Annotated in this window: 47 protein-coding genes (1 of these 47 running past the window's edge); 25 read left to right on the top strand and 22 right to left on the bottom strand. The window is 75.1% G+C overall.

What is annotated here, in order from left to right; translation table 11 throughout:
• The 4 genes from ACFWPT_RS04110 to ACFWPT_RS04095 all read left to right on the top strand — a co-directional run.
• A protein-coding gene (locus ACFWPT_RS04110) for an ROK family glucokinase (RefSeq protein WP_063350026.1) crosses the window boundary here: on the top strand, positions 1-702 show its 3' portion. Its footprint begins 405 nt before the window's first position; the window shows 702 of its 1107 coding nt (coding positions 406-1107); the start codon falls outside the window, past its left edge; it ends in the stop codon at positions 700-702.
• Positions 703-821: 119 nt separating this feature from the next.
• The gene (gene ggt / locus ACFWPT_RS04105; protein WP_380479405.1) at positions 822-2615 is read left to right on the top strand and encodes a gamma-glutamyltransferase; all 1794 of its coding nucleotides are present in this window, start codon (positions 822-824) and stop codon (positions 2613-2615) included.
• A gap of 153 nt (positions 2616-2768) precedes the next feature.
• Positions 2769-3572 carry an exodeoxyribonuclease III gene (locus ACFWPT_RS04100; protein WP_380479402.1) on the top strand — a complete coding sequence of 268 codons (804 nt, stop codon included), beginning with the start codon at positions 2769-2771 and terminating at the stop codon, positions 3570-3572.
• Positions 3573-3726: 154 nt separating this feature from the next.
• Positions 3727-4398, top strand: a complete 672-nt coding sequence (locus tag ACFWPT_RS04095) for a hypothetical protein (RefSeq protein WP_380479399.1) — start codon at positions 3727-3729, stop codon at positions 4396-4398.
• A 70-nt stretch (positions 4399-4468) separates the two neighbouring features.
• On the opposite strand, the gene ACFWPT_RS04090 is transcribed toward ACFWPT_RS04095, so the two are convergent.
• Positions 4469-5263 (bottom strand): lysoplasmalogenase, encoded by a 795-nt coding sequence (locus tag ACFWPT_RS04090; protein ID WP_380479397.1) that lies wholly within the window; start codon positions 5261-5263, stop codon positions 4469-4471.
• Positions 5264-5497: 234 nt separating this feature from the next.
• Between ACFWPT_RS04090 and ACFWPT_RS04085 the strand changes: the two genes are divergently transcribed.
• Entirely contained in the window at positions 5498-7315 is a 1818-nt protein-coding gene (locus tag ACFWPT_RS04085; protein WP_380479395.1) for a DUF2398 family protein, read from the top strand.
• A gap of 184 nt (positions 7316-7499) precedes the next feature.
• On the opposite strand, the gene ACFWPT_RS04080 is transcribed toward ACFWPT_RS04085, so the two are convergent.
• The 4 genes from ACFWPT_RS04080 to ACFWPT_RS04065 form a co-directional block, all read right to left on the bottom strand.
• Entirely contained in the window at positions 7500-7685 is a 186-nt protein-coding gene (locus ACFWPT_RS04080; protein WP_063350032.1) for a hypothetical protein, read from the bottom strand.
• A 118-nt stretch (positions 7686-7803) separates the two neighbouring features.
• Entirely contained in the window at positions 7804-9447 is a 1644-nt protein-coding gene (locus tag ACFWPT_RS04075) for a BCCT family transporter (protein ID WP_363367186.1), read from the bottom strand.
• Between the two features lie 246 nt (positions 9448-9693).
• A complete protein-coding gene (locus tag ACFWPT_RS04070; RefSeq protein WP_063351543.1) occupies positions 9694-10353 on the bottom strand; it encodes a TetR/AcrR family transcriptional regulator in 660 nt (219 codons plus the stop codon).
• Positions 10354-10486: 133 nt separating this feature from the next.
• Positions 10487-11386 carry an acyl-CoA thioesterase II gene (locus ACFWPT_RS04065; protein ID WP_363616798.1) on the bottom strand — a complete coding sequence of 300 codons (900 nt, stop codon included), beginning with the start codon at positions 11384-11386 and terminating at the stop codon, positions 10487-10489.
• A 136-nt stretch (positions 11387-11522) separates the two neighbouring features.
• Between ACFWPT_RS04065 and ACFWPT_RS04060 the strand changes: the two genes are divergently transcribed.
• Positions 11523-12962, top strand: a complete 1440-nt coding sequence (locus ACFWPT_RS04060; RefSeq protein ID WP_380479391.1) for an SWIM zinc finger family protein — start codon at positions 11523-11525, stop codon at positions 12960-12962.
• Positions 12959-15727: a DUF6493 family protein gene (locus ACFWPT_RS04055; protein ID WP_380479389.1), complete on the top strand. Its 2769-nt coding sequence runs from the start codon at positions 12959-12961 to the stop codon at positions 15725-15727. Before ACFWPT_RS04060 ends, ACFWPT_RS04055 begins: the two co-directional genes overlap by 4 nt.
• Positions 15728-15854: 127 nt before the next feature.
• On the opposite strand, the gene ACFWPT_RS04050 is transcribed toward ACFWPT_RS04055, so the two are convergent.
• The 3 genes from ACFWPT_RS04050 to ACFWPT_RS04040 form a co-directional block, all read right to left on the bottom strand.
• The gene (locus tag ACFWPT_RS04050) at positions 15855-17039 is read right to left on the bottom strand and encodes an MBL fold metallo-hydrolase (RefSeq protein WP_380373971.1); all 1185 of its coding nucleotides are present in this window, start codon (positions 17037-17039) and stop codon (positions 15855-15857) included.
• A 346-nt stretch (positions 17040-17385) separates the two neighbouring features.
• Positions 17386-17838, bottom strand: coding sequence for a MaoC family dehydratase (locus tag ACFWPT_RS04045; RefSeq protein WP_063350035.1), 453 nt, complete (start codon positions 17836-17838; stop codon positions 17386-17388).
• Positions 17839-17988: 150 nt separating this feature from the next.
• A complete protein-coding gene (locus ACFWPT_RS04040) occupies positions 17989-18432 on the bottom strand; it encodes a pyridoxamine 5'-phosphate oxidase family protein (RefSeq protein ID WP_063350036.1) in 444 nt (147 codons plus the stop codon).
• A gap of 202 nt (positions 18433-18634) precedes the next feature.
• On the opposite strand from ACFWPT_RS04040, the gene ACFWPT_RS04035 reads away from it, so the two are divergent.
• From ACFWPT_RS04035 to ACFWPT_RS03975, 13 genes are all read left to right on the top strand, one after another.
• On the top strand, positions 18635-19489 hold the full coding sequence (locus ACFWPT_RS04035; protein ID WP_063350037.1) for a hypothetical protein: 855 nt from the start codon (positions 18635-18637) through the stop codon (positions 19487-19489).
• Positions 19490-19769: 280 nt separating this feature from the next.
• Positions 19770-20249 carry a hypothetical protein gene (locus ACFWPT_RS04030; RefSeq protein ID WP_380479387.1) on the top strand — a complete coding sequence of 160 codons (480 nt, stop codon included), beginning with the start codon at positions 19770-19772 and terminating at the stop codon, positions 20247-20249.
• Positions 20243-21187 carry a hypothetical protein gene (locus tag ACFWPT_RS04025; protein WP_380479384.1) on the top strand — a complete coding sequence of 315 codons (945 nt, stop codon included), beginning with the start codon at positions 20243-20245 and terminating at the stop codon, positions 21185-21187. Before ACFWPT_RS04030 ends, ACFWPT_RS04025 begins: the two co-directional genes overlap by 7 nt.
• 242 nt (positions 21188-21429) lie before the next feature.
• Positions 21430-22245: an SAF domain-containing protein gene (locus ACFWPT_RS04020; protein ID WP_380373958.1), complete on the top strand. Its 816-nt coding sequence runs from the start codon at positions 21430-21432 to the stop codon at positions 22243-22245.
• Complete coding sequence (locus tag ACFWPT_RS04015; protein ID WP_380479381.1) at positions 22245-23576, top strand: hypothetical protein; 1332 nt, start codon at positions 22245-22247, stop codon at positions 23574-23576. The genes ACFWPT_RS04020 and ACFWPT_RS04015 overlap by 1 nt, the downstream gene beginning before the upstream one ends.
• Positions 23566-25206, top strand: a complete 1641-nt coding sequence (locus tag ACFWPT_RS04010; RefSeq protein WP_380479379.1) for a CpaF family protein — start codon at positions 23566-23568, stop codon at positions 25204-25206. The genes ACFWPT_RS04015 and ACFWPT_RS04010 overlap by 11 nt, the downstream gene beginning before the upstream one ends.
• A complete protein-coding gene (locus tag ACFWPT_RS04005) occupies positions 25203-26165 on the top strand; it encodes a type II secretion system F family protein (protein WP_380479377.1) in 963 nt (320 codons plus the stop codon). Before ACFWPT_RS04010 ends, ACFWPT_RS04005 begins: the two co-directional genes overlap by 4 nt.
• Positions 26162-27040 (top strand): hypothetical protein, encoded by an 879-nt coding sequence (locus ACFWPT_RS04000; RefSeq protein WP_063350044.1) that lies wholly within the window; start codon positions 26162-26164, stop codon positions 27038-27040. The genes ACFWPT_RS04005 and ACFWPT_RS04000 overlap by 4 nt, the downstream gene beginning before the upstream one ends.
• A 53-nt stretch (positions 27041-27093) precedes the next feature.
• Positions 27094-27387, top strand: a complete 294-nt coding sequence (locus tag ACFWPT_RS03995) for a hypothetical protein (protein ID WP_363367209.1) — start codon at positions 27094-27096, stop codon at positions 27385-27387.
• Positions 27384-27800 carry a TadE/TadG family type IV pilus assembly protein gene (locus ACFWPT_RS03990; RefSeq protein WP_159398548.1) on the top strand — a complete coding sequence of 139 codons (417 nt, stop codon included), beginning with the start codon at positions 27384-27386 and terminating at the stop codon, positions 27798-27800. The genes ACFWPT_RS03995 and ACFWPT_RS03990 overlap by 4 nt, the downstream gene beginning before the upstream one ends.
• On the top strand, positions 27797-28339 hold the full coding sequence (locus ACFWPT_RS03985; RefSeq protein WP_380479374.1) for a TadE/TadG family type IV pilus assembly protein: 543 nt from the start codon (positions 27797-27799) through the stop codon (positions 28337-28339). The genes ACFWPT_RS03990 and ACFWPT_RS03985 overlap by 4 nt, the downstream gene beginning before the upstream one ends.
• A gap of 164 nt (positions 28340-28503) precedes the next feature.
• Positions 28504-28950, top strand: a complete 447-nt coding sequence (locus tag ACFWPT_RS03980; RefSeq protein ID WP_063350047.1) for a hypothetical protein — start codon at positions 28504-28506, stop codon at positions 28948-28950.
• Complete coding sequence (locus tag ACFWPT_RS03975; RefSeq protein ID WP_380479371.1) at positions 28950-32996, top strand: BTAD domain-containing putative transcriptional regulator; 4047 nt, start codon at positions 28950-28952, stop codon at positions 32994-32996. Before ACFWPT_RS03980 ends, ACFWPT_RS03975 begins: the two co-directional genes overlap by 1 nt.
• A gap of 96 nt (positions 32997-33092) precedes the next feature.
• Here the strand turns inward: ACFWPT_RS03975 and ACFWPT_RS03970 are convergent, their stop codons facing one another.
• Both ACFWPT_RS03970 and ACFWPT_RS03965 read right to left on the bottom strand, forming a co-directional pair.
• Positions 33093-33380, bottom strand: a complete 288-nt coding sequence (locus ACFWPT_RS03970) for a hypothetical protein (protein WP_380373941.1) — start codon at positions 33378-33380, stop codon at positions 33093-33095.
• Between the two features lie 28 nt (positions 33381-33408).
• Entirely contained in the window at positions 33409-33933 is a 525-nt protein-coding gene (locus tag ACFWPT_RS03965; protein WP_380479369.1) for an HAD domain-containing protein, read from the bottom strand.
• 158 nt (positions 33934-34091) lie between these two features.
• Here ACFWPT_RS03965 and ACFWPT_RS03960 point away from each other — a divergent pair, with 158 nt between their 5' ends.
• Positions 34092-36347, top strand: coding sequence for a hypothetical protein (locus ACFWPT_RS03960; RefSeq protein WP_380479367.1), 2256 nt, complete (start codon positions 34092-34094; stop codon positions 36345-36347).
• Positions 36348-36512: 165 nt separating this feature from the next.
• Here ACFWPT_RS03960 and ACFWPT_RS03955 read toward each other — a convergent pair whose 3' ends face one another.
• The 4 genes from ACFWPT_RS03955 to ACFWPT_RS03940 all read right to left on the bottom strand — a co-directional run bounded on the left by ACFWPT_RS03955 (position 36513) and on the right by ACFWPT_RS03940 (position 41594).
• On the bottom strand, positions 36513-37883 hold the full coding sequence (locus ACFWPT_RS03955) for a S8 family serine peptidase (RefSeq protein ID WP_380479364.1): 1371 nt from the start codon (positions 37881-37883) through the stop codon (positions 36513-36515).
• Between the two features lie 253 nt (positions 37884-38136).
• The gene (gene fabG, locus ACFWPT_RS03950; RefSeq protein WP_380341806.1) at positions 38137-38907 is read right to left on the bottom strand and encodes a 3-oxoacyl-ACP reductase FabG; all 771 of its coding nucleotides are present in this window, start codon (positions 38905-38907) and stop codon (positions 38137-38139) included.
• Positions 38908-39067: 160 nt separating this feature from the next.
• Positions 39068-40270, bottom strand: coding sequence for a thiolase family protein (locus tag ACFWPT_RS03945; RefSeq protein ID WP_380479362.1), 1203 nt, complete (start codon positions 40268-40270; stop codon positions 39068-39070).
• A 160-nt stretch (positions 40271-40430) separates the two neighbouring features.
• Positions 40431-41594 (bottom strand): acyl-CoA dehydrogenase family protein, encoded by a 1164-nt coding sequence (locus ACFWPT_RS03940; RefSeq protein WP_380479360.1) that lies wholly within the window; start codon positions 41592-41594, stop codon positions 40431-40433.
• A gap of 138 nt (positions 41595-41732) precedes the next feature.
• On the opposite strand from ACFWPT_RS03940, the gene ACFWPT_RS03935 reads away from it, so the two are divergent.
• Positions 41733-42458 (top strand): TetR/AcrR family transcriptional regulator, encoded by a 726-nt coding sequence (locus tag ACFWPT_RS03935; RefSeq protein WP_380479357.1) that lies wholly within the window; start codon positions 41733-41735, stop codon positions 42456-42458.
• A 94-nt stretch (positions 42459-42552) separates the two neighbouring features.
• Here ACFWPT_RS03935 and ACFWPT_RS03930 read toward each other — a convergent pair whose 3' ends face one another.
• From ACFWPT_RS03930 to ACFWPT_RS03895, 8 genes are all read right to left on the bottom strand, one after another.
• Positions 42553-43785, bottom strand: a complete 1233-nt coding sequence (locus ACFWPT_RS03930; protein ID WP_380479354.1) for a nitric oxide synthase oxygenase — start codon at positions 43783-43785, stop codon at positions 42553-42555.
• 120 nt (positions 43786-43905) lie between these two features.
• Positions 43906-45330, bottom strand: coding sequence for a sugar porter family MFS transporter (locus ACFWPT_RS03925; protein ID WP_244293502.1), 1425 nt, complete (start codon positions 45328-45330; stop codon positions 43906-43908).
• 143 nt (positions 45331-45473) lie between these two features.
• On the bottom strand, positions 45474-46445 hold the full coding sequence (gene egtD / locus ACFWPT_RS03920) for an L-histidine N(alpha)-methyltransferase (protein WP_063350058.1): 972 nt from the start codon (positions 46443-46445) through the stop codon (positions 45474-45476).
• Between the two features lie 45 nt (positions 46446-46490).
• On the bottom strand, positions 46491-47240 hold the full coding sequence (gene egtC, locus ACFWPT_RS03915; RefSeq protein ID WP_380373925.1) for an ergothioneine biosynthesis protein EgtC: 750 nt from the start codon (positions 47238-47240) through the stop codon (positions 46491-46493).
• On the bottom strand, positions 47240-48583 hold the full coding sequence (gene egtB / locus ACFWPT_RS03910) for an ergothioneine biosynthesis protein EgtB (RefSeq protein ID WP_380373923.1): 1344 nt from the start codon (positions 48581-48583) through the stop codon (positions 47240-47242). Before egtB ends, egtC begins: the two co-directional genes overlap by 1 nt.
• Positions 48580-49869: an ergothioneine biosynthesis glutamate--cysteine ligase EgtA gene (egtA, locus tag ACFWPT_RS03905; protein ID WP_380479351.1), complete on the bottom strand. Its 1290-nt coding sequence runs from the start codon at positions 49867-49869 to the stop codon at positions 48580-48582. Before egtA ends, egtB begins: the two co-directional genes overlap by 4 nt.
• A 312-nt stretch (positions 49870-50181) precedes the next feature.
• Entirely contained in the window at positions 50182-51327 is a 1146-nt protein-coding gene (locus tag ACFWPT_RS03900) for an aminotransferase class I/II-fold pyridoxal phosphate-dependent enzyme (protein ID WP_380479349.1), read from the bottom strand.
• Positions 51328-51400: 73 nt separating this feature from the next.
• A complete protein-coding gene (locus tag ACFWPT_RS03895; RefSeq protein ID WP_063351550.1) occupies positions 51401-51865 on the bottom strand; it encodes an SRPBCC family protein in 465 nt (154 codons plus the stop codon).
• Between the two features lie 300 nt (positions 51866-52165).
• Here ACFWPT_RS03895 and ACFWPT_RS03890 point away from each other — a divergent pair, with 300 nt between their 5' ends.
• The 3 genes from ACFWPT_RS03890 to ACFWPT_RS03880 all read left to right on the top strand — a co-directional run.
• The gene (locus ACFWPT_RS03890; RefSeq protein WP_380479346.1) at positions 52166-52972 is read left to right on the top strand and encodes an SAM-dependent methyltransferase; all 807 of its coding nucleotides are present in this window, start codon (positions 52166-52168) and stop codon (positions 52970-52972) included.
• A 160-nt stretch (positions 52973-53132) separates the two neighbouring features.
• Positions 53133-55247 carry a putative bifunctional diguanylate cyclase/phosphodiesterase gene (locus ACFWPT_RS03885; protein ID WP_380373913.1) on the top strand — a complete coding sequence of 705 codons (2115 nt, stop codon included), beginning with the start codon at positions 53133-53135 and terminating at the stop codon, positions 55245-55247.
• A 219-nt stretch (positions 55248-55466) separates the two neighbouring features.
• On the top strand, positions 55467-57671 hold a 2205-nt coding region (locus ACFWPT_RS03880; RefSeq protein ID WP_380479344.1), incomplete at its 3' end, for a hypothetical protein.

Raw genomic sequence — 57671 nt, 5'->3', positions numbered from 1 at the left:
TTCCCGGTGATCGTCGAGAACGACGCCAACGCCGCCGCCTGGGCCGAATGGCGCTTCGGCGCCGGGCGCGGCGAGGACCACATGGTGATGCTCACCCTGGGCACCGGCATCGGCGGCGCCGTCGTCCGCGACGGCTACGTCGACCGCGGCAAGTACGGCCTGGCGGGCGAGTTCGGCCACATGCAGGTGCTGCCCGGCGGCCACCGCTGCCCGTGCGGCAACCGCGGCTGCTGGGAGCAGTACTCCTCCGGCAACGCGCTGGTGCGCGACGCCCGCGAACTCGTCGCCGAGGAGTCCCCGGTGGTTCAGCCGCTGCTCGCCCGGGCCGGCGGCACCGTCGAGGGCATCACCGGACCGCTGGTCACCGAGGCCGCCCGGGCCGGCGACCCGACCGCCACCGAACTGCTCTACGAGGTCGGCACCTGGCTCGGCGTCGGCATCGCCAACCTGGCCGCCGCGCTCGACCCGGGCCGCTTCGTCATCGGCGGCGGCGTCTCCGAGGCCGGCGACCTGCTGCTCGGCCCGGCCCGGGACACCTTCCGCCGCACCCTCACCGGGCGCGGCTTCCGGCCCGAGGCCAGCATCGTGCACGCCGCACTCGGCAACGAGGCCGGCCTGGTCGGCGCCGCCGACCTCGCCCGGCAGGTCGCCCGCCGGTTCCGCACCATCAAGCGGCGCCGGGTCGAGCGCAGCGGCGTCTGACCGTCCTCTCCCCGATCGCGTCGGCCGCGTCAACTACCGGTTGGTAGCGGTGCGGTGTGATTGTCGGGATCATGCCTCCTGTGAGACAACGGAGTTGACGTCGACTCAGGAGGACTCGGATGAGGGCTCTGGCCCGGATCGCACCACCGCTGCTGCTCGCCACCGCCCTGGTCTGGTCCTGCGCCGGGCCGGCCGGGGCGGCGGGGGCGGCCCCGCCGCCGAAGGCCCCCGAGGCGGTGGGCCGGGGCGGAGCTGTGGCCAGCGTCGACGCCGACGCCACCGCGGCCGGCATCGAGGTGCTGCGCAAGGGCGGCAACGCGGTCGACGCGGCGGTCGCGACCGCGGCCGCCCTCGGCGTCACCGAGCCCTACTCCTCCGGCATCGGCGGCGGCGGGTACTTCGTCTACTACGACCACGCCACCGGCCGGGTGCACACCATCGACGGCCGCGAGGTGGCCGGCGGCACCGCCGACAGCGGGCTGTTCCTGGAGGACGGCAAGCCGCTGGCCTTCGCCGACGCCGTCACCAGCGGCCTGTCCGTCGGCGTCCCCGGCACCGCCGCCACCTGGGACACCGCCCTGCGCCAGTGGGGCACCCGCACGCTCGCCGACGCCCTCAAGCCCGCCGAGCGGATCGCCGACGACGGCTTCGTCGTCGACCAGACCTTCCACGGTCAGACCGCCGACAACTACGACCGGTTCAAGGACTTCCCGGACACCGCCAAGCTCTACCTGCCCGGCGGCAAGCCCCCCGAGGTCGGCACCGTCCTGCGCAACCCCGACCTCGCCGCCACCTACCGGCTGCTCGCCAAGGACGGCGTCAAGGCCTTCTACCAGGGCGACCTCGGCAAGGACGTGGCCGACACCGTCCAGCACCCGCCGGTCGACCCGGCCTCCGGCCGCAAGGCCCGCCCCGGCAAGATCGACACCGCCGACCTCGCCGCCTACCAGGTCCGCCGCCAGGCGCCCACCCACGTCCCGTACCGGGACTACGACGTCTACTCCATCGCCCCCTCCAGCTCCGGCGGCACCACCGTCGGCGAGGCGCTCGGCATCCTGGAGGACGGCGACCTCGGCGCGTACAGCGACACGCAGTACTACCACCACTTCCTGGACGCCTCCCGGATCGCCTTCGCCGACCGCAACCGCTGGGTCGGCGACCCGGCCTTCGGCGACGTCCCCACCAAGGAACTGCTCTCCGCGCGCTACGCCGCCTCCCGGGCCTGCCTGATCAGCCCCGACCGCGCCCTCACCAGCCCGCTCGCCCCCGGCGACCCGCGCCACCCCGCCGACTGCGCCGAGGCCGGCCCCGCCGTCGCCGAGCCCTACGAGGGCCCCAACACCACCCACCTCAGCGTGGCCGACCGCTGGGGCAACGTCGTCTCCTACACCCTCACCATCGAGCAGACCGGCGGCAGCGGCATCACCGTCCCCGGCCGCGGCTTCCTGCTCAACAACGAGCTCACCGACTTCGACTTCACCCCGCTCACCCCGGGCGTCCCCGACCCCAACCTGCCCGGGCCGGGCAAGCGGCCGCGCTCCTCGATCTCCCCGACCATCGTGCTGCGCGACGGCGAACCGCTGCTGGCCACCGGCAGCCCCGGCGGCGCGACCATCATCACCACCACCCTCCAGGTGCTGCTCGGGCGGCTCGACCGGGGCCTGAGCCTGGAACAGGCCATCGCCGCACCGCGCGCCAGCCAGCGCAACACCGTCGCCACCCAGGCCGAGCCCGGCTTCCTGGCGCTGCCCGAACGGGCCGCCCTGGAGGCGCTCGGGCACAGCTTCACGTCCGTCGCCGAGATCGGCGCCGCGACCGGCGTCGAACGGCTGCCGGACGGGCGGTGGGTGGCCGCGGCCGAACCGGTCCGGCGCGGAGGCGGCTCCGCGGCGGTGGTTCGGCCCACGGGCTGACCGGGCCGCAGGCCGGCCGGGCCGCGCTGTCGGTGCCGGGCGGTATGTTCGGGGTGGGCGTCCCCTCGGGGGTGCCCACCCCTCGTCTTGACCGGACCGCCCGTCCGTACCGAACCGCCCGTCCGTACCGAACCACCGGGAAGGCCGCCCGCCGTGACCGTCCGCATCGCCACCTGGAACATCAACTCCGTCACCGCGCGGCTGCCCAAGCTCCTGGAGTGGCTGGAGAGCGCCAAGCCCGACGTGCTCTGCCTCCAGGAGCTCAAGTGCGCGGCCGACGCCTTCCCGTACGAGGAGGTGCGTGCCCTCGGGTACGAGACGGCGGCCCACGGCACCGGCCGGTGGAACGGCGTCGCGATCGTGTCCCGGCTCGGCCTGGACGACGTCGTGCGCGACCTGCCCGGCCAGCCCGGCTACCTCGCCGACGGCGCCCTGCTGCCCGACGTCGAGCCGCGCGCCGTCGCCGCCACCTGCGGCCCGGTCCGGGTCTGGTCGGTCTACGTGCCCAACGGCCGCGAGGTCGACCACGCCCACTACCGCTACAAGCTGGAGTGGCTGCAGGCGCTGCGCACGGCCGCCACCGAGGACGCCGCCGGGCCCCGTCCGTTCGCCGTCCTCGGGGACTTCAACATCGCTCCCACCGACGAGGACGTCTACGACGTCGCTGCCTTCGAGGGCCTCACCCACGTCACCCCCGCCGAGCGGGCGGCGCTGGAGGCCCTCGGCGAGGTGGGCCTGCACGACGTGGTGCCGCGCCCGCTCAAGTACGACCGCCCCTACACCTACTGGGACTACCGCCAGCTGGCCTTCCCCAAGAACCGGGGCATGCGGATCGACCTCACCTACGCCAACAAGCCCTTCGTGGACGCCGTCACCGACAGCTATGTGGACCGCGAGGCCCGCAAGGGCAAGGGCACCTCGGACCACGCGCCGGTCGTGGTGGACCTCGACCTGTGAATCACCCTGGGTGAGGGGCGGTAACCCGAACGGTCCCGACCGGTGGCCGGGTTCGGGAGGGCTGCCTACTGTCGGGCATAACCGGGTGCAGTTGTTCGACCACGTGGACATCGGAGTCCCCCCGGCTGCGCCCGAGAATCCCGGAGGTTCCGGCATGCGCCCCATGCGTACGGCCGCCGCCGCCCTGATCGGCGCGACGGTGCTGACCGGCCTGACGGCCCCCCTTGCATCCGCCAGGGACGGCTCGGCCTCGGTCAGCCCGTCCCAGGCCGCACCGGGCCAGACCGTGAAGCTCACGGTCTCCTGTGAGAAGTCGGACAAGCCCGACGCCAAGACCATCACCGCCCACTCCGCCGCGTTCGAGGGCGGTCCGGCCACTCTCACCCTGGGCTCCGACGGCAAGCACAGCGGCTCGGCCCGGCTGGCCGGCCAGCACTCCGGGGACAACAAGATCGACGGCACCTGCCCGGACGGCGGGGCGTTCTCCACCAAGGTCGCGGTCGCCGGCGTCCCGGTCGCCGGCTCCGACAAGGGCTCTGACAAGGGCTCTGACAAGGGCTCCGAGAAAGGCCCTGAGAAGGGTCCCGAGAAGGGTCCCGAGAAGGGTCCCGAGAAAGGCCTCGGCGACTGGGGCAAGGCGGCCGGCGAGTGGGCGGGTTCGCTCGGCCAGTCCGGCGCCGGCGGCCAGCAGGTCGCCCCGCACGGTGCCGTCAACACCGGCCTCGGCGGTTCGGTCGCGGCCGATCCGGCGGAGCTGGCCGGGGGCCTGGCCCTGGTGGCGGGCGGCGTCGGAGGCTTCTGGCTGCTGCGGCGGCGCGGTGCCTGATGGGCACCGCGCCTTTTTGTCTTTCCCGCGCGCCGTCGGACCCTGACCGGGCCGGCGGCGCACAGGCGTGTCAGCCGGCCTGCGGCGCGGGCTTGCGCTGCTGCTGAGGCCCGTGCCCGTGCCCGTGCCCGAGTTCGTGCCCGTGCTTGTGCTCGTGCCCGTGCTTGTGCCCGAGTTCGTGCTCGTGCTCGTGCCGGAGGGTGCCGCTGGCCAGCAGGTACTGGGCCAGGACGTACGTCGCCATGATCCAGAACTGGTGCCCCGGCAGCTCCCGCCACTTCGCCAGTTGGGTGGCGATCAGCGTGTCGGACAGCAGGAACAGCGCCCCGCCCAGCCCGGTCCGCCAGCCCAGCCCGGCCGAGGTGACGGCCGTGGAGGCGAGCAGCAGGCTGTAGCCGGCCACCGGGATCCGCAGGTCCCCGAGGTCCGGCCAGAGCTGCCCGACCATGGCCGCCCAGGCGGTTGCGTACGCGGCCGCCACCACCAGGGCCCGCCGACGGTCGGTCAGCGCCCCGCGCCGGACGAACATCGTCACGTAGCAGACGTGCGCCGCCGCGAACGAGCCCATCCCGGCCAGGAACGCGGTGTCGTTCTTCAGCTGGAGCAGCACGTCCCCGCCCGCGCTCAGCAGCAGCGCCGGGGCCAGCGGCTTCGGTGCCCGCCGCCCGGCGCCGGCGGCCGCGGCGACGCTGTGCGCGGCCAGCAGCGGCATCAGGGCCGGCTTGGTGGCGTTCTGCAGCACGGACGCGCCGGAGGCGATCGCGCCCAGGTGCGTCGCCGAGGCGGCCGCGAAGCCGCCGAGCAGACCGGCGGCCGAGCGCAGGCGGCCGCCGAGGACGGCACGGGTGGTCGTACGGATGCTCATGCGGCTGCTGACCTCCGGGGTCGGGCGGTGGGGGAGTGGGACGAACCCTAGGCGACCCGTCGGTGCGGCGGAAGAGCGGGTTACCGGTGCGTAACCCGGGCGGCGCGGGGCGGGTGACGGCGCGGCGCCGGGTGCGGTCCGGTGGGTGGCATAGCGGAGGGAGGTCGGTCACTTCGGCGCACGGCCGGTTGCTGCCACCGGGTGACCCGGCCACCGTCTAGTCTGGTCCCCGACATGGAGCAGCAGGAGTACGCGGTCGGCGCCACCCGGGTGGCCACCGGCAGGCCGGACGGGCGCACGGGCGGGACGGGGCGGAGGGCCACCGACGCCCTCCTCGCCGTACGCGAACCCGCAGCCGGGGCGGCGCCCGAAGCCGTGTCCGGCCCCCGTGCTGACGCCGCGCCGACCAGGCCCGCCCCCGAGCCGGGCGCCGCTTCCGCGCTCTCGTCCGACCCGGGCCTGCTCCGGCTCGCCCACTGGTTCGCCGCCGCCACCCCCGGCACCGCCGACGACCTGTGCGCCGCCTCCTTCGGCCTCTACCCGGCCCGCCATCTCGGCGCCCCCGCCGAAGCGGCGCCCGACGCCGACGTCAGCTGGTGGCACGGCCCCACCGCGCACGCCACCGCCACCCCGCGCTCCCGGGAGCCCCGCCCCGTCGGCGGTCTGCGCCGTGCCCGGCGGGACGCCTCCGCACTGCCCGTCGTCCGGTCAGGCGCCAAGCCGGGCAGGCCCGGAAGGCACCGCAAGCCCGAGCGCACCCGCCCGGTGCCGGGCGCGCAGGATCGCTCCGGCCAGGACCTTCCGATACCGGCCCCCGCCCCGGTTCTTCCCGCCGCGGACGTCTCGGCCCCGGCCCTGCCCGCCGTCGATCTGCCCGCTGCCGAGCGCCGGATCGCTGCCCGGCTGCTGCTCGCCCACCCGCTGGTCACCGCGTCCGGCCCGCACGCCGACGGCTTCCCGCTGATCCGCCGTCACCGCGACTGGCTCGTCGAACGCTTCGACGCCCTGCTCGGCTACCGGCTCGTCGTCGGCCCCTGGCACGCCCGGCTCTGCAAGGCCGGCCTCGGCCCCGGCGCCGCCCGCCGCCTCGAACACCCCGCGACCGGCGCCCCGTTCACCCCCGCCGGTTACGCCCAACTCGCCCTTGCCCTCGCCCTGTTGGTCGACGCCCCCGAGCAACTGCCGTACGGGCGGCTGCTCGACGCCATGCGCGCCGCGGCGCCGGGCCTCGCCGCCGGCCCGGCCGACCGCGCGATGGCCCTCGCCGCGCTCGCCGACTGGCAGGTCCTCGGCGACCTGCCGGCCGGCGGGGCAGACCCGGCAGACCCGGCCGCCCGGGCCGCCGTACTGACCGTCGACCGCGAACTCGCCCGCGCCGTCCCGGCCGGCCCGCCCGCCCTCGCCGACGACGCCGCCGACCTGATCCGCCGCGCCGCCGACGCCGAACCCGCCACCGCCGTGCGCCGCCTGCTCGCCGAGACCCCCGCCGTCCTCGACGCCGACCTCCCCGAGGACCGGCGCGCCTGGCTGCACGAGCACCGGCTGAGCGGCCCGGCCGCGCTCGCCGACTTCCTCGGCCTGGAGACCGAGCTGCGGACCGAGGGCGTCGCCCTGCTCGACCCGGCCGACGAGCTCACCGACCTCGTCTTCCCCGGCGCCGGCCCCCTGCCCCAGGCCGCCCTGCTGCTGCTCGAACGCCTGGTCGAGGAAGTCCGCCCGCTGCCCGGCGAGACCACCACCGGCGGCGACGTCCCGATCCCCGACGCGCTGATAGACGGCGTCCTCGGCGACATCGCCGACGAGTACGGCCTCCCGGCCCGCTGGCGCCGCGACTACCTCGCCGACCGCACCGCGCTGCGCCGCGACGCCCTCGACCTGCTCCACAACCTCGGCCTGATCACCCCCACCCCCCGCGGCAGCCGCCCCCCGGGCTGGCTCCTGCGCCCGCCCGCCGCCCGCTACGCCCCGGCCCCGGACCTCCACCCCGTCCCCGGCACCGGCCGCCACTCCCGCCCCGCGCCGGCCGGGGCCCGGGAGCAGCGGCGCGCCTGAGGCCGGTCCGCCGCCCCGCTGCGCCGTCGCGCTCCGCTCCGCTCCGCTGCCCCGCTCCGCTCCGCTGCCCCGCTCCGCCGTCGCCGGAAAGGCGGAAGCACCGCGTCCGGGGGCGGACGGCGGTGCTGAGGGGGTGGATCGGACGGCCTGTCGGTTTCCTTCTCGCCGGTCGCTTTCTCGCGGGTCACTTCCTCGCGGTGGCCGTGGTGGCGGCGATGGTGTCGTGCTGGACGGTCTCGACGGTGGCGCCGACGCCGAAGGTGCCGAGGGCGATGGAGGCGAGGACGGCGGTGGCGGCGAGGAGGCGGCGGTGGCGCCGGGGGAGCGGGAAGCGCGGTTCCTGGTAGGGCGCCTGAGGGCTGGCGTTCATGACAGGGAGGGTCCCAGGGTGGTGTGAACGGTCGGTACGCGCGGGTGAAGTCCGGGCGGGGGTTGGGCGTCGGTTGGCCGCGTACGCCCCACCTGCACGGGTGGGGCGTACGCGCTGGTCAGCGGCGTGGTGTGCGTTCGGCGAGGGCCTCGCCGACGGCGACCCGGACGGCGTCGCGCAGGCCGTGCACGGGGTGCAGGCGGGACGGGCCGGCCGCCGGGTCCTCGCGGAGCTCCTTCACCAGGGACACGCAGAGCAGCAGCATCACGACCACGAACGGCAGCGCGACCAGGATCGTCGCGTTCTGCAGCGCGGTGAGCCCGCCGGCCAGCAGCAGGGCGGCGGCGACCCCGCCCATCAGCACGCCCCAGACGACCACGAGCCAGGTGCGCGGGTGCAGCGAGCCGCGGCTGGAGAGCGAGCCGAGGACGAGGGAGGCGGAGTCGGCGCTGGTGATGAAGAAGGTCATCACCAGCAGCACGGCGACGACGCTGGTGGCGGAGCCGAGCGGCAGCGCGCGCAGCATCTCGAACAGCGAGGCCTCCGCGCCCTTCGGGATGGTCGCGACCAGGTCGGCCGCGCCGGTGGAGACCAGCCGGATCGCGGTGCCGCCCATCACGCAGAACCAGATCACGGTGGCCCCGCTGGGGACCAGCAGGACGCCGATCAGGAACTGCCGGATGGTGCGGCCGCGGGAGATGCGGGCGATGAAGGTGCCGACGAAGGGGGCCCAGGAGAGCCACCAGGCCCAGTAGAAGATCGTCCAGGAGCCGAGCCAGCTCTCGTCGGTGAAGGCCCCGGTCTGGGTGGACATGCCGAGCAGGTCGGAGAGGTAGCCGCCGACGGTGGAGGGGATCGCGTCCAGCGTGAACACCGTCGGGCCGAACACGAAGACGAAGAGCATGATCAGCGAGGCCAGGACGACGTTCGCGGTGGAGAGCCACTTGACGCCCTTGTGGACGCCGGAGAAGGCGGAGAGCACGAAGGCGGCGGTCAGCGAGCCGATGATGATCAGCTGGGCGTTCTGGGTGTTGCGCACGGAGGTGATGTAGCCGAGGCCGTCGGCGACCTGGAGCGCGCCGAGGCCCAGGCTGGTGGCGGAGCCGAAGACGGTGGCGAAGACGGCCAGCAGGTCGATCGCGCGCCCGGGCCAGCCGTCGGCGCCGCGCTGGCCGATGAGCGGGACGAAGGCGGCGGAGATGCGGTTGCCGCGGCCCTTGCGGAAGGTGGTGTAGGCGAGGGCGAGGCCGCCGACGGCGTAGATCGCCCACGGGTGCAGGGTCCAGTGGAACAGCGAGAACTCCAGGGCCTGCTGGGCGGCGGCCGCGCTCTGCGGTTCCAGGCCGGAGCCGGGTTGCGGGGTGGCGAACAGTTGGAGCGGCTCGCCGACGCCGTAGAACATCAGGCCGATGCCCATTCCGGCGCTGAACATCATGGCGACCCAGGCGAGGGTGGAGAACTCGGGTTCGTCGTCGTCGCGGCCGAGCCGGATGCGACCGAAGCGGCTGAAGGCGAGCAGCACGGTGAGGACGAGGAAGACGTCGGCGGCGACCACGAACAGCCAGCCGAAGTTGTGCAGGACCCAGCCGAGCGCGCTGCTGGAGGTCCGGCCGAGCGAGTCCTCGGCGAACACGCCCCAGGCGACCACGGCCAGCACCAGGGCGGCGCTGATCCCGAACACCGCCCGGTCGGCGGGCAGGGTCGCGGCGGGTTCGTCGGGCTCCTCCGCGCGTTGGTCGGGCTGCGGCGGCTGGCTGCTCATCGGGTGGACTCTCCTACCTCGGGGGCGGACGTGGGCTTCGGCGACATCGGCGGATTAAAGCTGCATGTCGCACTATGTCCAGTTCGTGCCGCGAGGGGCGGGAGGGCGCGCCGGGGAGGCGGTGGGTGGGGACTTACGTCCCGTCAGGCCGGGTGCTCATGGGCCGGGGCGTGCGCGGCGAGCCGGAACCACGGGCGGAAGCCGTCCGGCGCCGGGGAGTTGGGCCGGCTGTCGCGTCGGACGGGGTCAGGGCCGGTGGGTGCCGGACGGGACCTCGTACGGCGCCGGGTACGGCGTCTCGTACGGGTTCAGCACCAGCCGCACCACGTCCTCCAGCCGCCGCCGGGCGTCGCCGAGGGTGGTGCGGCCGGTCACCCAGGCGGTCAGCTCGCCCTGCCAGGCGTGGGCGACGATGTGCCGCACCAGGTCGCTGGCGGCGGCCGGCACCTCGGCCGTCACCGCCTGGAGGGCGGTGCTGTCGGCCCGGGCCATGCCCTGCAGGGTCTCGCTGGCGAACGGATCGGTGGAGGCGGCGACGGACACCCGCAGCCGGGCCAGCTCGGGCTGGCGCTGGTAGGCCCGCATCCCGCCGCGGACGAAGCGGACCGCCCGGTCGGTGGCCCCCAGCCCGGCGCGCGGACCGCGCAGTTCCGCCACCAGGTCGGCCAGCAGCAGGCGGTGCCACTCGGCGATCGCCGCCGCCAGCAGGTGGTCCTTGGAGGAGAAGTAGCGGTACGCCGTCCCCAGGGCGACTCCGGACCGCTCGCAGACCTGTTTCATCTGCAGCCGTTCGACGCCGATCTCGTTCACCAGGGCGAGCGCGGCCGCGATCAGGCTTCCGCGGCGTTCGAGCTGACGCGGAGACATCGCCTCCACCGGCCGTGGTGACAGGTCAACCTTGGTCACCCGCACCATGATACGGGCCGGGGCCGCTCAGGAGTATGACGCCGACCGGCCCCCTTGCGTTCGCCGTGCGGTCACCGTCGCCGGGCCCGTCCCGCGCCGTCCCGTTCTGTCCCGGGTCGGCGCAGTCGGTGGATCAGCGCAGTCGGCGGATCAGCGACTCCTGCACGGCGGAGGCGACCAGCCGCCCGTCCCGGTCGTAGAACTCGCCGAGCGACAGCCCCCGGCCGTCCGAGGAGGACGGGCTGCGCTGGGCGAACAGCAGCCACTCGTCGGCCCGGAACGGGCGGTGGAACCACATCGCGTGGTCGAGCGAGGCGATCAGCAGCCGGGGCGGCTCGGTGCGCTGGAAGAAGTTCGGCTGCTCGTGCAGGCCGGCGGTGGAGGCCAGCGTGAGGTCGGACAGGTAGGTGAGCGCGCAGACGTGCAGGAGCGGGTCGCCCTCGGGCAGCGGGGAGGCGATGCGCAGCCAGACGAACTGCTGCGGCATCCCCGGCACGGACGCCGGCACGCCCGGCGCGTCCGGCGGGACGAAGCGCAGTTCGAGGTCGCGGAAGCCGCCGGTGCCGGTGATCGCCGCGCGCAGGGCCGGATCCCAGAGCGAGAAGGCGTCCGGCAGGGTCTCCGGCCCGGGCAGCGGCGGCATCGTGCGGTGGCGGTCGGTGGCGGTCTCGGGGCGCTTGAAGGAGGCGGAGAGGGTGAAGATCGCGTTCTGGTTCTGCACCGCCGTCACCCGGCGGGTGGTGTAGGAGACGCCCTCGCGGACCCGTTCGACCTCGTAGCGGATCGGCTGGGACGGGTCGCCGGGCAGCAGGAAGTAGCCGTGCAGCGAGTGCACCGCGCGCGGGCCCTCGCAGGTGCGGCCGGCGGCGGTGAGCGCCTGCGCGGCGACCTGCCCGCCGAACGCGCGCATCGGCGCCCCGGCGTGGCAGCGGCCCCGGAACGTGTTCTCGTCCAGTCGTTCCAGCTCCAGCAGTCCGGCGAACGAGCCGGCCGGGCGGTCGGCCCGGATTTCCTGTTCTGTCAGGTCGGTCACGGGCCCATAGTGGCAGAATCCCGCCGCGCCGCGGTGTGACCTGGGTAACGCCCCGGGGCTCCGGAGCCCGGTAGAACCTGTTCCAGTGCGGTCGCGGCCCGACGGATTGTCAGTGCCCTCACCTAGCGTGTTCGACATGACGCAATCCGCACACGCGTACGCCTATCTGCGCCCGTCCGCCGTCCTCGACGGCGCCGACGGCCGGCACCTCGACCTGGCCACCTCCGGCGGCGCCACCCCGCTCGGGGAGGCGGCCAACCCGCGCTTCTTCGCGGGCTTCCTGGCCGACCCGGCGCCGGCCGCCGCCGCGCTGCTCGCCGTCGCGGACGTCGCCGCCGCGCGGTACTACCAGCCGCAGCTGCGCTCCTCGCTCGACCCGGTGGTCACCGCCAACGGGGACCGGCTGCGCTTCGAGTCGTTCTCCGGCTGCTGCGGCGTCTACGCCCGGCTCGACGTGCTCCAGGCCGGCCTCGACGGCGACGAGATCGGCCACGGCACCACCAACGTGGACGTCAACAACCCGCTGCGGGAGGCCCTGACCAGGATCGGCCCGAGCGACCCGCTGCACCTCGCGGTCGGGCCGGACGCGCTGGAGGTCACCAGCTTCGACGGGCCGCTGGTCGAGAAGAAGGTGCCGCTGCCGCAGCGCTGGCTGCGCGGCTTCGCCGAGACCCAGGTCGTCGCCGCCGGCTTCGACCTGCGCGCCGAACTGCCCGCCGCCGAGGCGGTCCGCTTCCTGCGCTCGCTGCCGCGCGGCGGCCGCTCCAGCACCGCCTGGGTCGTCCCGGCCGGGCGGACGCTGCGGCCCACCACCCGGCCGGTGCCCGGCGCCGTCTGCCTGCCCGGGCCCGACCGGCTGGTGGCGCTCCAGCGGGTGCTGCGGCACGCGCTCGCCCTGCGGGTGTACGGCCCGGTCGCCGCCACCGGCCCGGCCGCCTCGGCGTGGGAAGTGGTCCTGCCCGGCATGCGGCTCACCCTGACCCTCTCGCCCGACGCCTCCCGGGGCTTCTCCGGCGAGGGCGGGGTGCTCGGCGCGCTCGCCACCGGCACCGCCGAGCAGGACGCCGACCTCGTCGCGGTACTGCTCGCCTGGGAGCCGCGGATCGAGGTCGCCGACCTCGCCGAGCAGTCCGGGCTCAGCCACGAGCGGGTCCGCGCCGCGCTCACCCGGCTCGGCACCGCCGGGCAGATCGGCTACGACACCGCCGAGGCCGCCTACTTCCACCGCCAGCTCCCGTACGACGCCGGGCGGGCCGAGGCCGCCAACCCGCGGCTGCGTGCCGCCCAGGCCCTGGTCGCGGCGGGCGCGGTGCGGCTGGAGCCGGGCGGCACGACGGCCGTCGTCACGGTGGACGACCACATCCAGCGGGTGCGTACGGACGAGGCGGGGCGCCTCGGCTGCACCTGCCTCTGGTGGGCCAAGTACCGTGGCGGGCGCGGTCCGTGCAAGCACGCGCTGGCGGTCGCGATGGTGCGGGAGGCGGCCCAACGGGCGGACGGGGAACAGGTTCCGGCGGTCCCGGCGGTCCCGGCGGTCCCGGCGGTTCCGACGACGGATAAGGGGGTCCAGGCATGAGCGCGGCGGCAGGGGGGTCGGAGGCGGTGCGGGGCGCGACGGCGGTGGCGCCGATGCCGGAGGCGGTGCGGGGCGAGGCGGCGGTCGAGGACCTGCTCGCCGCCGTCCGGGGCGGACGGATGCCGCAGATACCGGCGCTGGTCGCCGCGCTGGACCAGGCGCAGCGCCGGGACTGCCTGCTCGCGTTGAAGGCGCTGCGCAAGGAACTGCGCGACGAGTGGTCGAAGGAGGCGCTCGCCACCAGGGGCGCCCTGCTGCTGGCCGGCGCCGGCTGCCACGCCGGCCCGGCCGGGGCCGCCACCTGGCTCGGCGCCCGCGACTTCACCTCGCTCGGCTGGGCCCGCCACCCGGCGGTGGGCCAACTCGTCGCGGCGCAGCCGGTGGAGTGGCAGATCGAGGTGGCCACCCGGCTCGCCGCCCGGCCGGCGCCGAGCTGGGGCTGGGCGCTGTACCCGGTGATCGAGGCCGTGGTGCGCCGCACCGGCTGCGCGGTGCCGCAGAGCGAGCCCTTCGTCCGCGAGTGGATGGAACGCCAGCGCCGGGGCAGCGGCGCACGGCCCACCCTGGTCGAGCTGCTGCGGGCCGACGCGTTCACCCCGCTGCTGCTGCCCCGGGTGTTCGAACTCGCCGACATCGGTGGCGCGGTGTCCTTGCGGTTCAGCCCCCGCCCCGGGGACGCCTTTACGGAGGCGATCGCCGAACTCGCCGCCGCCGGCGACCTCGACCGGGCCGACCTGATCGACCGCTGCCTGGCCCGGCTGCTGCGCGGCGGCAAGCCGGCCGACCAGCGCTTCTTCCTCGACGTGCTGAGGGCCCTCGCCCCGACCCCGCAGGAGTACGCCGCCCGGGTACGGGACGTGCTGCCGCTGCTGGACGGGCTGTCGGTGGTCGCCGGGCACGCCCAGGAGGTGCTCGCCGGGCTGGACGAGGCCGGGCTGATCGAACCCGAGGTGCTGGTCGAGTCCTCCGCGGTGGTGCTGTTCCGGGCCGAGAAGAAGCTCGTCCGCGCCCAACTCGGCTGGCTGGAGCGGGCGGCCCGGCGCGAGCCCGGGCGGTCCGGGCCGGTGGTGCTCGCGGCCGCCGAGGCGTTCGGGCACCCGGACCAGGCCGTCCAGGAGCGGGCGTTGAACGTGGTGGCCCGGCACCTGCGCGCGGCCGGGGAGGCCCTCCTGCCCGAACTGCGGCTCGCCGCCGAGGTGCTGAACCCCGCCCACCACCGGCGCGCCGGCGAACTGTTCGGCGCGCCGGTCGGTGGCGACGGCGACGACGACCCGGACACCGGGTGGAACGAACTCCTCCCGCCCGCCCCCCAGCCCCTCCCGCTCGGCCCGCCGATCGCCTCGGCGGCCGAACTCGCGCAGGAGCTGTCCGCCCTGCTCGCCGCCGACGAGCCGGAGCCGACGGTCTTCGAGCGCGTGCTGGACGGCCTGGTCCGCCAGGCCCACCAGGACCGGGCGGCGCTCGCCGAGGCACTGGAGCCGGTCCGGCGGGTCCACCCGTGGAGCGGCGTCGACCGCTGGCGCGACTGCTCGCCCCGGGACGTCCTCCACGTCGTGGCCGCGGTGGCCGGCGAGACGCCGCCGCACCGGTTCTGGGACTTCCTCGGCGGCAAGGGCCGGTCCCCGCTGCGCGGCCAGAACAACACCGCGCAGGGCACCGCCCTCGCCGCCCGGCTGGAGGAGGCCGCCTGGCAGGTGACCGCGAACCGGCCGCCCTACCTGCTGGCCATCCCGACCGACACCACCGGCGCGATCGACCCCGGCACGCTGGTCGAACGCCTCGCCGGGTACCAGGCGGCGGGCGTCACCCCCGGCCGGGCCGACCTGTGTGCGGCCCTGCTGCGGGTCGGCCCCCGCGCCGACGCCGGGGTGCTGCGCGCCGCCGAGGCGCTCACCTCGCCGTCCGGGCGGTGGGCCGCCCAGTGGCTGCGCACCGGCGGCCTGCCCGACCAGCCGTCCGAGCGGGTGCTGTTCGCCCCCGGCCGGGGCTCGAAGCACGGCCACCAGTACGCGGACCGCTGGTGGGAGGACGTCCGGCGGGTGGCCGTCGCCCAACCCGGCATCGGAGCCGGCCCGAAGGGCCCGGACGGCGAGCGGCTCGCCCCCGAGTTCCGGGCGCTGCTGGAGGGCACCGAGCCGAGCGTGGCCCGGGCCCGCAAGGTGGGCGACTGGACGTGGCGGCCCACGGCGCACTGGGCCGCGATGCTCCCCTGGCACCGGGAGGAACTGGCGGCCCGGTGGCTCGACCACTTCGCCGCCGGCGCCGACCGGGACGAGCGCGGCGCGGGCCGGCTGCTGCCCGCCCTCGCCGAGGCCGGCGGCCCGGCCGGGCTCGCCCTGCACCTGGCGCTGGCCTACGGCCTGGGCGCCCGGCACACCGAGGACCGGACGGCGGCCGTCGACGCCCTGCTGGTGCTCGCCGCCCGCGGCGAGCTGGACGGCGCGCAGCTCGGCCGCGAACTCGGCGCGCTGGTCGACTGCGGCGCGGTGAAGCCCAACCGGCTCGCGGCGGCGCTCACCCTGGCCGCCGGGACGGGCGCCTACGGCACGGTCTGGTCGGTGCTCGGGCCCGCGCTGCCGACCCTGCTGGGCGGCGAGGGCGCGCCCGCCCGGGGCCTCGGCGACCTGCTCGCCCTCGCGGCGGACTGCGCCCGGCGCACCGGCGCCCGGGGGCCGGTGGCCGAGGTGACGGCGGCGGCGGAGCAGGGCGGGTCGAGCCGGCTGGTCAAGGAGGCCCGCGCACTGCGGGACGTCCTGGCGGGGTGACGCCGCGGTTGGTCCTGGGCCCAGGCGGTGGGCGGGACTTCCGTCCGCCGCCCCGTCCCGCAGGTGGCAGCGAACAGGTGGCTGCGGACAAGTGGGCGAACAGGTAACAGCAAACAGATAACAGATTTCAGCGAACAGATTTTGAAATCTGTTCGCTGAAATCCGTCGCCCGGTCCCGGACCGGCACCGCGCTGCGGTCCCGGACCAGCGGCTCGATGCCGCGAGGCGTGGCCGCGACCGCGCGCCACCACAGCCGCAGCGCGGGCGGGTCGACCGGTTCGAAGGGCTTGCCGGGCCGGGGCACCGCCAGCCGGGCGCCGAGCGCCTGGGCAGCCGCGACCACCCGTTCGGCGGGCTCTTCCCAGGGGTGCGTCGCCAGGTTGAAGGTGCACCAGTGGATCGGCAGCAGCAGATCGCCGCCGAGGTCCAGGTGGGCCCGGACGCCCTCCTCGGGCGTCATGTGCACCTCGGGCCAGAAGTCGCTGTACGCGCCGACCTGCATCAGCGTCGCGTCGAACGGCCCGAGCCGGCGGCCGATCTCGGCGAAGCCCGGGAAGTAGCCGGTGTCCCCGCTGTGGAAGATCCGGTGCCCGCCGCCGGCCACCACCCAGGACGCCCAGAGGAACAGCGCGCTGGTGCGCGGGCCGCGGCTGCAGTAGTGCCGGGCCGGGGTGGCGGTGAGGGTGAGCCCGGCGATCTCGGCCGACTCCCACCAGTCGAGTTCGGCGATCCGCCGGGTCGGTACTCCCCAGCGCTCCAGGTGCGCGCCGACGCCGAGCGGGACGGCGAACACCGCGTCCGTCCCGATCAGCGCGCGGATGGTGGCCATGTCGAGGTGGTCGTAGTGGTCGTGGGAGATCACCACCACGTCCACCGGCCCGAGTTCGGACAGCGGCAGCGGCATCGGGTGCAGCCGTTTGGGCCCCGTCCAGGCGAACGGCGAGCAGCGCTCGCCCCACACCGGGTCGATCAGGACCCGCCGCCCGCCGATCTCGGCGAGCACTGTGGCGTGGCCGAGCCAGGTGAGTCGCAGTCCGGAGTCCGGCGGCAGGGCGAGGTCGACCGGGAGCAGCCGGTGCACGGGTACGGCGGCGGTCGGTGCCCGGCGGGTCTTGTCCCCGGTCAGTTGGGCGCGGGTGATCTCCAGCGGGCTGCGCTCGTAGACCAGGCGGCGGGTGGGCAGCGGGTTGCGGAAGGCGCCGTCGGCGAACTGCGGGGAGCGGTGGATCCGGGCCAGCCGTTCGCCCCGGGGTTCGGCACCGAAGGCCTCGGCCCGGACCAGGTGCCAGGCCGCGCGGGGCAGTCGGGCCAGGCCCGACCCGGTGCGGTTCGCGGTCGGGCCGAGGGCCGGGCTGGTGGTCGGGCTGTTGGTCGGCGGGGTGATGAACTGCGAGGACAGACCGGCGAGGCGGGAGAACCAGGGGGCGGGGCGGGGCAAGGCTCCTCCAAGGACGGTCACGGCTACCGGGCATGCCGGGGCGGGTATCCGGGCGACTGGTGGGGCCGCTGCGATACGACAACCATCTCGTCGGAGATTACTCGTCATGGGCCGTCCGGACCTGGTGAGCGGCCCCGCGCGGGCCAATCGGCGTACCCCGCCCGGTCGCGCGCCCAGGGCCACCGCCCGGCGCCGCTCCGCGTGGAGCCGCCCGGTGCCGCTACGCGTAGAAGCGGGTGATCGTCTCCGCGACGCAGTGCGGCTTGGCGCTCTCCGCGCTGGTGATCGTGAACCGCACCACCGCCTGGACCCCGCCCGGCACCTCGGTGGCCGAGACCAGTTCGGCGGTGGCCCGGATCGCGGTGCCCACCGGCACCGGCGCCGGGAAGCGCACCTTCTCCGAGCCGTAGTTCAGCGCCATGCGCACGCCCTCGACGCCGTAGCACTCCTTCGCCAGCACCGGGATCATCGACTGGGTCAGGTAGCCGTGCGCGATGGTCGAGCCGAACTGGCTCTCCTTGGCCCGCTCCGGGTCCACGTGGATCCACTGGTGGTCGCCGGTCGCCTCGGCGAACAGGTCGATCTGCCGCTGCCCGATGGTGTGCCACTCGCTGGTGCCCAGTTCGGTGCCGACGGCGGCGGTCAGATCGGCGAGGGAGGCGAAGCTCGTCACGGTGCGCTCCTGGGGGAGGGGTCAGGACGCCGGAAGCGTATGCGTACCCGCCGGTATCTGTCAGCGGTGCGGAACCGGGAACACCGGAACCCGGGAACACAGGAACCCGGGAACACAGGAACCCGAGGGCGCGGCGGCCCTGTGGGTGTTTCAGGACCGCAGCGCCCCGCGCCCCAGCGCGTCCTGCCCGGTCGGGAACAGTCGCCGGCCGCTGACCAGTTCCGGCACCAGCGCGACGAACAGCGGCTCCGGGTCCCCCACCCACGGCCGCAGGCCGGACCGCAGCACCCGCCGCACCTGCTCGGGCTCGCGCACCACGTCCGCCCGGCCGTGGACCAGCACGCTCCAGCCGGTCCGGGTGACCGGGTCCAGCAGGTCCGCCTGGAAGGCCACCACGGTGCCGTCAAGCCCGCGCGCGGTGGCACTTCCCCGGCGCACGGCGAGCACCAACCGCCCGTCCAGGACCTCGAAGGAGACCGGTAGCACGGCCGGCAGCGCGTGCTCGGTGTACACCACGCGCCCGACGGGCACGGTGCTGAGCAGCCGCAGGCACTCGGCCTCGCTCAGGGTCTCCACACGGTCCTCACGCTCCATGCGTCCGATCGTCCTCCGGTCGGCGCGCGCGCCGATAGGGCCCATGGTCCCTGAGCGGACGGGCCGGGAGCCCCGTCGGCGGCCGCCCGGGGCGGTAGCCTGCCCGGCGGCGGTACGGTACGCGCCCCTGCGCACCACGGCAGCGGCGGGCGCGGCGGGCGGTCCCGGGTGCGCCGGGGCCGGCATGGGAGGGGGCGTGCGGATGGCGGGCGGGGTCGACCTGGTGGTGATCGGGGCGAACGGCGGGCCCGATCGGGGCTTCGGGGGCTCGGCGCTGGCGCCGGACGGCGCCCGGTTGCTCGCGCGGGTGCTGCCCGGGATGTGCTTCGACGTCGGCGCGGCCGGCTGCCGGGTCACCGAGGTGGCGCCGGACGCGGACGCCAACGCGATGCTCACCGCCGTCCGGGAGGCCGCCCAGCACCCGGGCCGGTGGCTGGTGGTCTGCCTGGTCGGCCAGTTGGCGGTCGATCCGCGCGGGCGGCGGCTCGCCCTGGTGACCGGCGGCAGCACCGCCGACAACGCCTACCGGCGCGGCCTGGCCTGGGACTGGGTGGTCAGCGCGATGGTGCACGGTGGCCACGAGGAGGCCCTGCTGCTGGTCGACGCAGTGGCCGACCGGGACACCTGGGCGGCGTTGGAGCGCGGCGGCGGCGAGGACGGCGCGGGCGAACTGCTGGCCTACCCGCGTGTCCCGCTGTGGGGCCGGGTCGGCCGGTACACCCCGGGCAGACGCGGCCGGGACGCCGTACTGCCGGGTGGTGAGGGCTCGTTCAGCCATGCCCTGACCACCGTGCTGCGGCAGGGTGTCCCGGGCGCCCCGGCGGCCGTCGCCCCGCTGGATCTCCAGCCGTCCGTCGCCGCGCTGCTCGACGGGGGCGAAGCACCGGGTGGTTCGGGTGCGCCGGGCGCGCGCCTGCTCGTTCCGCCGCAGGGCGGGCGCCTGTTGATGCGCAATCGGGCCGCGGTTCGGGGCGCATTGGCCGGATTGTCGCTTTCCGAAGAACTGTTGGCCGTTCTGTGGCGGGAAAGTGCCCCGACGGAACCGCCTTCCGCGTAAGGTCAGGTGGCCTGAGGTGTTGCCGTGATGGGGTGGGTTGGCGAAGAATCGATCCCCAGCGGAAACACCTGCGGGACGGCGGAATTCTTCCGGCGGCCACGGATCACGAATCGGTCGGTCGCGACGAGGTGGGGCGATGCGGCAGCGCGGAAATGTGTTGCGCCCTGGGGCGGTTGGGGTCGGTGGGGTGGTTCTGGTGTTGCTCCTCGGAGCCTGTGCGAGCGGCGGTGCCGGTGGTTCCGTCGATCGGCTCGGAACGGCTGCGCCCAGTGTCGCGGGAGTGGATCCGGTACCTCCTTCGGGTGGTTCGGTAAACACCTCGATCGCGCCGATGGACGGGCCGGAAGGTGCCATGGGTCGGCTGGCCCTGAAGACGTATCAGGACTGGTGGCAGGCCCAGACCGAGGCATTCGGGCGGTCGGATTCGGACGGATTCGCTCTGGAGACGTACTCTTCCGGGCGGGCCCTTACCGACACCCTGGTCAGTCTCCGCCAACTTCGCGACGCCAAACTGGTGATGACCGGAACGCCGCGCAATTCGGCGGTGGTCAAGGCCATTGACCTGAAAGCCGATCCGCAGACCGCCGCGATCGAGGACTGCGTCGACGTGTCGGGATGGCACCGCGTCGACGCCGTCACCCAGGTGGCAAAGGATCCGGGCGACCGACTGAACCGCTACGTCGCGACCGCGTCCCTGCGCTGGTTCCAAGCACGTTGGCTGATCTACGACTTCAAGCGGGAGGTGGACCGGGCATGCTGAACACGCGTAAACCGGCCCGGCGATTCGCGATCCTCGCGCCGTTGTCCGCCGGGTTGCTGTTGGCCTCGGCGGTGTCGGCGGCGGCGGACGAACCGCCGGGCGGAGGTGCCGAACAGTGTTACCCGGACGTGATCTGCTCCGGGGTCAACACCGGTGGCACGAAACCGAAGCCCGGACCGTCGCAGCCCGGCGGTGGCGGCGGGGGCGGTACGAGCGACGGGCCGCTGCTGTGCAGCTACCACGACCAGCAGTGGCCCTGCCACGACCCGGAGCGCGGCTGGTTCAACAGCGGCGTCGGATGCTACTTCCGCCCGCTGGACAACCCGCCCCCCGAGGGCGACCCGGCGTGGCAGGGCCACAAGCCGTCCGAGGGCGCGCTCTACTCGAAGGTCTGCCCGCAGACGGGCGGCGGCCAGGACGGCGCCGAGATCGTCTTCGAGGCCACCTCGCCGGCCGGGCCGCCGGCGCTGAACCTGGTGGACGTCGGCTTCGGCTTCGCCCACGAGATGCGCTTCCCGAAGCCGACGGCGGGCGTCGCGCCCAAGGGCACGGCGGTGGTGAAGGCACCGGTCTGGCTCTGGCTGGACGGCGTGGCGGCGCCCGCGCCCAAGACGCTGTCCGTCCCGGGCGCCTCGGTCACCGTCACACCGGTGCTGAGGGGCGTGACCTGGGTCTTCGACAGCGGCGTCTCCGTGACCTGCGACAAGGCCGGGACGCCGTACGACCCCAAGTACGGCGCCGCCAAGTCCCCGGACTGCGGCTACGAGTTCGCCGTGGGCTCGGGCACCAGGAAGAGCGGCGTCTTCGACGGCACGGTGACGGCGAACTGGGTGGGCGAGGTCGTGGTCACGGGGCCGAACGCGAAGACCTTCGACGTCAAGATGCCGCAGTCCTCGAACTTCACGCTCAAGGTCGCCGAGGTGCAGGTCCTCAACTGACCCGGCGGCGGCGGACGTCCGATGCCCCGCGGCCCGGCCGCGGGGCGCCGGCGGCCGGCCGCACGCGACCACGGCACCGGAGCCCGGGCACCGAAGCCCGGGCACCGGCGGCCCGAGCGGTGACGACCCGAGCACCGAGAACCCAGTACCGACGATCCGGAACGAGCACGAGGGAAGGGCGGAACCCGGTGGAGAACCGTACGTTCGCGACGCCGGGATCCGGCACACCCGCAGGGGCCGCGGTGTCCGTGGCGGTCCCGGACCAGGGGCAGGGGCCGGGCGAGGCCCCGGGCAGCGGTGCGGGCAAGGGCAAGGGGCGCGCCGCCCCGCACGTCCCCGGCCGGACGCTGCGGGCCCGGCGGCGGCGCCCGGCGGTGCTGGCGATGGCCGTCGCGCTGATCGCCGCCGGCGGCCTGGGCGGCGCGGTGCTCTACAACAGCACCGGCCAGCGGGTCGCCGTGCTGGCGCTGGCCCGGGACATCCCGTGGGGGCAGGTGATCACCGACGACGACCTGGTGGTGGCCCGGATCGCCGGCGATCCGGCGCTGCGGCCGCTGTCCGCCACCGAACGGGACAAGGCGGTCGGCATGCGGGCCGCCACCGACCTCAAGCGCGGCGCGATGCTCACCAGGGGCGACGTCGCGCAGACCCTGGCGGTGCAGCCCGGCCAGATCGTGGTCGGCGTCTCGGCCAAGCACAGCCAACTGCCCGCCACCCGGCTCCAGCCGGGGCTGCAGATCGTCGTGGTCTACACCCCGGACAACACCAAGGCCGACTCGATGCCCGCGACGGTCATCACGGTCGGCCGGGTGGACACCGACGGCAGCCAGGTGATCGACGTGGCCGTCGGCGCGGCGGACGGCCCCCGGCTGGCGCAGTGGGTGGCCGGCGGCCGGATCCAGGTCCTGCTGGCCCCGCGCGCCGCCGCGGCGGGCGGCGCGACCGGGACCGCCGGTGCGGGCACCGGCGGCAGCGCCGCGCCGACGGCCCCGGCGACCGGAACCGCCTCCGGCGCTGCCACGGCCCCCGTGCCCCCGACCGGGGCGGGTGGCGCCTGATGGCGGTGATCGCGGTGGCCGGCGGCCCGGGCGCGCCCGGCGCGACCACGGCTGCCCTGGCCCTGCTGCTGGCCTGGCCGCTGGAACCCGGACGGCGGGTCCTGCTGGTGGAGGCCGACCCGGACGGCGGCGCGGTGCTCGCGGGCGCCCTGGAGGGCCGGGTCGACGCGGTGTACGGGCTGCGCAATCTGGCCGTCGCCGACCGGCGCGGACTGCTCGCCGCGACCATCTGGGAGCAGCTGATCGACCTCTCGCCCGAGGGCACCGCCGAGCGGCTGCTGCTGCCCGGGCTGACCGACCCCACCCAGGCCCCGGGCCTCGCCTACACCTGGGAGCCGCTCGTCGACCTGCTGCACGGCCTCGAACCGCAGGGCTACGACGTCATCGTGGACCTCGGCCGCTCCGGCGCCACCGGCGTGAGCGCCGTGCTGGCCCGCCGGGCGGACGTGGTCGCGGTGACCGTCCGCACCACGCTGCGCGGCCTGAGCTCGGCTAGGCCCCGGCTGTCCGCGCTCGCCGAGGACCTCGCCACGGCCGGCACCGGGGTGGACGCGCTCGGACTGCTGCTGGTCGCCGAGGGGCCGTACTCGGGGCCGGAGGTGTCGCGCGAGTTCGGCCTGCCGGTGCTGGGGCTGCTGCCGCACGCCACCCGCACCGCCCGGGTGCTCTCCGACGGCGGTGACATCACCGACCGGCGGTTCATCCGCTCGGAGCTGATGCGGACGGCGCGTTCGGCGGCGGACGAGGTGCAGCTGCTGGTCCGCCGCCGTCGCCAGCGGCTCGCGCCGACCGCCGCGCCCGTCCCGGCCCAGCTCACCGCCGCGGCCCGGACCGAGCCCCAGCCCCAGCCCCCGACCGCGGTGCACGTCCAGCCCCCGGTGCCGACCCCGCAGGCGGCCGCGCCGACGGCGTACCGGCCGGTGGAGGGGGAGCAGCCCTCGTACTCCCCGCCGCAGCCGGTCGGGCCGGTGATCACCACCGGCCCGGTGGCGCCGCTGGCCGGGCTGGCCCCCCAACCGGCCGCTCCGGCCCCGTTCCCGGGACACGTCCAGCAGCCGCAGCAGTCGCAGCCGCAGTCGCCGTACGGGCCACAGGGCGGCTACGTCGCGTACGACCAGCAGGGCGGGTTCGGCCCGTACGACCAGCAGGCCGGGTTCGGCCCGTACGACCAGCAGGGCGGGGCCCCGTACGACCAGCAGGGCGCGTACGTCCGCCCGGAGCCCGAGGACGACGGCCGCTACCCGCTCCAGCAGCCCGCCGTGACACCCGATCAGACACACCCGAACGGTCCGCAGCCGTACAACCCCGGGGAGGTGCTCCGTGCGCGGTAGCCCCCTGCACCAGCACCCCGCGGCCGACCCGGCCGCGCTGCCCTGGGCCACCCCGGCCCAGGCCCAGGCCCCGACACAGGCCCAGACGCAGACGTCGGCGGCCGCCCCGCCCCAGGCCTACCGGCCGGGCCCCGTCGCCCCGCAGCCCGCGCCGCCGCCGTACGTCCAGCCGGGCGGCGCGGCCACGCCCACCGCCGTGCCCTCCCAGCTGCCCTCGCTCGACCTGCGCGGCGCCGCCACCCGGCCGGCCGTCGACCCGCAGGTGGCCCGCGAGCTGAAGCGCCAGGTCGCGGCCGAACTGCACCAGCAGATCACCCGGTTGACCGCCACCTCGGGCGCCGAACCGGACCGCGCCACCCGCCGCCAGCGCGGCCGCGCGCTGATCGAGGAGGCGGTCGCCCGCTGGTCCGACGCCTACGCGCAGACCCACGGCATCCCGCCCACCCGGGAGCAGGACCGCGCGCTCGCCGAGGCCGTCTTCGACCTGCTGTTCCGGGCCGGGCGGCTCCAGCCCTACCTGGACGACCCGGAGATCGAGAACATCCTGATCAACGGCTGCGACGACGTCTGGGTCTCCCGGGTGCACCAACCCCTGCGCCAGGTACCGCCGGTGGCCGAGAGCGACGCCGAACTCGTCGAACTGCTCCAGGACCTGGCCCGCCAGCACGGCGGCGGCGAGCGCAGCCTGTCCACCGCCAGCCCGACCCTCGCGCTGCGCCTGGAGGGCGGCATGCGCCTCCAGGCGCTCACCGAGGTGACGCCCCGCCCGTACGTGGCGATCCGGCGCCACCGGGTGGCCTCGGCGACGCTGCCCGAGATGGTCGAACTCGGCACCCTGGACAGCACCTTGGCCGCGTTCCTGGCCGCCGCGATCCGGGCCCGGAAGAACGTGATGATCACCGGCACCCAGGGCGTCGGCAAGACCAGCCTGCTGCGCGCGATGGCCGCCGAGATCCCGCCGGACGAGCGGATCGGCACCCTGGAGTCGGAGTTCGAGCTGTGGCTGCACACCCTCGGCCACCTGCGCCAGGTCGTCCCGATGGAGGCCCGCGAGGGCAACGGCGAACGCGTCGAGGGCCGCCTGGCAGGCGAGTTGACGATCGGCGACCTCATCCCGGCGGCGCTGCGGATGACGCTGTCCCGGATCATCGTCGGCGAGGTCCGATCCGGCGAGGTCGTCCCGATGCTGCGGGTCATGACCAACGGCGAGGGCGGCTCGATGTGCACCCTGCACGCCCGCGGCCCGCACATGGTCGTCGACCGCATCGCCGAACTCTGCCTGGAGTACGGCTCGCACATGACCGACTCGCTCGCCTACCGGCTCACCGCCAACGCCCTGGACCTCATCGTGCACGTCGCCATGGTCGACGAGACCGCCGTCGGCGGCCGCCGGCACCGCTTCGTCTCCCACGTCCTGGAGGTCGCCGGCCTCGGCGAGAGCGGTCGGCCCGCGCTGAACACCGTGTTCGGCCCCCGGGTGGACCTCGGCGAGCCGCGGGCCGTCCCGCACACCCCGCCGCAGTGCCTGGACGACCTGCGCCGGGCCGGCTTCGACGCCGCCCTGCTCGGCTCCCGCTACGGCGGCTGGGCCACCCCGCTGCAACTGCGGATCGGCGGTGGCGCGCGATGATGCTGCTGTTCGCCCTGTGCGGGCTGGCCGTCGCGGGCGGCCTGGTCGCCCTGGTGGCCTGGGCCCGCGGCAGCGACCCGGCGGACGAGGAGGAGACCCCGGAGCGGAGCAACCCGCTGGCCGGCCGCGCCCACGTCTTCTGGTACGGCGCCCCCGGCGCCGCCTCGGCCAGGGTCGCCCGGCTGCGCCGGATCCAGCTGCCGCTCGCGCTCGCCGGCGCCCCGCTCGCCTGGCTGTTCACCGGCATCCCGCTGGCCGCCCTGCTGGTGCCGCTGGCCGTGTTCGGCCTGCCCTGGCTGTTCGACACCACCCGCCCGGACACCCGCCGGATCGAACGCCTGGAGGCGCTGTCCGAGTGGACCCAGCGCATCGCCGACGTGCTGCTGCTCGGCGTCGGCCTCAACCAGGCCATCGTCACCAGCCGCCGCACCGCTCCCGCCGCCCTGGAGGAGGAGATCGGCGAACTGGCCGCCCGGCTCCAGGCCCGCTGGCGGCCCGAGGAGGCGCTCCAGGCCTTCGCCGACAGCGTCGCCGACGCCACCGCCGACAAGGTGCTCGCCGCGCTCGTGCTGCGCTCCGGTGACAGCGGCCCCGGCCTGGCCCGGGCACTGGCCGACATGGCCGACTCGGTGCGCGAGGAGGTCCGCCAGCGCCGCGCCATCGAGGCCGACCGGGCCAAGCACCGCACCACCATCCGCTGGCTGGTCGGCATCATCGTGCTGGTCGTCACGGTCGGCTCCTTCAACACCGAGTACACCCGGCCGTACGGCACGCTGCTCGGCCAGATCGTGCTCGCCGTCGTCGCCGCCCTGTTCGTCGCGATCATCGCCTGGATGCGCGCCCTCGCCTCGCACCCGCCGGTGCCCCGGCTGCTGGCGCCCGACCGGCGCGGCAAGGCCGGGCGCCGCGCCCCGGCGCGCGAGGACGAGGCGCTCCAGCAGCTCGGGGAGGTCCGGTGATCTCCCCCTGGTCCGTGCTGGCCGGGGCCGTCGCCGCCGGCGGCGTCGCCCTGCTGATCGCCGAACTGCGGCCCGCGCCGCCCGACCTGCGCCAGGCCCTGGACCGGCTGCACCGCACCCCCGCCGAACGGGCCGCGGACCCGGACGAGCGGCCGCGCTGGTACGACCGGATCGGCGAGCGCTCGATCGGCCTGCGCGGAGTGTCCCTGCCGCACCGCGAACTCGCCCTGATCGGCCGCGCCCCGGCCCGGTTCATGGTGCACAAGCTGCTGTTCGCCGCGATCGGCCTGCTGCTGCCCGCCTACCTGGGCGCGATGGCCGTGCTGATGGACATCGGCCTGCCCTTCGCCCTGCCGTTGCTGGCCGGGCCGCTGCTGGCCGGCCTGCTCTGGTTCGTCCCCGACGGCATCGTGCGCGGCGAGGCCAAGGAGGCGCGCAGCGAGTACCTGCACGGCATCGCCGCCTACCTCGAACTCGTCGCCCTGGAACGGGCCGCCGACTGCGGGCCCGCCGAGGCGCTGCGCCGCGCCGCCGCGGTCGGGCGCGGCACCGTGTTCCGGCGCATCCGCGACGCCCTCGACCGCGCCGCCACCGACCGGCTCCCGCCCTGGGCCGGACTCGACGCGCTGGCCGAGGAGTTGGGGCTCAGCCCGCTGCAGGACGTGGCGGACATCATGCGGCTGTCCGGCACCGACGGCGCCGCCGTGTACGACACCCTGCGGGCGCGCGCCAAGGGCCTGCGCGGCGAGCTGCTCGCCGAGGACCTCGCCCGCGCCAACGCCGACAGCGAGCGGATGGTCGCACCCGGAGCCGCCCTCACCTTGCTGATGACCGTCCTGATCGTCTTCCCCGCACTCCACCAGATGCTCAACTGACCCTCCTCACAGGGCATCTGGCACCACACCGCACTCCACCCCGGGAGACCCGAATGACCGTCCGACTCGTCCACCTGGCAGGCCGGCTGATCCGGCCCGTCCTGCTGCCCGTGCAGTTCGCCCTGCTGCTGTTCACCCTGCGGCTCGGCCGGCTGCGGGCCGCCCGCGCGCGCGGCGACCGCGGCGCGATCAGCATCGAACTCGCCCTCGCCATCATCGCGTTGGTCTTCGTCGCGGGCGCCGTCGCGACCGCGTTGTACCTGCTGAAGGACAAGGTCGTGCAGAAGGTGCAGCAGGACCCGAACATGCCGGGTGCGGGCGCGGCCGCGGGAGGCGCCACCAAGTGACGTACCGACCTCGCCGCCGCGGCGACCGGGGGTCGATGAGCGTGAGCCTCGCCATCGTCTTCCCGGTCGTCCTGGTGCTCCTGATGCTCGTCGTCCAGGCCGCGCTGCTGTGGTACGACCGCCAGCTCGCGCTCACCGCCGCCCGCGAGGGCGTGGACGCCGGCCGGATCCAGGGCAACGCGACGGACGAGGTGAAGAACGAGGCGGCGCGCCGACAGGCCAGGGACTTCCTCGACCGGCAGGGCGTGCACTCGTACACGGTGACGACCGACGGCAGCACGCCCGAAGTGGTCCGGGTCACGGTGGCGGTGCGCCCGCCGCTGCTGATACCCGGGCTGTCGGCGCCCGCCCTCACGCAGTTCGCCGAGGCGCCGCGCGAGCACTTCGTCCCGCCGGTGGCGGTGGCGCCGTGAGACGGCGGACCCGGGCCGACTGGTGGCCGGCGCCGCGCGCCGAGCGTGGTTCCGGGGGCCGTTGCGCGCCCCGGGCCGAGCGCCGTTCCGCGCGCCGGCCCCGGTGGTGGCCGGTCCGGCGGAGCGACGGCGGCGCCGTCGCCATCGAGGCGGCGATCGTCGTGCCGCCGGTGGTCGGGCTGGTCCTGGTGGCCATCGCCGCCGGGCGGGTGCAGACCACGGCCGGTACGGTCGAGGCCGCCGCCCGGGCCGGCGCCCGCACCGCCTCGCTGCAGCGCAGCGTCGACGGGATGACGCAGCCGGGCCGGGACTCGGCCCTCGCGACGCTGCGCCAGCAGGGCGTCTCCTGCCGCAACGGGGACGTCCAGGTCGTGCCCGGCCGACTGGACCTTCCCGGCGGCGCCGTCACGACCGTCAAGGTCACCGTGGTGTGCGACGTCGAACTGGCGGACCTGCTCGGCGGACCGTCCGGCGTACCCGTGACGAAGCACCTCGTCGGCGAGTTCACCTCCGTGGTGGACCGCTACCGGGGCACATGACGGCCCGGGGCGGCACCCGGCGGGACACGGGCCACGACGGGGGATTGGGGACGGCCCGCGCGGGGGAGACGCAAGCGGAGAGCGCACGGGGGATGACGCGACGGGACCGGTCGGCGCCCGGTGGGGGCCGGTGGGGCGGACGAGGTGCGGGAGGGGCAGGGGGGATGGGAGTGCCTGTCAGGGCGCGGCGCCGACGCCGCTCCGACCGGGGCGCGGTCGCCCTCTTCGTGGCGATCTGCGCGGCCTACGTCGTGCTCGTCATCGCCCTGGTGATCGACGCCGGCGGCCGGTTGCGGGTCGCCGAACGCACCGACGCCTACGCCCAGGAGGCCGCGCGGGTCGGCGGACAGCAGCTCGACCAGGCCGCCGTCCTCCAGGGGAAGGGCTTCAAAATCCAGCAGGACTACGTCCGGCAGGCCGCCGACGCCTACCTGGCCCTGTACGGCCTCCAGGCGGGCGAGGTCGAGTTCTCCGGCGACGGCAAGGTCGTCACCGTCACCGTGCGGGCCGACTACCGGCCCGTCCTGCTGGGCGCGCTCGGGGAGCGGAAGGTAACGGGCAAGGGCAGTGCGACCCTCGTCCACGGAGTCGAGAAAGCGGAGACCGACTGATGGCCGCGCCACGTGCCAAGGACCAGGCCCGAACCGCCCCGGGCCGGGCTCGAACCGCCAAGGGCCGGAGCCCGGGTGCCGAGGACCAGGCCCGGAGCGCCAACGGCCGGGCCCACACCGGACACCGGGCCGCCGGCCGCCCCGCCGCCCCGGCGCCCCGCCCACCGCGCGGTCGCGGCCGCGGCGCAGCCCTGATCACCGCGCTCGCCGCGCTGGTCACCCTGCTCGCCCTGCTGCTCGGCGTCCCCGCGCTGCTGCTCTACGGCACCCGTGCGGTCGCCGCGATGGGCGACGTCGCGCCGGACGGCGTCGGCCAGGCGCTCACCGGCCCGGACGACGGACGGCTGTTCCTCTGGCTGCTGGTCGTGGTCGGCTGGCTCGCCTGGGGCTGCTTCGCGTTCTCCGTCCTGCTGGAGATCCCCGCGCAGCTGCGCGGCCGGATCGCCCGCCGCATCCCCGCCTTCGGCTGGAGCCAGCGGATGGCGGCAGGCCTGGTCGGCTCGGTGTTCGCGCTGATGCCGGTCGCCGGCTCGGCCTTCGCCGCCACCCCGGCCCACACCGCCACCGCCCCGGCGCAGTTGGCGGCCGGCGTGCAGCGAGCCGCCCTGCCCGCCGCCCAGGCCGCGCCCGCCCTGGCGCCCGCCGCCGAGCAGAACCCCACGTACACCGTGCGGGACAGCCGGCCCGCCGACAGCCTGTGGTCCATCGCCGAACGCCAACTGGGCTCCGGTGAACGGTGGGTGGAGATCGCCAAGCTCAATGACGGCCGGGTGATGGACGATTCAGGCATCCGCTTCGACGCCGACCGGCCGATCCAGCCGGGGTGGGCGCTGCTGATGCCGGGGGACGCGAAGGCGGACGGGTCGGCGCCTTCGCCTGCTCCGACGCCTGTTCCTCCGTCCGAGCCCGCGCCCGCCTCTGCTTCCGGTGCCGGGTCGGCCCAGGTGCCGCAGGCCGGGACGGAGCCGGGTGCGGGTGGGCACGCGACGGTGACCGTCCAGGGCGGGGACAGCCTGTCCGTCATCGCCCAACGGGAGTTGGGGGACGCCGAGGCGTGGCCGAAGCTCTTCGAGGCGAACAAGGGCGCCCAGGCGCCGGACGGGGAACGGCTGACCGATCCGGACGTGCTGGTGCCCGGGATGGTGCTCACGGTGCCGGGGGCGGCCGCTCCTTCGCCTGTTCCTCCGTCCGAGCCCGCGCCCGCGCCCGCGCCCGCTCCGGCGCCGTCGACCGACCAGGCGCCCGCCACTCCCGCCCCCGCGCCGACCCAGGCCGCGCCGACCCCGGCCGCGTCCCAGCCCGTCACCCCGGCACCCACCCATGCGCCCACCCATGCGCCCGCCCCCGCCGCGCACGCCGAACCGGCCGCCGGTGACGACTACTCCATCGCCCTCACCGCCTCCACCGTCGGTGTCCTGCTCGCCGCCGTCATGGTCGGCACCGTCGCCCACAAGCGCGGCACCCAACTGCGCGCCCGCCGCCCCCGGCACCGCATCACCATGCCCGACGCCGAGGCCGCCGCCTTCGAGAACGAGCTCAGGGCCCGTCAGGACGACGCCGGCCTCGACCTGCTCGACCGCGCCCTGCGCACCATGGCCCGCAACACCGTGCGCGGCGGCAAGCGCCTGCCCGCCATCGTCGCCGCCCGGATCACCCCCGGCCACACCATCGAACTGCACCTCTCCGGCCCGGCCACCCCGATCGCGCCGTTCCGCGCCGCGCACGCCGCCAACGTCTGGTGGTGCAGCCTCGACTCCGGCGACCTGCTCAGCGCCGCCCAGGCCCGCAAGACCGCCGCGCCCTACCCCGCCCTGGTCACCCTCGGCACCTCGCCCGACGGCTCGGTCGTCCTCGCCGACCTGGAGGCCGTCCGGCTGCTCCACCTCTCCGGCCACCCCGACGACGCCCGCGACATCCTGCGCACCCTCGCCGTCGAACTCGCGCACAGCCCGCTCGCCGACCGGCTCCACCTGCACCTGGTCGACCTCGCCGAGGAGGTGCCGATCAGCGGCCCGGCCGCCGAACGCATCCACCGCCACCCCACCCTGGAGGCCGCGCTCGCCGCCCTCGGCCCGCGCACCGCCAAGGCCCGCGCCACCCTGGTCGCCGCCGAGGCCGCCAGCCCGCGCGACGCCCGCAGCCGGGGCCAGGCCGACGAGTCCTGGACCCCCGAGATCGTGCTCTGCGCCCAGCAGCCCGGCGGCGAGGTCCCCGCCGAACTCGGCCGCCTGCTCGACGCCCGGCCGCGCACCTGCGTCGCCGTCATCACCCGCGCCCCCGAACGCGGCACCGGCCCCGTCGCCCGCTGGACCCTCCCGGCCACCGGCCAGGCGGCCATCCCCGGCCTGCACCTCACCGTCGAACTCCAGCGGCTCAGCGACCAGCAGTACGACCAGGTCACCGAACTGCTCCGCGCCGCCGACGACCTCACCCAGCACCCGGCCCCCGCCTGGACCCTGGACGGTCCCGGCCTCGACCCCGACGCGGACGACGACGACACCGACACGGCCGAACTGCCCGCCGCCGTACCCGTGCTGGCCGCCGTCGGCGCCGCCGCGACCGGCGCGCAGGGCGGTACGGACACGGCCGCCGGGCCCCGGCTGCTCGCCCGGGTCATCGGCACCGGCGCCAGCCCGTTCGCGGGCACCGACCCGGCGACGCCGGTACCGGCCCCTCCGGCCGGGCCGGGGCGGTACGCGGTCAACGGGCAGGGGCGGCAGGCCGCTTCCGCCGAGACCGGGACCGAGACCGGGAGCGGAGTCGGTACCGAGACCGGGAGCGGGAGCGGGATCGGGACCGACGAAGAGCTCGTGGTCGGGCAGCTCGTTGACGAGGCCACGGACGAGGCAGCGGACGAGGCCACCCGGGACCTGCGCCGCCCGGACGCGGTGGCGGGGGACGCGGCGGAGGCACCGCAGCAAGCCCCCGCGGCCGTCCTCGCCGTCCAGCCCGTGCCGTCCGTTCCCGCCGTTCAGTCCGTCCAGCCGGTCGTGCCGCAGTCGCCCGTCGAGCCGGCCCCGGTCCACCAGCCCGCGCCCGCGTCCTCCGGCGTCGACCCGCGCGTCCCGTCCCGGCCGGAGCCCTCGCCCGATCTCCTGCCCGGCACCGAAGCCGAGGCCCCGGCCGAAGCCGATTCCCACGCTGATTCCCACACCGAGCCCGGAGTCGAACCCGGAGCCGAGCCCGGCCCCGCCGCCGTCGCCCCGGTCGCCCAGACCACCCCCGGGCGCAGCGACAGCGACGACCTGCTCGCCATCCTGCGCTCCCCGGAGGCGCACGCCGCCCGCAACGCCCCCCGGATCCGCCTGCTCGGCCCGGTCGACGTCGCCGGAGCCCTCGGTACCGCCGAACCCGGCGCGCTGTCCCGGCTCACCGAACTCGCCGTCTACCTCGCGCTGCGGCCCGGTGCCGACCACCACGCCCTCGACCACGACCTCCACCCCGGCGCCGCCCACCTCGACCCGCACCCCACCGCGGCCGACGCCAAGAGCCCGCTCCCCGGCAAACTCGCCGACCTGGCCGCCTGGTTCGGCACCTCGCCCGAGGGCCGCGCCTTCCTGCCCACCGACACCACCGACGGCTACTCCTTCACCCCGGTCGTCACCTGCGACTGGGACGAGTTCCGCAGCCTCTACCGGCGCGGCATGCGCAGCACCAGCGCCACCGCCGACGCCGCCCTCGCCCACGCCCTGGCCCTGGTGCGCGGCGCCCCGTTCGCCGAGGCCCCGCCCGCCTCCTACGGCTGGGCCGAGGCCGAACGCCAGGACATGATCGCGGCGATCGTCGACACCGCCCACGAACTGGCCGCCCGCCGCCTGCAGTACGGCGACCACCGCAGCGCCGAGGCCGCCGTCTTCCGCGGCCTCGCCGTCGCCCCGGACGTCGAACTCCTGCACCGGGACCTCTTCTACGCCTACGCCTCGGCCGGCGCCCGCGACCAACTCCTGCGCGCCGTCAACCGTCTCGACGCGCTCAGCCGCCGCACCGGCCGTGACCTGGACGCCGACACCGTCGCCCTGCTCCGCGACCTGCTGGCCGGTTCCTGACGTCCCCTGCACGCCGCTGCCCGGCCGCCCCTCGGGGTGACCGGGCAGCGGCATACGGGGCCGGGTCGATCAGACCGATCAGGTCGGTCGGCCTGGTCAGGTCGGGCAGACGCACCGGCCGTCGACGGTGCGCTCGGTGGCGGTGTGGACGTCCCGGACGGCGGCGAGCGGGACCCGGGCCACCGCCACACCCACCCGGGTCCGGTCCGCCGGCGTCCGGGCGACGACGTCGACCTGCCCCTGCTCCGCCACGGTGGCCCGGGCGAGCACGCTGAAGACGTACGCCCCGCCCTCGACGCCGTACCCGTCCGCCCACAGCTCGACCACCGCCCCGCCGTCCAGCGTCAGGTGCCAGGGCAGGGGCGGTCCGGCGGCGAAGTCCATGGTCGGGGAGTCCAGATGGTCGGGGAGTCTAAGGCGTGTCGTGTCGGTGTGTGCGCAACCAGGCGTCCAGGGTGGCGAAGTCGGCTGCGGTGAGGCCGCGTTGGTGGTCGACGCGGTGGAGGAGCGCGGGGGCGGGCGAGTGGGCCGCGACCCAGCGGCGGTCGGTGGCGGCGATCTCGTCGTCCACCCAGACGAACGGGCGGCCGGCGGCCCGGGCGACCAGTGCGCGGGTCTTCCCGTGCAGGCCGGCCGGTTCGTCGCCGTCCTCCACCGGCCAGTTCACGACGGGTAGTTGCGGCAGCCCGAGCCAGGGGGAGAGGCAGTCGTTCGCATCGGACATCCACGTCGTCGCCCACACCAGTTCGCACGGCAGGCTCAGCAGGCGCCCGCCGAGCGCCGGATCGACGCGGGCCAGCAGGGGGTTGACGCCCGGGCCGGGTGCGGCGGCGGAGACGCCGCGGAAGACGGGGTAGCCGCCCGGGGGCGGCGCGCCGAAGGGGATGAGCGGTCCGTCGACGTCGAGGAACAGGAGAGGTGTACCGGGGCCTGCCATGACGGCACGATAGCGGGCCGCGTGGCACGCCGATCGGAGACCCGGCCTGGATCGGGTGTGCCGGGATCTCGTAGGGTGGCGCGACGGGAGTGGTGGCAGGCACCACCCAGCAAGGGCATCAGACGCCGCGAAGCGGCGGGGTGGGCGGTGACCAGAAGATGGCGGAGACGACAGCTGTCCCCGGAGGCCCCGAACCGGCAGCGGACTCGGGCCCCTGGGACGCCGTACCGCCGCCGCGCACCCCGGCCGAGGAGCACCCGCCCGGGCCCGCCGCGCTCTACGAGCCGCCGCCCGTGCCCCCGCTCCCGCCGTCCGCTCCGGCAGCCCCGCCGTCGGCTCCGACGGCTCCGACGGCTCTGGCCGCGGTGCCGGGACCGCCGCCGGCCGCGCCCACCGGATGGACCGTCACCGGCATGCCCGCCGTGGGCGCGCCGCCGTCCGCGGCCACGCCGCCGCCCTTCCCGGCCCCGGGCGTGAGCGCCCCCGGTGCGGGCGGACTGGGGGCGGCGCCGCGCGGACGGATCCTGGTCGTCGAGGGCGGTTACGGCAACTCCGGGCGCCGCACCTGGGGTCGGGGCGGTCCCGCCCAGGCGTCGGTGCTGTCCGCGATGCTCGCGGCCGTCTCACCGCAGGTACTGCTCGCCGCGGACGCGGTGGACGCCGTCCACCTCCCCGGCGCCAGCGACCCGCACACCGTCCTCGCCCACCTGCGCGCCGCGTCCCGCCATCCGGGGCCGTTGCTCGTCCACTTGGGCGGTCACGTGGTCGCCGACAAGCGCGGCGGACAGCTCCAGCTCACCCTGCGCGACTCCAAGCAGGACGGCCTGCCCTGGCAGGCCGTCGCCGCCGAGCTGAGCCACCGTCCGGCCGAGTGGCAGACCCTCGTCGTCGCCGACCTCAGCGCCGACCAGAACGCCTGGCCGTACCTCCAGGGCGCCGCCTCGCCGCTCAGCGAGGGCATCCCGCTGTGGGCGGTCGTCAGCCCGGACCCGGAGCAGATCGGCACCTTCACCAGGGCCCTGATCGAGGCGCTGCACGGCGGCCACCCCGGCGCGGGGGACGTGCTCGCGCCCGAGCAACTGCGGCAACAGGTGTACTCGGTGCTGCGGCCGGACGTCGTCATCCTGGCCACGCACGCCCCGGACCGGCCGGTCTTCCGCAACACCGCCCGCCGTGGCGACGGTCCGCCGGCCGACGTGTCGGCGCCGGTCGACGCGGTGCCGGCTGACGTGATGCCGGTTCACGCGGTGCCGCCGGTCGATGCCGTGCGGGCCGATGTGGTGTCGTCCGGGCCGGCCGCGCTGTCGGCGGTGCCGCCGGTGCCGGGTCGGGCGGAGTCGCAGGACGCCGTCGTCGAACCGCCCGTGGCGCCCCCGGCCTTGCCATCGTCGGCCTTCCCGGCTCCCGCGACCGAGGCCGGTCCGGTGAGCCTGGTCAAGCCCGGCGTGCCGCCCACCCCGCCCAGGCCGGCCCGCCCGGTCAGCCTGCTGAAGGGGCAGCCGGCCGGCTCGGCTGGCGTGACCCTGCACAAGCCCGCTCCGGCGGACGCGACGCCCGAGGTCGTCGAGCCGTCCGCAGGCGTGACGCTGGCCAAGCCCCAGCAGCCGGGGCCGGAGCCGGAGTTGAAGCCGGAGTTGGAGTCCGGGCGGGAGCGGGAGTCGGAGCAGGCGCTGGCAGACGTCGCCACGCCGACGGCGGAACCGCAGGACGCCGCCCCGACGCAGGCCCCTCCCGTTGACGAGGCCCCCGCCGATGCGGTGTCGACGGTGGAAGCGCCGGACGACACGGCCCCTCCCGTTGACGAGGCCCCCGTGGACGCGGTCCCGGTGGCGGAGGCCCCAGCGGACGAGGTGCCGGCGGACGAGGTGCCTGCCGATGCGGTGCCTGCAGACGCGGTGCCCGTCGACGCTCCGGCGTCCGGTCAGCCGCGTGCCGACTACCGGGACGCCATCGGCCGGATCGTCCGCAGCGCGGATGCCGGGGAGCACGGTGCCGCCACCGAACTCGCCTTCGCCCTCGAACTGGAGGCGATCGCCGAGCACGGCGCCGTCTCCGAACCGGTCCTCCAGGTGCGCCAGGTCCGGGCGCACGTGTGCCGTCTCGCGGGCCGGCCGGCCGAGGCCGCGGACATCTACCGCGAGGTGGCCCTGGCGCTGCTCCGTTCGCGGGGGCCGGACCACCCGGAGACCCAGCAGGCGGCCACCAATGCCGAGGCCTGCTGGCGCTCGGTCCCCGACCGCGCGGCGGCCCTTCGGATCGCCCCGGAGATCATCGAGCTCCGCGCCTACCTCCCGGGCCCCGACGGCCGTAAGCTCCGCGCCGCCGAGCGCTACCTCGCCCAACTGGCCGCCGCCCCGGAGCCCGCAGCGCCGCCCGCCCCGGAGCCCGCTTCCGCCTCGGCGGACCGCGTCTGACCCTTCGCGCCGCGCGGCCGGGCCGGGCGACCGGCACCGGGCTGCGAGCAGCTAACACCGAACAGAAAACAGAAAACAAAAAACAGAAAACAGCGAACAGATAACAGATTTCGAAATCTGTTATCTGTTCGCTGTTAGTTGTTACTTGCTACCCACCACTGCCCGTCAGCGACCGGCGATGGCGTGGACGAACTTCGCGCCGTCGATGGTGCCGAGGCCGCTGGAGAGGTCGTAGCCCTCGGTGGCGGTGTAGCCGGTGACGCCGCCCCAGGAGTTGTCGCCCTCCTTCACGTCCGTGATGCCGGTCCGTGCGCCCGGGAGCAGGTTGAGCCCGTACAGGCGCCAGTTGAGCTGGCCGAGGCGGTGGCCGGCGAGCTGGTCGGCGAGGGCGACGACGCCGGAGAACAGCGGGGTGGCCTCGCTGGTGCCGCCGGTGAGGTGCCAGCCGACGGAGGTCGGGTCGTAGGACTCGTAGGTCCAGGCGCCGCCGTCGACGGCCGCGCTCATGCTGATGTCGGGCGTGCCGCGGTGGTTGCCGGTGACGTTGGCGACGCCGGCCTGGTACCACGGGCGCTCGAAGATGCCGGAGACGCCACCGCCGCCGGCGCCGGACTTGTCGTGCCACACCTTGTCGGGCGCGGTGCGTGCGCCGTTGTTGTCCAGGGTGAGCTGGGTGCCGCCGATGGAGGTGACCAGCGGGTCGGAGGACGGCCAGGAGTTGACCTTGTACGGGTACAGGTCGGTGCCGTTGGTCTGCGCGTCGGTGGCGCCGTTGTCGCCGGAGGCGGCGAGCACGGTGACGTTGTGGTCGGCGGCGGCCTTGAAGGCGTAGCGCAGGTCGGTGAGCGACTTGAAGTCGCCCTTGTCGTACCCCGGGAAGGTGTTCTCGGTGGCGCCGAAGCTCTGCGAGATGACGTCGCCGCGGCCGGCCTTGATGAGGGCCTTCTCGGCGTCCATCATCTCGGGCAGACCGGTGGTGCCCTCGGTCTCGGCGACACCGGTCTCGACCAGGACGATGTGCGCGTCGGGGGCGATGGCGTGGGCGTACTCGACGTCCAGCGTGGTCTCGCCGGCCCAGCCGGTGTGGTCGGGGTTCTTGGGGTCGAAGGCGGGGACGTTGCCCCACTTGACCACCTCGACGTTGGTGTCCTGGATGCCCCACTGCTTGTCGAAGACCTCCAGGTCGTGCTGGATGGTCGGCGAGCCGAAGGAGTCGACGATGACGATCGTGCGGCCCTTGCCGGTGATGCCCTCCTGGTACAGCGGGTTCAGGTTGTAGGCGTTCCGGTACTGCAGCGGCGAGTAGCAGTGGATGCCGATCTGGCTGACGCACTGGGTGGTGGTCAGCGGGGCGGTGCGGCCCTGGGCGTTGTGGTGCCCGAAGGAGGCGGGGCGGACGTGGACGCCCGTGAGGTCGTGCGCGGGGGCGGCGGTCGCGGCGCCGACCGCCGGGACGGCGATGGTGCCGGCCGTGAGGGCGGTGGCCCCGACGGCGAGCAGAGCCAGGGCACGGCGAAGGGGGGCGGGGCTGCCCATGGGACTCCTTGGGGCGCAGGGCCCGACCTGGTCCGGTCGGGTCGGTCCGGCCATCCCATCGACTGCCGCATGATCATGCCATAGTCATTTGGTGGGGTCGGCTGATCAGAGGCATGGTCATGCTCGGCCACGCGAAAAGGTAAAGACCGTCCCAGGTGAAGGTAACCCCACGCCCGGGACGGTCATGTGACGACACATCAGTATTATCGTACTAATGCTGAGGGGTTCTTGACGATCCCCGCCCGGGCCAGCCCTACCGCGCCCCGCCGTTGACGTACAGCGTCTGCCCGCTGACGTACGAGGCGTCCTCGCTGGCCAGGAAGGCGACCACGGACGCGATCTCCTCCGGCTGTCCCACCCGGCGCAGCGGGGTCCGGGCGGAGACCTCCGCGTGCTGGTCCTCGGCCGTGCTGCCGACCCGCTCGGCGGTGGCCGCGGTCATCGCGGTGGCGACGTACCCGGGGGCGACGGCGTTGACGTTGATGTTGAACGGCCCCAGCTCGATCGCGAGGGTCGCGGTGAGCCCCTGGATGCCGGCCTTGGCGGCCGCGTAGTTGGCCTGTCCCCGGTTGCCGAGGGCGGAGCGCGAGCTGAGCGAGACGATCTTCCCGTACTTCTGCGCCACCATGTACTTCTGCGCGACGTGGCTGCAGTTGTACGCGCTGGTCAGATTGACGGTCAGGACCGCGTCCCAGTCGGCCTTCGGCATCTTGAAGAACAGGTTGTCCCGGGTGATCCCGGCGTTGTTCACCAGGATGTGCACCCCGCCGAGGTCTGCCGCGACCTGTGCGAACACCGCCTCGACGGCGTCGTAGTCGGCCACGTCGCAGCCGTACGCCCGAGCGGTGCCGCCCTTGGCGGTGATCTCCGCGACCGTCCCGGCGGCCCGTTCGGCGGTGAGGTCGACGACGGCGACGGTCGCGCCCTCCTCGGCGAGCCGGCGGGCGGTGGCCGCGCCGATGCCCTGCGCGGCGCCGGTCACGACGGCGACCCGCCCCGCGAACCTGCCCGCCAGGCCCGTCACTTCAGCCACTGCGGCTACTTCAGTCATTCCCGGTGCTCCCTTGAACTCGGACGTGAACTCGAACTCGGACGTGAACTCGGACGTGAACTCGGACGTGAACTCGGACGTGAACTCGGACGCGGACTCGACCGTGAACTCGGCCGCGAACGCGGGCCCGCATTCAGTCAACGTTCTCGACGAGGACGGCAGTGCCCTGACCGACCCCCACACACATGGTGGCGAGGCCGCGCCGGGCGTCGGTGCGGCGCATCCGGTGCAGCAGGGTGGTGAGGATGCGCGCGCCGGAGCCGCCCAGCGGGTGGCCGAGCGCGATCGCCCCGCCGCTCGGGTTGACCAGTTCGTCGGCCTGTTCGGGGGTGAATCCGATGCCGTCGGCGGAGGCCAGGGCCTGGGCGGCGAAGGCCTCGTTGAGTTCGGCGGTGTCGAGGTCGGCCAGCGACCAGCCGGCCCGGCCGAGCACCTTGCGGGTGGCCGGCACCGGGCCGATGCCCATCACGTCGGGGTGCACCCCGACGGAGGCGCCGGCCACGTACCGGCCGAGCGGTCGCAGCCCGAGGTCGCGCAGCGCCTCCTCGCCGACCAGGAGCAGCCCGGCCGCGCCGTCGTTCATCGGCGAGGCGTTGCCTGCCGTGACGGTGCCGCCGGGGCGGAAGGCGGGCTTGAGACGGGCGAGTTTCTCCAGGCTGGTGTCCTCGCGGATGCCCTCGTCCTGGCCGACCGTCACGCCGTCGGGCCGTTCGACCGGGATCAGCTCGGCGTCGAAGTGGCCGTCCTTGCGGGCGGCGGCGGCCCGTTGGTGGCTGCGCAGCGCGAAGGCGTCCTGGCGTTCCCGCCCGATGTCGTACCGGCCGGCCACCTCCTCGGCGGTCTCGCCCATGCTGAGCACGCCGTGCAGTTCGGCCATCCGGGGGTTGGTGAGCCGCCAGCCGAGCCGGGTGTCGTAGGTTTCGATCCGGTGCGGGAGGGCCTCGTCGGGGCGGGGGAGGACGAAGGGGGCGCGGGTCATCGACTCGCAGCCGCCGGCCAGGACGACGTCGGCCTCGCCGGAGCCGATGGCCCGGGCGGCGAGGGTGACGGCCTCCAGCCCGGAGGCGCAGAGCCGGTTGACGGTGGCGCCGGGGACGGTCTCCGGCAGGCCGGCCAGCAGGACGGCCATCCGGGCGGCGTTGCGGTTGTCCTCGCCGGCCTGGTTGGCGGCACCCCAGTAGACGTCGTCGATGCGGGCGGGGTCGAGGGCGGGGACGTCGGCGAGCAGGGCGCGCAGCACGGTGGCCGAGAGGTCGTCCGGGCGGACCGTGGCGAGCGCTCCGCGCAGCCGGCCGATGGGTGTGCGGCGGGCTGCGGCGAAGTAGACGGGACGCACGTCGTCGGGCTCCTATCCGGTTGAATCCGAGTGATCCGAGTGATCCGAGCAGTCAGGGTGATCCGAGCAGTCAGGACGGTCAGGACGGTCCGGGTGGTCCGGGTGGTCCGGGTGGTCCGATTGACCCGTCCTGGCTGATCGGATGGGATGAACGGGCTGGTCAGAAGGCGTTGACCCCGGTGAGGGCGCGGCCGATGAGCAACTGGTGGATCTGGCTGGTGCCCTCGTAGAGGGTCATGACCCGCGCGTCGCGCAGGTACTTGCCGACCGGGTACTCGTCGATGAAGCCGTAGCCGCCGAACACCTGGAGCGCGTTGTTGGCGGCCCGGACGGCGGCCTCGCTCGCGTAGAGCTTGGCGACGGAGGACTCGGTGGCGAACGGCAGGCCGCGTTCGATGTGGTCGGCGACCTTCCAGGTGAGCAGCCGGGCGGCCTCGACGTCGATGGCGATGCCGGCCAGCAGTTCCTGGACGAGCTGGTGCGAGGCGATCGGGCGGCCGAACTGCTCGCGCTCGCCGGCGTAGCGGACGGCGGCCTCCAGGCAGGCGCGGGCGATGCCGACGCAGCCCGCCGCGACCGACATCCGGCCCTTGGCGAGCGCGGACATCGCCACCCGGAACCCCTTGTCGACCTCGCCGAGCCGCGCGCTGTCGGGCACCCGGACCCGGTCGAGGGCGAGCTCGGCAGTGGCCTGGCCGCGCAGGCCGAGCTTGCCGTGGATCTCGGTGCGGGTGAAGCCGGGCAGGTCGGTGGGCACCAGGAAAGCGGTGATGCCCTTGTGGCCCTGCCGGTCGGGGTCGTCGCCGCCGGTGCGGGCGAAGACCAGGGCGACGTCGGCCCAGGTGCCGTTGGTGATGAACATCTTGGCGCCGCTGATCAGCCAGTCGTCGCCGTCCCGGACGGCGCGGGTGCTGAGGTTGGCCGCGTCGGAGCCGGTGCCGGGTTCGGTGAGCGCGAAGCAGCCGAGCGACTCGCCCGCGGTGAGCCGGGGGAGCCAGTGCTGCTTCTGCTCCTCGGTCCCGTAGCCGTTGACGGACTTGGCGACCAGGCCGAGCGTGACCGAGACGATGCCGCGGACGGCCGAGTCGCCGCGGCCGAGCTCCTCCAGGACCAGGCAGTACGCGAGGTGGTCGCCGCCGCTGCCGCCGTAATCCTCGGGGATGGTGAGGCCGAGGAAGCCGAGCCCGGCCAGTTTGCCGATGATCGCGCGGTCGACGGACTCGGCACGGTCCCAGGCGGCGGCGTGCGGAGCGATCTCGCGGTCGGTGAAGGAGGCGGCGAGGTCCCGGACGGCGCTCTGCTCCTCGGACAGCTCCAGGTTCACGGCGGCTCCAGATCCATTAAACTAGCGCTGCAAGTTTTATGGAGGGACTGTAGCCCCGGCCGGCCCGCGCTGGGAAGGGGCACCTGCCAGAATCGGTCCCCGCCCCACCCGACCGGAGGAACCGGAGGCAGCACCCCGATGGCCCGCCCGCGCACCCCGCTGCTCAGCCGCGAGCGCATCGTCGCCGCTGCTCTGCGGCTGATCGACGCCGAGGGCCTGGCTGCCCTCTCCACCCGCCGCCTCGCCACCGAACTGTCGGTCAGCGGTCCCTCGCTCTACAACCACGTCGCGACCAAGGACGAACTGCTGGACGCGGTGGTGGACAGCGTGATCGGCGAGGTCGACTTGTCGATGTTCGGCGCGCCCGACGGCCCGCCCACCGCTACGCCCACCGCTAAGCCCGACGGCACGCCCGACGACGCACCCACCGCTACGCCCAGCGGCCGGCCGACGCCCTGGCCGGACGCGCTGCGCGCCTGGGCCCGCTCCTACCGCGCCGCCCTCGCCGCCCACCCCAACATCGTGCCGGTGCTCGCCCAGGGCCCGGGCCGCCGACCGAACGCGCTGCGCCTGGCCGACGCGGTCTTCGGCCACCTGGTCGAGGCCGGCTGGCCGCGCGGCCAGGCCACCCGGATCGGCGCGCTGATGCGCTACTTCGTCACCGGCTCGGCGCTGGCCTCCTTCGCGGCCGGCTTCCCCGCGGACGCCGAGGTGTACGACGCGGCCGACTACCCGCACCTCGGCGAGGCGCACCGGCTGGCCGGGCACCGCGGGACGGTGGACGAGGGCGCCTTCGAGACCGGCTTGGAAGCGCTGCTCGACGGGCTCGTCCTGCGCTTCGAGCGCCTCACCGAACGCCCCTAGACCCCGCCGCCGCCGACCTTCCCCTTGTCCCACCGTCCCGCTGTTTCCGCTGCCCCCGCCCCCGCTGCCCCCGCCGCCCCCGCTGCCCCCCGCCTCACCAGGGCTCGCGCGCCAGGAAGGCCGGCCGCAGCGACGGGTCCACCGGGTCGTAGTACCGGTGGTAGACGGGCGTGAGTCCGCCGGAGACCGGGGGCACGATCCAGCTCCAGTCCGCCGGGGTCGGCCGGCCGAGCCGCTTCTCCTGGGCGACGTGCCGGAGGAAGCGCTCGGACTCGGTGTGGTGGTCGGCGATCGTCACTCCGGCCTCCTGGAAGGAGTGCAGCACCGCGATGTTGAGCTCGATCAGCGCGCGGTCGCGCCAGAGCGTGCGCTCGCTGGAGGTGTCCAGGCCCAGGCGCTCGGCGACGGTGCCGAGCAGGTCGTAGCGGTCGGCGTCGGCGAGGTTGCGGGCGCCGATCTCGGTGCCCATGTACCAGCCGTTGAAGGGCGCGGCCGGGTAGCGGACGCCGCCGATCTCCAGCGTCATGTCGCTGATCGCGGGCACCGCGTACCAGCGCAGGCCCAGGTCGGCGAACCAGTCGTACGCGGGGTGGGTGAGCGGCACCTCCAGGGTGGTGTCGTCCGGCAGCTCGTACCAGCGCGGGCGCTCGTCGGGGCGTTCCTGGACGAGCAGCGGCAGCACCTCGAAGCGGTCCTCGGCGCACTTCCAGCCGAGGTCGCGGGCGCGGGCGGCGAGTGCGGTGCCGGCCGGGTCGCCGACGACGGCGTCGCCGACCCGGTGGCCGGCGTAGCGGACCAGCTGCTGGTTGACGATGCGGGCGGCAGGGCGGCCCGGGCGGTCGGGGGCGAACACCGAGACCACCGGGCGGATCCGTCCGCCGTTGCCGGCCAGCCGCAGGTGCTCGAAGCACTCGGCGGCGATGTCGTCGGCCGAGTCGAGGTGGCGCAGGTCGCGCACCACCAGACTGCGCCAGTACAGCCGGCCGATGCAGCGGGCGGCGTTGCGCCAGGCGAGCTTGGCGCCGTAGGCGAGTTCGGCGGGGGTGTGCTCGTAGCTGCCGGTGCGTTCGATCTCGTCGAGGACGGCCCGTATCCGGGCGTCCGGGGCCCCGGTGGCGGGCTGCTCGCGATGGAAGCGGCGGATGAACTCGGCGGCCTGCTCCGGGTCGGTGAACGGCGGCGTGGACGATGGCGGCGGCGTGGACGATGGCGGGGGCGACGGCCGGGCCGCGGCCGGGGCGTGGGTGTGGGCATGGGCGTACGGGCAGCCGCCGGCGGGGGCGGCGGCTGGTCTGCGGGCGCGGAGCCGGTTGAAGATCAAGGACACATCCCTCCTGGCGAACAGGAGTACCGGAGGTGTCCGGGCCGCCGCAGGGAGTGAACGATTCGGCCCCCGCACCCGCGCTGATCGCGCTAGGGTGCGGGGGCCGATGGTCGGACTGTCGGATCAGCCCATGTCCTCCAGTCGGACGCCCTTGGTCTCCTTCATGAACTTCGCCACGAAGACGATCGACAGCGCCGCGAACGCCGCGTACACCAGGTAGGTCGCCGACAGGTTCCAGCGCGACATCGACGGGAACGACACGGTGATCGCCCAGTTGGCGATCCACTGCGCGGAGGCGGCGACGGACAGCGCGGCGGCCCGGATGCGGTTCGGGAACATCTCGCCGAGCATCACCCAGACGACGACGCCCCAGGACATCGCGAAGAACAGCACGAAGGCGTTGGCGGCGACCAGTGCGACGGTGCCCTGGAGGTCGGGCAGCGTGACGTTGTCACCGCTGCCGGTGGCGGAGGAGAACGCCCAGCCGGCCGCGCCGAGCGCGACGGCCATGCCGGCCGAGCCGATCAGGGCGAGCGGCTTGCGGCCGATCCGGTCCACCAGCAGGATCGCGACGACGGTGCCGAGGATGTTGATGACCGAGCCGACGAAGCTGATCAGCAGCGAGTTGCTCTGGTCGATGCCGACCGACTGCCACAGGATCGACGAGTAGTAGAAGATCACGTTGATGCCGACCAGCTGCTGGAAGACCGACAGGCCGATGCCGACCCAGACGATCGGCAGCAGGCCGAAGCGCCCGCCGAGCAGGTCGCCGAAGCGCGGGCGGTGGTCGGAGGCGATCAGCCCCTGGACCTCTGCGATCCGGGCGTCGGTGTCGATGTCCTGGCCCTCGACCTGGGCGAGCACGGCGCGGGCGTCGTCCAGCCGGCCGGCCTGGATCAGGTAGCGCGGGGACTCGGGGATCACCGAGGCGAGGGTGAAGTAGACCGCGGCCGGGACGACGCAGATGCCGAGCATCCACTGCCAGGCCTCCAGGCCGAGCAGCTGGCCGCGGGTGTCGCCGCCGGCCGCGTTCGCCAGCAGCCAGTTGACCAGCTGGGAGATCGCGATGCCGAGCACGATCGCGGCCTGCTGGAAGGAGGCCAGCCGGCCCCGGTACTTGGTGGGCGCGACCTCGGCGATGTAGGTCGGGGCGATCACCGAGGCGATGCCGATGGCCGCGCCGCCGAGCACGCGCCAGAAGGCGAGGTCCCAGGCGGCGAAGGGGAGCATCGAGCCGATCGCGCTGACCGCGAACAGCAGCGCGCCCGCCTTCATGACCTTGATGCGGCCGTAGCGGTCGGCGAACCGGCCGGCCAGTGCGGCGCCGATCGCCGAGCCCAGCAGGGCGGAGGAGACGATCAGACCGGTCACGCCGTCGCCGACGCCGAACTTCTCCTGGATTCCGGAGACGGCGCCGTTGATCACGGAACTGTCGTAGCCGAACAGGAACCCGCCGAGGGCTGCGGCGGCGGTGATGAAGACGACGAAGCCGAGGCGGCCGGGCGCGGAGGCCTCGACCGCCCCGGAGGGCTGCTTGGTGACGCTCACGATCTTGACTCCTGGTACTCAACGCTGAGCTCGGTAGCCGAGATCGTAACCCCTATTCGTTTAAGTCTTGTACACCAGAAACCTCAATTTTTGCTCTGAGTATTCGTAAAGTGAACAAGCAAATTAGGCTGCGCCGACCCTCCCTACGCCGGGGCGGACAGTGACAGCCCGAACCGGCCCTCCTCGTCCGTCCACCAGTGGCTCAGCCGCAGCCCGGCCGCCGCCAGCTCGGCGGACACCCGCTCCCGGCGGAACTTGGCGGACACCTCGGTGCGCAGCTCCTCGCCCCGGTCGAAGTGCACCGGCAGGTTCAGCGCCGGGATCTTCACGGTCTGCGCGCGCAGCGAGCGCAGCCGCATCTCGATCCACTCCCGGTCCGGGTCCCACCGCGCGACGTGCGCGAACGCGGTCGGGTCGAAGTCGGCGCCCAGCTCGCGGTTGAGCACGTTGAGCACGTTGAGGTTGAACTCGGCGGTCACCCCGGCCGCGTCGTCGTAGGCGGCGACCAGCATCGACGGGTCCTTGACCAGGTCGGTGCCGAGCAGCAGGAAGTCGCCCGGGTCGAGGGCCGCGCGCAGCCCGCGCAGGAAGGCCGCCCGCTCCTCGGGCAGCAGGTTGCCCAGGGTGCCGCCGAGGAAGGCGACCAGCCGGGGGCCGCCCTCCGGGGGCAGGCCGAGCCGGGCGGTGAAGTCGGCCAGCACGCCGTGTACGGCGAGCCCGGGGTACTCGGCGGCGAGCGCGACGCCGGCGGCGGTCAGCGCGCTCTCGCTGACGTCCACCGGGACGTACGTCTCCAGGGTGCCGAGCGCGCGCAGCGCGTCCAGCAGCAGCCGGGTCTTCTCGGAGGAGCCGGAGCCCAGCTCGACCAGCGTGCGGGCCCCGGTGGCGGCGGCGATCTCGCCGGCCCGGGCGGTCAGGATGGCCCGCTCGGCGCGGGTCGGGTAGTACTCCGGCAGCCGGGTGATCTCCTCGAACAGCTCGCTGCCCCGCGCGTCGTAGAACCACTTCGGCGGCAGCCACTTGGGTTCGGAGGTCAGCCCGTGCTGCACGTCGTGGCGCAGCGCGGTGCTGAAGTGGTCGGCGGGCAGCAGCCGGGTGAGATCAAATGTGTCCATGACAGGGTGGGTCCTCTGTTCAGAAGATGAAGGGGCGATGGAGGATCAGTAGTGGCCGAGGAGCTGACGGACGGTGACGCCGCGCTCGTCGACCACCACCAGCGAGCCGTCCGGAACGGCCGTCCAGCCGGGGGCGTCGTCGTACGGCTCGGAGGCCACCACCGTGCCGAGCCCGGGCAGGTCGCGGTGGTGCAGGGTGTCGCCCCAGGCGGTCGCGGCGAGCGTGCGGCCGTCGGTGAGCAGCAGGTTGAGCCGGCCGGTGGTGTGTGCGGTGACGTCCGCGACGGTGCCCGCCAGCGCCTCGCCGAGCCCGGCCCCCGCCCGCAGCCGGTGCAGGGCCAGGGCCCACAGCAGCGCCGAGTCGGAGCGCGCCTCCAGCTCCAGCAGCTCGGCCGGCGGGAGCAGGGCGGCCAGCGCGTCCAGCTTGCCCGGCCAGCCCGCCACCGCGCCGTTGTGGCTGAACAGCCAGTGCCCGGCCGCGAACGGCGCCGCCGCGCTCTCGCCCGCCGCGCAGCCCTCGGTGGCGGAGCGCACCGCCGCCAGCAGCGCCCGGGTGCGGATCACCCGGGCGAGGTCGGCGAACGCGGCGTCCGCCCAGATCGGCCCGTCCCGGCGGTAGCGGGCCGGCACCTCGTCGCCGTCCGCGTACCAGCCGAGGCCGAAGCCGTCCGCGTTGACCGTGCCGTACTGCTGCGCCCGGGGCGCCCAGGACTGCCGGTACAGGCCGTGCGGCGGGTGCACCAGCAGCTCCTGCGGCGCCACCGGCTCACCCAGGTAGGCGAGGTGGCGGCACATCAGGCCACCTCCAGGTCGCGGGCGGTGCGGAACCCGGCGAAGATCTGCCGCCGGACGGGGTAGTCCCAGTTACGGAAGGTGCCCCGGCAGGCGACCGGCGCCACCGCGAAGCAGCCGCCGCGCAGCACCTTGTACTCCGGTCCGAAGAAGACCTCCGAGTACTCCTGGTACGGCCAGGCCCGGAACCCCGGGTAGGGGCGGAAGTCGCTGGCCGTCCACTCCCACACGTCGCCGATCAACTGCCGTACACCGCACGGGGACTCGCCCGCCGGGTAGCCGCCGGCCGGGGCCGGGCGCAGGTGCCGCTGCCCGAGGTTGGCGTGCTCGGCTCCGGGGGCCTGGTCGCCCCACGGGTAGCGGCGGGAGCGGCCGCTCGCCGGGTCGTGCCGGGCCGCCTTCTCCCACTCCGCCTCGGTCGGCAGCCGCCGTCCGGCCCACCGGGCGTAGGCGTCCGCCTCGTACCAGCTGACGTGCAGGACGGGCTCGTCCGCCGGGACGGGCTCCACCGCGCCGAACCGGCGCCGCAGCCACTGGCCGCCGTCCAGGCGCCAGAACAGCGGGGCGGTCAGGTCGGCCCGCCGCCGGTGCTCCCAGCCCTCGGGCGTCCACCAGCGCGGCTCGTCGTAGCCGCCGTCCGCGATGAACCGCTGGTACGCGGCGTTGGTGACGGGCGTGGTGTCCAGCAGGAAGGCGGGCAGCTCGACCACGTGCGCGGGGCGCTCGTTGTCCAGCGCCCACGGCTCGGTGTCGGTGCCCATCGTGAACGGCCCTGCGGGGACGAGCACTTCGGCGGGCAGAGCGGCCGCGTCCGCCGGGGCGGGCGGCGGCGGGGGAGCGGCCAGCGCCGGCTCCCCCGGGCGGAGCTGGTGGGTGATCAGCATCGTCTCGTCGTGCTGCTGCTCGTGCTGGGCGATCATCCCGAACGCGAACCCCGCGTCCAGCAGCGGCGCCCCCTCCAGCGGGCTGGCCGCCAGCAGGTCCAGCACCCGGCCGCGCACCTCGTGCGCGTACGCCCGGGCCTCGGCGGGCGCCAGCAGCGGCAGGCTCGGCCGCTCGGCCCGGGGGTGCTGGAAGGCGTCGTACAGCGGGTCGATCTCCGGGTGCATCGGGTCGCGGCCGCCGACGTTGCGCAGCAGCCAGAGTTCCTCCTGGTTGCCGATGTGTGCCAGGTCCCAGACCAGCGGGGACATCAACGGCGAGTGCTGGGCGGTGAGGTCGCCGTCCTCGACGCAGTCGGTGAGCGCGGCGGTGCGGGCGCGGGCGGCCAGCAGTTCGGCCGCGATGGTCTCGCGCAACTCCTCGGTGCCCGCCGCCGGGGCGGCAGGGGGGCGGACGTCGGTCATGGTGCGGCCTCCTCCGGAGGAGTGCGTCGGGTGCCGGAGCGCAGGGCGTCCAGCTGGTCGTCGGCGGGGCAGCGGCCTCGCGCGGGGTAGCGCTCGGCGAACTCGGCGACGGCGGCGCGCAGCCGTCCGGCGCCGGGCAGGCGGCCCAGCGCGGCGTCGGCGGCGGCGAAGCAGGTCAGGGCGGCGCGGCGCAGCTCGGGATCGGCGACGGCCAGCGTCGCGGCCCGGCGCCAGACGTCGCTGCGCGGCGGGCGCGGACCGTCCGGGCGGTCCAGCGGCTCCAGCGCGGCGAGCGCGGCCTCGGCGGCCGGCGGGTCGTCCAGCAGCGCGGTGACCAGGGCGGTGGGTACCACCCAGCCGTCCCCGGGCTGGGCGTCGATCATGCGCAGCTCCAGGTGGCCGCGTGGGCGCACCGGCGGGAACAGGGTGGTCCGGTGGTAGTCCAAGTCGGCCAGCGTGGGCGGGCGTTCACCACCGCCGCGGACCCAGTCGCGGAAGGTCAGGCCGGGCGGGGCCGTCCACGGCAGCCCCTCCGGGCGGCGCACGCACAGCACCTCGGCGTCCAGCACGTACTGCGCCCAGGCCTCGCGCGGGTCGCCGTGGTCCGGCTCCGGGGCGAGCGTGCGGGTCGGGTCCATCCGGGACCAGACGGTCTGCCGGGTGGACCGGTGACCGGTCGGCCTGCCGTCCAGCAGCGGGGAGTTGGCGAAGGCGGCGACCAGGACGGGGCCGAGCAGGTGGGTCAGCCGCCAGCGGCGCTCCACCGCGTGCGGGCCGTCCGCGTCGCCGGCGTCCAGGCACACCTGCACCGAGGCCGTGCCGGTCATCATGATCCGGCCCCAGGGGCCGGCGGAGTCGAAGAACCGCTCCATCGCGAGGTAGCGGGGGTGGTCCAGGACCATCAGGCGGGGGCGGGCCAGCGGGTCCGTCCCGGTGCCGGTGAGGCGCAGGCCCTGCGCCGCGAAGGCGGCCTGCAGGGCGGTCAGATCGCGTCGGGTGTCCTCGACGCAGGCCAGGAGGCCGGTGGCGGGCGGGGAGCTGAGCTCGACCTGCCCGCCGGGTTCGAGCGTGAGCCGCGAGCCGGAGGGGAGCGAGGCCCCGTCCGGGCCGCCGAGTGGCAGCGACTCCAGTGCGGCGTGGACCAGTTCCGGTCGGACGGGCTTGCCGGGACATCGGTCGTCGTGGACGAACCACTCGACCTCGACGCCCACCAGCCGGGGCGGTCCGATCTTGAAGCAGACGCCCGACACGTGGCTGAGCGCCCCCGACTCGGTCAGCGGGGTCACCCCCGGCGGGGGCGCTGGGGGGCTCTGCCGGTCGGGCGGAGTGGTGCGGGATGTCGGTATCACCGGACTTACCATCCTCGGGGTCAGGATTGCGGCCCGAACTACCCTGCCCAGTCTGCTACGGAGCATGCGGGGGCGCTTCGCAAATATCGTGTGAACGTTCGTTTCTGCAGGTCAGGGGTGGCGCGATCGGGTGAATCCGGGGATCCGGGGCGGCTTTCCGGGCGTGCGCGGGGCGCCGGGCGGGAGCGTCGAGGGACGTCGGTGAGCAGATGGCGTGCGGGCGTCGGGCGGGGTGCCCCGGCGGTTCGGTCACCGTCGGTCGAGGCGCTCCAGGACGGCGTCCAGCACCGGGCCCGGCAGGGCGTAGTTCAGCCGCAGCCCGCCCTGGCCGCCGGGGCCGAACTCGGCGCCGTCCGAGGCCTCCAGGCCGCAGCGCTCCAGCAGCGCCCGGCGGGCCTCGTCCGGCGGCAGCCCCAGGTCGGCGGCGTCCAGCCAGAGCAGGTAGGAGGACTGCGGCGCGGAGCGGACGGCGGTCCCCAGCCGACCGGTGAGCCGGGCGCGGGCGGCGGCGAGGTGGGCGAGCAGTGCGTCCAGCCACGGCCCGCCCTCGGCCAGCGCCGCCCGCTGGACGGTCTGCTCCAGCAGGCCGCCCTCCCAGAGGCCGAAGCCGGCCAGCACCTCGGTGAACCGGGCGCGCAGGCCCGGATCGGGGACGAGCGCGAAACTGCTCGGCAGGCCGGAGCAGTTGAAGGTCTTGCCGACCGAGTTCAGCGTGACCACCCGGGGCCGGAGCGCCGCGTCGACGGTGGCCACCGCCACCGGGTGGACGTACCCGGGGTGGGTGAGATCGCCGTGCACCTCGTCCGAGACCAGCAGCGCGCCGGCCTCCGCCGCCCGCTCGGCGAGGGACCGCAGTTCGGCGGCCGGCCAGACCCGGGCGGAGGGGTTGTGCGGGCTGCTCAGCAGAACGGCTCCGGCCGGGTGGGGGAGCGGGCCGTCCGGGAGCCGGTAGCCGTCCGGGCCGACGGCCAGGGGCAGTTCCCGGTACGGGAGGCCGGCCGCCCGGCACAGTTGGGCGAAGCCGCCCCACTCCGGCGTCGGGAACAGCACCGGCGCCTGCGGGCGCACGGTCTCCAGCAGCAGGCGCAGGGCGGTGCGCGGGCCGCAGGGCAGCAGCAGCACCCAGTCCGGATCCACCTCGACGCCGTGCCGCGAGCGGTACCAGCGGGCCACCAGAGCCCGCCCGGCCGGGTCGCACACCGTGTACCCGTACGCGCGGTGGCGGGCCCGGCGCTCCAGCGCGGCGGCCACGGCCGGGGGCCCGGGCAGGTCCATGTCCGCCAGGCCCATCGCGATCACCCCGGGCGCCCCCGCGCGGGCCCACTTGCTGCTGCCCGTCCCGGTCCGGTCGAAGGGGGCCGTGAAGCCGAACGCGTCCGGTGCGGTGGTGGGCATGACGGCCTCCGGTGGTCGGGGGTGCGCCGCCACGCTAGAGCCGGACGGGTCCTGGCCGCCACCGGCCGTGTGGTCACCTCTTCGCCGGCCCGCCCCCGCTGCCCAGGTGCGCCGCCAGCCCCCGCCGCCCCCGGCGCATCATCACCGCGTGGTTGGCCCGGAACAGCGGGTGCAGGGGCAGCGCGAGGCGGCGCAGCAGGGGCTTGCCGGGGCGGGTGTCCTCCTCGAAGAGCACGCGGCTGCCCGGCCCGTCCGAGGTGACGGTGAACCGTGACCACCCGGTGAGATCGCCCCGCATGGCCGCCTCCAGCACTCCGGCGGCCGGGTCGCGCCGTCGGGTCTCCAGGCGGATCACCAGCCGGTACGGCAGCAGCGCGCGCACCACGAGGTCCCCGGACTCCTCGCCGGTCTGCCGGACTTCGAGGACCTCGGGCCACCACAGCGGGTAACTCCGTACGTCCTCCAGTGCCGCGTACACGTCGGGCGCCGGCGCCGCGAGTCGCCACGTGCCCCGGAAACGGTAGTGGTTGGGGTCCACGGGCCCCACCCTAGGACGCTCCGGTCCGGAGCCGGCCCGTTTCGGTCGGGTTCCCTCGTCGGCCCGGACCTGGTCCCTGTGTAGGCCCCTGCGTGGGCCCCTGTGTCGGCCCGGCCGTCGGTCCGGTGCCGGTGAGACGGGAGGCGAACGCTCCGTAAACGTCGCATGCCAGGAGGGAGGTGTTCCGCTTGCGGCCGTTCGGGGTGCAGGGGAGGATCTTGTGTGCTTGTAGTCTCGTCTGTCACAGCAGCTGTCGCGAGGCACTGCACCCCCGGAAAACGGAGTGAAGGAGTCACAGGCATGCGGCGACCGAGCTGGGTACCGGAGGGCACGGACCTGGACAAACCGAACGCCGCGCGGGTCTACGACTACTACCTGGGGGGCTCGCACAACTTCGAGGTCGACCGGGAGATGGCGCGCAAGGCGATGGCCCTGTGGCCGGAGCTGCCGCAGATCATGCGCTCCAACCGGGCCTTCCTGCGGCGGGCCGTGTCCTTCCTGGCCGAGCGCGGCGTCACCCGCTTCCTGGACATCGGCTCCGGCATCCCGACCTTCGGCGCGGTGCACGAGATCGCCCGCGCGATCCGCCCCGAGGCGACGGTCCTCTACGTGGACCGGGACCCGGTCGCCGTCGCGCACAGCCGCCTGCTGCTGGAGGACGACCCCGGCAGCGAGGTCGTCCAGGCCGACCTGCGCGACGTCCACGACCTGCTGGCCCGCCCCGAGGTGGCCGCTCTGCTGGCGCAGGGCGAGCCGGTGGCCGTCCTGCTGGTCGCCGTCGCGCACTTCGTCACCGACGACGAGGACCCGTGGAAGCTGATCGGCACGCTCCGTGACGCGCTCCCGCCCGGCAGCGCGCTGGTCCTCTCGCACGCCTCCCTGGAGGGCCGACCGGACCAGGCGGAGGACCACCAGGAGCTCTACCGCAGGACGCCGACCCCGCTGACCATGCGCACCCACGAGCAGATCAGCGGGATGTTCGCCGGCTTCGAGCTGGTCGAACCGGGCGTGGTCTACCTGCCGCAGTGGCGTCCGGACCAGCCGGAGACGGTCGGCGAGCACCCCGAGCGGATGACCGGGGTGGCGGGCGTGGGGTTCCGCCCTTGAGCGGACGGATCGGGCGAGTGACCGACGGCCGCGGGCTCCGCGAAGCGGCCGCCGCTCACCCCGCCGTGCCCGCCGCGCGGACCACTGCGCCCCCCGCCCGGCCCGCCGCCGTCTGCGGCGGCCACCCCGCAGCGGTGACCGCACGCACCCGGGCGGACGCATGAGCGCCTCCCCGGTCGCCGGCAGCGCCGAGCGGTTCCACGAGGCCTGGGCGCGGCTGCTCTCCGCCGACCACGGCACGGCCGTCGACCCCGGGCTGCTCGGCCGCCTCACCGCCCGCACCGCCGCCCTGCTCCACCGCGCGCAGCTGGGCGAGCCGTTCGAGCCCCGGCTGGCCGAGCAGGCCGGCGCGGAACTGGTCGACGCGCACTTCACCGACCCGGTGGTGCTGGCCCGGGCGGTGGAACTGCTCCAGGTGCAGCCGCTCGGCGACGACCGCGGCCCGGCCCTGACCGGCGCCTTCGCGGCCGGCTGGGCCGCCGCCCTGCGCGAGCGCACGCTGCGGGAGCAGGAGGCGATCCGCACCGCCGCCGACACCGCCCGCAAGGAGGCCGAGCGGGCGCTGCGCGACTCCGAGGCCCGGTTCCGGGCGCTGTTCGAGAGCGCGGCCATCGGGATCGGCATCGGCGACACCGACGGCAACATCCTGGCGGTCAACAAGGCGCTCCAGGAGCTGTTCGGCGCGAGCCCGGAGGACATGACCGGCCGCCGGGTCGGCGACCTCGTCCACCCCGAGGACACCCCGGGCGTGTGGGAGGCGTACGAGGAGCTGATCAGCGGCAAGCGGGACTACTTCCAGTTCGACAAGCCGTACTACCGCCAGGACGGCGAGGTGGTCTGGACCCATCTGACCGTCTCGCTGATCCGCGACGACGACGGCGTCCCGCAGTACCAGGTCGCGATGCTGGAGGACGTCACCGACCGCTACCGGCTCCAGGAGCGGCTGCGCCACCAGGCCACCCACGACCCGCTGACCGGCCTGCCGAACCGGGCGGCCTTCTTCGAGCGGCTGGAGAAGCTGTTCGAGGATCCGGATCCGGGCGCCAGGTTCGGCCTCTGCTACGTCGACCTCGACGGCTTCAAGGTGGTCAACGACAGCCTCGGCCACGACACCGGGGACGAGCTGCTGTCCGCCGTGGCGGCCCGGCTGAAGGCCGCGCTCAACCCGCTCGGCCACCTGGTGGCCCGGCTCGGCGGCGACGAGTTCGTGGTGCTGCTGGAGAACTGCCGGGGCGAGCAGGAGGCCGTCGCGGCGGCGAAGACCGTGCTCAAGGCGCTGGCCGGGCCGGTGCTGATCGGCGACCACAAGCTGGCCGTGGGCGCGAGTGTCGGCGTGCTGGAGCGGCGGGTGTCCACCACCACCCCGGGCGCGGCCGTGCGGGCCGCCGACCTGACGCTGTACCGGGCCAAGGAGGCCGGCCGCGGCCGCTGGACGCTGTTCGACCCCAAGGAGAACGCCCGCGCGGTCAGCCGTTACGCGGTGTCGGTGCGGATGCCGGCCGCCCTCGACCGGGGCGAGTTCTTCATCGACTACCAGCCGCTGTACGCGCTGGCGGACGGCCGGCTGGCCGCGGTGGAGGCGCTGGTGCGCTGGCGCCACCCGCAGCTCGGCGTGCTCGGCCCGGACGAGTTCGTGACCACCGCCGAGGAGACCGGGCTGATCATGCCGCTCGGCCGCTGGGTGCTGGAGCAGGCCTGTGGCCAGGCCGCGGACTGGGTCAAGCGCTTCGGCGACGCCGCGCCGCAGCTGAACGTCAACCTGGCGGTCCGCCAGGCGCGCAGCGCGGCGCTCGTCACCGACCTCGGCCGGATCCTGGATGCGACCGGCCTCGATCCGGCCCGGCTGCAGCTGGAGATCACCGAGTCGACCGTGGTCGGGCCCGAGGACGAGGCGCTGCGCACCCTGCACGGGCTGGTGGACCTCGGCGTGTCGCTGGCCGTGGACGACTTCGGCACCGGCTGGTCCAACCTCGCGTACCTGCGCGACCTGCCGGTCTCCGGGCTGAAGATCGCCGGTTCCTTCGTCGGCGACCTGCACGATCCGGAGAAGGACGAGTCCACCGGGTGGCGGATCGTCAGCGGCCTGGTGTCGATGGCGCACGCGCTCGGGCTGACCGTCACCGCCGAGGGCGTGGAGACCCGCAAGGACGCCGAACGGCTGCGGACCATCGGCTGCGACTGGGCGCAGGGCTGGCACTTCGGCCGCCCGGTGCGGCCGGCCGAGATCGCCCGCCGGATCGCCGAGGAGCCCCGGGGGCGCCCGGTCGGGGGCTGACGCGTCGGGGCCGTCAGGGGGCAGGGGCCGAGCAGGTGGGGAAGGCCCGCGGTGGCGTTCGGCAGCGGTCGTGCAACCGCTCGGTCGCGTTCCGGAAAATCGGCCAACACCACGGCCCACCATGCGGGATGATGGCGCGTCAAAATCACCACCCGGGGCCGTGTGGTGCGTGGCTACGGCCCCGCGCCGGCCCCGGGAAGCGGGGAGGAGAGCGCCGCCATGGCCACACCGGAGGACGCCGGCCCGGCCGACGACGACCGACGAGGCCCCTGGCCGGAGAGCGGCCCCGGGCCCCGGCCCGAGCCCTCGACCAGGGTGGACCGGCGGCCGTGGGGGCGGCGCCTCGGTGTCGTACCGGACCGGCCGTCCCGGCTCGGCGCCGTCCCGCGCACCCGGACGGACCCCGACGCCGCGACCGGGCGGGCGCCGGACGGCGGGGCCCGCTTCGACCCGGAGGCGCCGACCAGGGTCCAGCGGGCCGCGCCGGAGCGGGTCGACCCGGAAGCCCCGACCAAGGTCCAGCGGCGCGCGGGCACCGGGCGCGCCGCCGCCCCCGGCTGGGCCGACAACGTCGGCCCCGGGCCCAGTCGGAGCGGCGAGGGCCCCGTGGGCGGGGTGTCGAAGGGCGGGGTGTCGGAGGGTGGGATACCGGGGGGCGGGGTGTCGGAGAGTGCGGGGCCCACCGGCGGACGGTTCGCGGGCGCCTTCCCCGACGCCCTGCGCGGCCGCTTCGCCCCGCTCGGAGTGGCCGGCTCCGGCACCGAGGGCACCGTCTGGCACGTCCGGCGCACCGACGGCGGCGGCGAGGCCGCGGTGAAGGTGACGACCGCCGGCCACGCCATGGACGCCGACCTGCTCGGCTACCTGCGCAACGACGACTACCGCCGCCACGTCCCGCACATCGTCGACTTCGGCCGGGTCGGCCACCACGGCGCCGAACTCGACTGGGTGGCCATGGAGTACCTGCCGGTCACCCTCGCCGACCACTTCGCCGAACTGCGCAAGCGCGGCCGGCACACCGACCGGCGGGAGGCCGAGCGGATCGTCTACGAGCTCGTCGCCCTGCTCGACTTCTGGCAACGGCGGATCGAGCGCAACCCGCTGGACTTCAAGCCGGCCAACGTCCTGGTCCGCCCCGGCCGCGAGCCCGGGGAGTTCGTGATAGCCGACTTCGGCGGCGTCGCCCGGCTCACCGCCAGCCGCCGCTTCACGCCCGAGACGATCGTCACCATCCCGTACATGGCCCCCGAGCTCCTGGCCGGCCGCAACCACGAGGCCGGGCCCTGGTGGGCGCTCGGCAACGTCCTGTACGAGCTGTTCACCGGCCGCCCCCGCTTCCTCGGCGCGGACGGCCTGCTGATCAGCGACGAGGTGCTGCAACTGGAACTGGTCCTGGGGGACGAGGTCGACCTCTCGGTCCTCGCCGACCCCCGCCAACTGCTGCTCCTCCAAGGGCTGTTCACCAAGAACCCGGAGGACCGCTGGACCGCCCCGCAGGTCCGCAGCTGGCTGGCCGGCGGCAGCCCCGCGGTGGTCCGGCGACAGACCCGGGCCGACACCGGCCGCACCCACCGGCCGATCACCTTCTTCGGATCCCCCTTCACCGACCCGGCCAAGCTCGCCGAGGTCCTGCTCCGGCGCTCCGGCGACGCGGCCCGCTGGCTCTCCGCCGGGGGAGCGGAGCGGCTGCGCGACTGGCTGCGCGACGACGTCCAGGACAACGTCTTCGACCTGCACCACCTGACCGACGTCGCCCGGGCGCCCGGCTCCCGCCGCGACGCCGTGGCCGCCCTCGCAGTGCTCGCCTTCGGTGCCGCCTTCGCCCCCTCCGCCACCCCCTACTACCTCGACCGCCCGATCGACACCCCCGGGCTGGAACGCATCGCCACCGAACCGGACGGCGCCGCGTTCATCGACGCACTGGTCCGGGTCGGCGCCCCGGCCGTCGCCGCCCGCTACGACTGCTTCCACCCCGAGTGCTCCGGCGAACACTGCTCCCGACTGCTCGCCCTGGCCCAACTCCCGGACGTCCTGGCCGAAGTGGACCGTGCCGCCCACGCCGTCGGCGGCGGCCGGCGGGGCGGCGACGGGCTCAGCCCGCAGGAGCGCGAGGAGGCACACCGGTTGGTGGTGTGGCTGAGCGTGCGCCCCGAGGAACGCGACCGGCTGCTCGGCCGGCTCTCGCCGCTGCCCACCGCCCTGCACCGGCTGCCGCTGCCCGAACGGGCGACGGAGCTCGCCGCCCTGGTCGCGGCGGTGGTGGTGGACGCGGCCCTGGCTGCCGGCTCCGGGTTCCGCACGGCCGTACGCGCCGCAGTGCGCCGGCCCGCGCCGGACCCGACCGCCGCGCCGGAGGCGGTCCGGCGCCGCTGGTCGGCGCTGCGGCGGCGGGCGGTGGGCGCCGACCCGGGGGACGACGCCGGG

Origin of the sequence: Kitasatospora sp. NPDC058478 (assembly GCF_042720345.1) — a bacterium.
Lineage (GTDB): Bacteria > Actinomycetota > Actinomycetes > Streptomycetales > Streptomycetaceae > Kitasatospora.
The sequence above is the reverse complement of the archived record's forward strand: the minus strand, read 5'-3'. Positions and strand labels throughout refer to the sequence as shown.

Coding starts and splice junctions, on each gene's coding strand:
- egtD (WP_063350058.1), bottom strand. CDS start 46,445: ATGGACACATTTGATCTCACCCGGCTGCTGCCCGCCGACCACTTCAGC.
- ACFWPT_RS03995 (WP_363367209.1), top strand. CDS start 27,094: ATGACCGTCCGACTCGTCCACCTGGCAGGCCGGCTGATCCGGCCCGTC.
- ACFWPT_RS03890 (WP_380479346.1), top strand. CDS start 52,166: ATGCGGCGACCGAGCTGGGTACCGGAGGGCACGGACCTGGACAAACCG.
- ACFWPT_RS03975 (WP_380479371.1), top strand. CDS start 28,950: ATGGCCGCGCCACGTGCCAAGGACCAGGCCCGAACCGCCCCGGGCCGG.
- ACFWPT_RS03885 (WP_380373913.1), top strand. CDS start 53,133: ATGAGCGCCTCCCCGGTCGCCGGCAGCGCCGAGCGGTTCCACGAGGCC.
- ACFWPT_RS03955 (WP_380479364.1), bottom strand. CDS start 37,883: ATGGGCAGCCCCGCCCCCCTTCGCCGTGCCCTGGCTCTGCTCGCCGTC.
- ACFWPT_RS04075 (WP_363367186.1), bottom strand. CDS start 9,447: ATGAGCAGCCAGCCGCCGCAGCCCGACCAACGCGCGGAGGAGCCCGAC.
- ACFWPT_RS03960 (WP_380479367.1), top strand. CDS start 34,092: ATGGCGGAGACGACAGCTGTCCCCGGAGGCCCCGAACCGGCAGCGGAC.
- ACFWPT_RS04040 (WP_063350036.1), bottom strand. CDS start 18,432: ATGGAGCGTGAGGACCGTGTGGAGACCCTGAGCGAGGCCGAGTGCCTG.
- ACFWPT_RS04095 (WP_380479399.1), top strand. CDS start 3,727: ATGCGCCCCATGCGTACGGCCGCCGCCGCCCTGATCGGCGCGACGGTG.
- ACFWPT_RS03935 (WP_380479357.1), top strand. CDS start 41,733: ATGGCCCGCCCGCGCACCCCGCTGCTCAGCCGCGAGCGCATCGTCGCC.
- ACFWPT_RS04060 (WP_380479391.1), top strand. CDS start 11,523: ATGACGCAATCCGCACACGCGTACGCCTATCTGCGCCCGTCCGCCGTC.
- ACFWPT_RS04015 (WP_380479381.1), top strand. CDS start 22,245: ATGGCGGTGATCGCGGTGGCCGGCGGCCCGGGCGCGCCCGGCGCGACC.
- ACFWPT_RS04025 (WP_380479384.1), top strand. CDS start 20,243: ATGCTGAACACGCGTAAACCGGCCCGGCGATTCGCGATCCTCGCGCCG.
- ACFWPT_RS04080 (WP_063350032.1), bottom strand. CDS start 7,685: ATGAACGCCAGCCCTCAGGCGCCCTACCAGGAACCGCGCTTCCCGCTC.
- ACFWPT_RS04085 (WP_380479395.1), top strand. CDS start 5,498: ATGGAGCAGCAGGAGTACGCGGTCGGCGCCACCCGGGTGGCCACCGGC.
- ggt (WP_380479405.1), top strand. CDS start 822: ATGAGGGCTCTGGCCCGGATCGCACCACCGCTGCTGCTCGCCACCGCC.
- egtC (WP_380373925.1), bottom strand. CDS start 47,240: ATGTGCCGCCACCTCGCCTACCTGGGTGAGCCGGTGGCGCCGCAGGAG.
- egtB (WP_380373923.1), bottom strand. CDS start 48,583: ATGACCGACGTCCGCCCCCCTGCCGCCCCGGCGGCGGGCACCGAGGAG.
- ACFWPT_RS03900 (WP_380479349.1), bottom strand. CDS start 51,327: ATGCCCACCACCGCACCGGACGCGTTCGGCTTCACGGCCCCCTTCGAC.
- ACFWPT_RS03980 (WP_063350047.1), top strand. CDS start 28,504: ATGGGAGTGCCTGTCAGGGCGCGGCGCCGACGCCGCTCCGACCGGGGC.
- ACFWPT_RS03965 (WP_380479369.1), bottom strand. CDS start 33,933: ATGGCAGGCCCCGGTACACCTCTCCTGTTCCTCGACGTCGACGGACCG.
- ACFWPT_RS04005 (WP_380479377.1), top strand. CDS start 25,203: ATGATGCTGCTGTTCGCCCTGTGCGGGCTGGCCGTCGCGGGCGGCCTG.
- ACFWPT_RS03970 (WP_380373941.1), bottom strand. CDS start 33,380: ATGGACTTCGCCGCCGGACCGCCCCTGCCCTGGCACCTGACGCTGGAC.
- ACFWPT_RS04035 (WP_063350037.1), top strand. CDS start 18,635: ATGGCGGGCGGGGTCGACCTGGTGGTGATCGGGGCGAACGGCGGGCCC.
- ACFWPT_RS04090 (WP_380479397.1), bottom strand. CDS start 5,263: ATGAGCATCCGTACGACCACCCGTGCCGTCCTCGGCGGCCGCCTGCGC.
- ACFWPT_RS04055 (WP_380479389.1), top strand. CDS start 12,959: ATGAGCGCGGCGGCAGGGGGGTCGGAGGCGGTGCGGGGCGCGACGGCG.